Raw genomic sequence first — 57,671 nt, forward strand, 5'->3', positions numbered from 1 at the left:
CTTTCACTTCCGGGCAACCGCCCGACATGGACAGAGGATGAGGACATGGCAGACGCAACCCGCGCACGCAAGATCGCCGATCAGATCAAGGTCATCGTGGCGAGCACGATCGAACGCAGGCTCAAGGACCCGCGCCTCGGCTTCGTCACGGTCACCGACGTCCGCGTCACCGGCGACCTCCAGCACGCGACGATCTTCTACACCGTCTACGGTGACGGCTCCGACCTCGAGTCGACGGCCGCCGCCCTCGAGTCCGCGAAGGGCTTCATCCGCTCCGAGGTCGGCAAGGGGCTGACGATCCGGCTCACCCCGAGCCTCGAGTTCGTCGCCGACGCCGTCCCCGAGGAGGCCCAGCGCCTCGACAACCTGCTCGCCCGCGCCGCAGCCGACGATGCGCGCATCGCCGATCTCAAGAAGGACGCGAAGCACGCCGGCGATGCCGATCCGTACCGGAAGGCCGAGGCCGACACCGACGAAGTCTGAGACTTTCCTCGCCCTCGTCCGCAGCCCTCCGGCCTGTCGTCGCACCGCGACGGCAGGCCGCTGAACTGGGGCGGAGGTGACACGTCGCATTGTGCGAACGCGAGCTTCGCCACACTGGGCGAAAAAATCCCTCGTAACAGTTTTGTTATCTTTCCGCGATGCCCTAGACTTCTTCGGGTAACGATCTGATTACGACTCTGTTAAGGGAATTCTGCATTGGGTAAGCACTCTTCACCAAAGCCCGGCTTCGCCAAGCAACTGATCCGGGACCTCACTCCCGCGACCAAGCGCTCGAGCGGCCGTCACTCTGCTGAGGCCCCTTCGACGGCCACGTCCGTGCTCGCCACGGTCAAGCAGCGGCCCGTCGTCGCAGCGATCGCCGTGCCGGCGGCCGCCACGGCAGCCGTGGTCGGATCGACCGTCGTCATGGGCCCGCCGGAGACCGGCACCGTGACGACCGAAGCCGCGAGCACCGCGCAGCAGGAGCCCGCCTCGACCCCCTCGGCCGTGAGCCAGGACGAGATCGATGCGCAGCGCGCGGAAGCCGGCGAGAAGTACATCGAAGAGGTCAAGAAGGACCCGAAGTACAAGAACAAGACGTCGAAGACCACGCTCGAGGTCAAGACGCCGAAGCCGAAGCCCACCGCGGAGACCGAGTCGAAGGACGAGAAGCCGTCCTCCTCGCCGTCGAAGGACAGCGGTTCGGACTCGAAGAGCAGCGGCAGCACCCCGAGCGGCGTGGAGACCCCGCCGTGCAAGGTGTCGTCGTCGATCGAATCGACGCTCCTGCCCAACGCCGTCAACGGCTACCGTGCCGTGTGCGCGAAGTTCCCCGAGGTCAAGACCTACGGTGGCCGCCGCCAGGGGTCGGGCACGTCCGACCACTACACCGGCGAAGCCGTCGACATCATGATCTCCGGCCCGACCGGGGACCGGATCTCCGAATACCTCATCAAGAACGCCAAGGCGCTCAACGTCAAGTACGTCATCTTCGAACAGCGGATCTGGATGCCCGGCAGCGGCTGGAAGTCGATGGAGGACCGCGGTTCGGCGACGCAGAACCACATGGACCACGTCCACGCCTCGTTCAACTGATCCCCGCCTGAGCACGATCGACTGACACCGGTGACCGATCCTTCCCCGCAGGGCATCCTCGTCTGCGACAAACCACAGGGCCTGACCTCCCACGGGGTCGTCTCGCGGCTGCGCCGCTGGTACGGCACCCGCAAGGTCGGCCACGCCGGCACCCTCGACCCGATGGCCACCGGCGTGCTCGTCCTCGGACTCGGCCGCGGGACGAAGCTGCTCACGCACATCACGGGCGTGACGAAGACCTACCAGGCGACGATCCGCCTCGGCGCGGGCACTCCGACCGACGACGCGGACTCCGAGGTCGACGTCCTCGCCGATCCCGCGGTCCTCAGCGCCGTCAGCGACGGTGACATCGACGCCGGCGTCGGTCGGCTCCGCGGCGTCATCGACCAGGTGCCGAGTGCGGTCTCGGCGATCAAGGTCGACGGCAAGCGGTCGTACGCGCGGGTGCGCGCCGGTGAGGACGTCGTCCTCGAGCCCCGCCGGGTCGAGATCACCCTCTTCGACGTCCTCGAGATCCGCCGCGACCTCGAGGCGGGACACCTCGACCTCGACGTCGTCGTCGACTGCTCCTCGGGCACGTACATCAGGGCGCTCGCGAGGGACCTCGGCGCCGACCTCGGCGTCCACGGTCATCTCACCGCGCTGCGCCGCACCCGCGTCGGTCCCTTCGCGCTCAGCCAGGCGGTGACGATCCCCGAGGATCTCGACGCTCCTGCGCCCCCGCTCATCTCCCTCGCCGAGGCGACCGCGGGCCTGCTGCCCGCCGTCGAGGTCGGCGCGGCGCAGGCGACCGCGCTCATGCAGGGCAAGGCCCTGGCAGGGCCATGGGACGTCGCCGGCGACGAGGTCGCGGCACTCCACGACGGCGAGCTCGTCTCCGTCGCCGAGGTGCGTGCCGACGGCAGTCTCAAGTCGCGCACCGCCTTCGCCATCGACCGCGCGTGAGCCGGTTCGCAGACCATCCCGGCCTGCGATACTCTGAGTCGGTGCACGGAAGGAGCAGCGCTCGAGTGGAGATCTATCACGGCCTGGACGAGGTCCCGGACTTCGACCCCGGCACCGTCATCACCCTGGGCAACTTCGACGGCGTCCACCGTGGGCATCAGACAGTCCTCCGCGCCGTCGCCGCCGAGGCCGTCGAGCATTCGCTGACGTCGGTGGCGATGACCTTCGACCCGCACCCGCGCACGATCCACAGTCCGGACACCCCGACGCTGATGATCACGAGCCCGGAGCAGAAGTCCGCGCTCATCGCCGAGACCGGAATCGACGTCCTCTTCGTCCAGCCCTACGACCTCGAGTTCGCCGCGCAGACGCCGGAGGAGTTCGTCGCCCGGTACTTCGTCGAGGGGCTGAAGTGCCGGTGCGTCGTCGTCGGCGACGATGTCAGGTTCGGCCACGACAACTCCGGGACCATCGAGACCCTGCGCCGCCTCGGCGAGGAGATGGGGTTCACCACGGTGACGATCGATGAGGTCGGGCGCGGGGGACGGTATTCGTCGTCGCGGATCCGTGACCAGATCATCGCCGGTGATGTCGCCGAGGCGGCCGATCAGCTCGGTCGCTACCACCGGGTCGAGGGCACCGTCGTCCACGGTGACGCCCGCGGACGCGACCTCGGGTTCCCCACGGCCAACCTCTCCGCCGACGCCGCGGGACTCATTCCCGCCGACGGCGTCTACGCGGGCTGGGCGAGCTTCGAGGGGGAGGAGCATCCGTTCCCCGCCGCGATCTCGATCGGGACGAACCCGACGTTCCAGGGTGACTGCCGCCGGGTCGAGGCCTACGTGCTCGACAAGGAGTTCGGGGAGTTCGACGTCTACGACCGGCACATGACCCTTGACTTCGTCGCGCGCATCCGCGGACAGGTGACCTTCACGGGCATGGACGCGCTCATCGCGCAGATGCACGAGGACATCGCCGATGTGCGCGAGGTCCTGCACACCTGATAAGCTGAACTCTGCCGTTTTCACCGGCCGCGGTCCCAGAGGGCTGGAACTGACCTGTTCCGGCGCCGCGCAACGATACGTAAGGAGAACTCCATGGCTCTCGATACTGCCACGAAGCAAGAGATCATCAAGGAATACGGAACTCACGAGGGCGACACCGGTTCTCCCGAGGTTCAGGTTGCCCTGCTGACCCGCCGGATCACGGATCTCACCGAACACTTCAAGGATCACAAGCACGACCACCATTCGCGTCGTGGCCTGTTGCTCCTCGTCGGTCAGCGCCGCCGGATGCTCAAGTACCTCCAGCAGGTCGACATCGAGCGCTACCGCTCGCTCATCAAGCGCCTCGGCCTGCGCCGCTGATTCCAGCGCCGTTGCGTCCAGCGCCGCTGATTCGGGTCGACCCGGATCCGCGGCCGGCTCGCTGAGGCTGCTTCTTCGCTGAAGCCGTTGCTTCGCTGAGGTTGCTATTGCGCTGAGTCCGTCAGCTCGCACGAACGCCCCGCCCTTCTCGGCGGGGCGTTCGTCGTTGCCGGGGGAGTGGGCTGGCTGGGCTGGGGGTGTGGCGCCGGTGCAGTGCGGTGCGCTTCGGCGACACAGGGTGCGCTGAGCGACTGTCGGCCAAAAGTGAAATGGCGCTCGACTAGTGGCCGGGCGATTCTACTTCTGGCCGCCAGCCGGTGGTGTGTCGCGAACTTCTCGCCGGCAGATCGACTTCCGGCTGGCACAAGGACTTCTCGCGCAAGGGTGCGTCAGAGCTTCTGCGCCGGTGTTGCGACACGGGGTGCGCGGAGTGCCTGTCGGCCAAAAGTGAAATGGCGCTCGACTAGTGGCCGGGCGATTCTACTTCTGGCCGACAGTCGGTGGCGTGTCGCGAACTTCTCGCCGGCAGATCGACTTTCGGCTGGCGCAACGACTTCTCGCGGACAGGACTTCTGGGCGGCCGAACAAGTTTCGGCTGGCGCAACGACTTCTCGCGCAAGGGAGCGTCTGAGTTTCGGCGCCAGTGTTGCGACACGGGGTGCGCGGAGTGCCTGTCGGCCAAAAGTCGAATGGCGCTCGACTAGTGGTCGGGTGATTCTACTTCCGGCCGACAGTCGGTGGCGTGTCGCGAACTTCTCGCCGGCAGATCGACTTTCCGCTGGCGCAACGACTTCTCGCGCAAGGGTGCGTCAGAGCTTCTGCGCCGGTGTTTCGACACGGGGTGCGCTGAGCGACTGTCGGCCAAAAGTGAAATGGCGCTCGACTAGTGGCCGCGTGATTCTACTTCTGGCCGCCAGCCGGTGGCGTGTCGCGGACTTCTCGCCGGCAGATCGACTTTCTGCTGGCACAATGACTTTTCGCGGACAGGACTTCTCGCCGGCGCAACGACTTTCGGCTGGCACGACGACTTCTGGCCGGCACGCAGCGCACGACGGGCAGCGCTCTCGGCACCCTCGCGCGCACCCGCGAGACCCCGGCCGTGACCGGGAGTTCAGCTGTGCGCGGACCCACGGTCGGATGACGGCAACTGCGGTAGACTGACCGGCGGACACCTATGCCATGGACGTTTCGGTCCTCGGTAGTGGCCTCCGGAGGAAGGCAGATGCCCGCGCAGACGCCCTCATCCGTGGGCCCCGATCGATGACCGGCCCTGGTTCCATGGCGTCCACGACACTGTCCGCCGGCGCGGCAGGCGCACCCGCCCGTCCGTCGGCATTGAACTAGGAGACTACGTGGGTACCACCCCTGAAACCACCGTGGCCACGATCGACAACGGTCGCTTCGGCTCACACACCATCCGCTTCGAAACCGGCCGGCTGGCCAAGCAGGCCGCCGGCTCCGCCGTCGCCTACCTCGACGACGACACGATGCTGCTCTCGGCGACCACCGCCGGCAAGCACCCCCGTGAGGGCTTCGACTTCTTCCCGCTCACCGTCGACGTCGAAGAGCGCATGTACGCCGCCGGCCGCATCCCCGGCTCGTTCTTCCGCCGTGAGGGCCGCCCCTCGACCGACGCGATCCTCACCTGCCGCCTCATCGACCGTCCGCTGCGCCCGTCCTTCGTCAAGGGCCTGCGCAACGAGGTCCAGGTCGTCGTCACCGTGATGTCGATCAACCCCGACCACCTCTACGACGCCCTGGCGATCAACGCCGCGTCGATGTCGACCCAGCTCTCGGGTCTGCCGTTCTCCGGCCCCATCGGCGGCGTGCGCATCGCGCTCATCGACGGTCAGTGGGTCGCCTTCCCGAACTTCTCGCAGCTCGACGACGCCGTCTTCGACATGGTCGTCGCCGGTCGCATGGTCGGTGACGACGTCGCCATCATGATGGTCGAGGCCGAGGCCACCGAGAACTCGATCGACCTCGTGAAGACCGGCGCGACAGCCCCCACCGAGGAGGTCGTGGCCGAAGGTCTCGAAGCCGCCAAGCCCTTCATCGCCGAACTCTGCCGCGCCCAGCAGGAACTCGCCGACCAGGCCGCGAAGCCGACCGTCGAGTTCCCCGTCTTCCGCGACTACCAGGACGACGTCTTCGAGGCCGTCAAGGACCTCGCCGAGGCGAAGCAGACCGAGAACTTCCAGATCGCCGACAAGCAGGAGCGCGAAGCCGCCGGCGAAGAGCTCCTCGCAGAGCTCTTCGACAAGCTCGGCGAGCGCTTCGAGGGCCGCGAGAAGGAGATCGCCGCGGCGCTCAACGCCCTGACGAAGCAGGTCGTGCGCAAGCGCATCCTCACCGAGCAGGTCCGCATCGACGGACGCGGGCTCAAGGACATCCGTCCGCTCTCGGCCGAGGTCGGCGTCATCCCGCGCGTCCACGGCTCGGCGCTCTTCCAGCGCGGCGAGACCCAGATCCTCGGCATCACCACGCTCAACATGCTCAAGCTCGAGCAGCAGATCGACTCGCTGTCGCCGGTGACCTCGAAGCGCTACATGCACCACTACAACTTCCCGCCCTACTCGACCGGTGAGACCGGCCGGGTGGGCAGCCCGAAGCGCCGCGAGATCGGCCACGGCGCTCTGGCCGAGCGCGCCCTGGCCCCGGTCCTGCCCTCGCGCGAGGAGTTCCCGTACGCGATCCGCCAGGTCTCCGAGGCCCTCGGTTCGAACGGGTCGACCTCGATGGGCTCCGTGTGCGCCTCGACGCTGTCGATGCTCAACGCCGGTGTGCCCCTCCAGGCACCCGTGGCCGGCATCGCGATGGGCCTCGTCTCCGACGTCATCTCCACCGACCAGGGCGAGCAGACCGCATACGCGGCCCTGACCGACATCCTCGGTGCGGAAGACGCCTTCGGCGACATGGACTTCAAGGTCGCCGGCACCCGGGACTTCGTCACCGCGATCCAGCTCGACACGAAGCTCGACGGTCTGCCCTCCTCGGTGCTCACCGCCGCGCTCAAGCAGGCCCGCGAGGCCCGCATGGTCATCCTCGACGTCATGGCCGAGGCCATCGACGCCCCGGGTGAGATGGCGGCGACGGCTCCGCGGATCATCTCGGTGAACATCCCCGTCGACAAGATCGGCGAGGTCATCGGCCCCAAGGGCAAGATGATCAACCAGATCCAGGAGGACACCGGCGCGGACATCAGCATCGAGGACGACGGCACCGTGCTCATCGGCGCGACCGACGGCACCTCCGCCGAGGCGGCCCGCTCGATGATCAACGCGATCGCCAACCCGCAGGTCCCCGAGGTCGGCGAACGCTACCTCGGCACCGTGGTCAAGACGATGAGCTTCGGCGCGTTCGTCTCGCTCACCCCGGGCAAGGACGGGCTCCTCCACATCTCCGAGCTGCGCAAGCTCAACGACGGCAAGCGCGTCGAGGACGTCGAGGACGTCGTCGGCGTGGGCCAGAAGGTCCAGGTCGAGATCACGAAGATCGACGACCGCGGCAAGCTCTCGCTCGCTCCCGTCGTCGACGGCGATGACGACGCGGACGCCGAGGCGGATGAGGAGTCGGAGAACTGATCCCAGGCTCCACGCACACCGGGGAGGACAGCCGCATCGAACGGTCTGTCCTCCCCGGTGGTCTCACCGTCACCACCGAGCACATGCCGGGTCTCGCCTCCGAGACGATCGGCATCTGGGTCGCCGCCGGGTCCCGTGACGAGACCGCGGCGACCGCCGGCTCGACCCATTTCCTCGAGCACATGCTCTTCAAGGGCACCTCGACGAAGGACGCGAAGACGATCGCCGCGGCCTTCGACCGCACGGGCGGGGACTCCAACGCCATCACGGCCAAGGAGTTCACGTGCTACTACTCCCGCTGCCTCGTCACCGACCTCCCGGCGATCACCTCGCTGCTCCTCGACATGGTCTCCGACTCCACGCTCGACCCTGTGGAGTTCGAACGTGAGCGCGGGGTCATCATCGAAGAGCTCGCGATGGCCGCCGACGATCCCGGCGACGTCCTCTTCGACGACTTCGACGCCCTCGTCTTCGCCGATCACCCGCTGGCCCGTCCCGTCGGAGCGACGAAGGACCAGATCCGGGTGCTCGGCCACCACACCCTGCTCGACCACTACGCCTCGACCTACGTGCCCGGCCAGCTCATCATCGCCGCGGCCGGCGGCGCCGAGCACTCCGAGGTCGTCGGCATGGTCGAACGGGCACTGACCGAGACCGGGGCGTTCGCGACGACCGTGGCCCTGCCGGAAGAGGTCTCGACCTCACCGGGCGCAGGCGTCATCGGGCACCCGCACGCGGCCGCCTCGGCGCGCACCCTGCCCGAATTCCGCACCGGCCGCTCGCACACGACCAAGGACACCGAGCAGTTGGGGATGCTGCTCGGATGCCAGGGTCTGCCCGAGGGCCACCCGGACCGGTTCGTCTACTCGGTGCTGCTCACCCTGCTCGGCGGCGGCATGTCCTCGCGGCTGTTCCAGAGCATCCGCGAGGAGCGGGGGCTCGCCTACGCGGTCAACGCGACCGCGAGCCAGTTCACCGACATCGGGACGTTCGGGATCTACGCCGGGTGCAGCCCCGAGAACGGGCAGGCCGTCCTCGACCTGGCACTGACCGAATGGGACCGCCTCGCGCAGCTCCCGCCGAGCCGTGCCGAACTCGACGAGATCGTCTCCCAGCTCTCCGGATCGATGGTGCTCGGACTCGAATCCTCGGCGGCGCGGATGAACCGCCTGGCCCGGGCCGAGATCTTCGGCATCCCGCTCGAAGCGCCCTTCGACCTCATCGAGCGCATCCGCTCGGTCACCCCCGACCAGGTCAGCGCCATGGCCGGCGATCTCCTCGTGCGACCGAAGGCGCTCTCCCTCGTCGGCCCGGCCACCGACGTCGCACTGCGGGACTGAGGCCGGCGCATGGGTCGCAAACGCGCCGAGGTGCGCCGCGAGGAGATCCTCGCCGCGACCATCGACGAGATCGAGGCGACCGGGCTGCGCGCCCTGCGGGTCGCCGACGTCGCCCGCCGCCTCGACCTGAGCGCGAGCCTCGTCATCTACCACTTCGCGACGAAGGAGGCCCTCGTCGCCGAGGCATTCGCCTTCGCCGGTGAGAACGACCTCGACCGGGCGCGGGCGATCGCCGCCGCGGACCGTCCGGCGCAGGAGATCCTCGACGACCTCCTCGCGTGGTACCTGCCGAGCGGGTCGACGCGCAGCTGGACGATCTGGATGGACGCATGGTCCGCGGCGCTCTTCGACGAGGAGATCAGGGCCACGCTCGCCCGTCTCGACCGCGCGTGGCAGACCGTGTTCGCCGAGGTGGTCCGCTCCGGTGCGGGGACCGGGGAATTCACCGTGGCGCCCGGTGACATCGCCGAGGCGGTGACGAAGATCCTCGCCCACCTCGACGGTCTCTCGGTCCGGCTGATGACCTCCGAGACCGACTCCCGGGCGCTCATGCTCGACTGGGTCCGCGACTTCGCCGACTCCGCTCTCGGACGCGCCCGCCCCCGGCCTTGACGCGCGGCGCCCTGCGGCCGCAGACTGGTGTGAGACTCTTACTGAACCGCTATTCAGTAAGACCTCCATCCGCCCGTCCCTCGGAGGCCCCATGTTCATGGACATCACCTGGCAGGACCCGATCACCGGCACCCACGGCTTCGTCGTCATCGACACCCTCGTGCGCGGCGCCGCCTCCGGGGGCCTGCGCATGCGGCCCGGGTGCACCCTGGAGGAGGTGCGCGGACTCGCCGAGGGCATGACCCGCAAAGAGGCGATCCACCTCGTGCCCGGACGCCGGTACGTCCCGGTCGGCGGGGCAAAGGGCGGCATCGACTTCGACCCCCGCGCCGAGGGCGCCGTCGACGTCCTCGAGCGCTTCCTCGTCGCTATCAATCCGCTCATGCACGCGTACTGGGCGCTCGGTGAGGACCTCGGAGTCCGGCAGGACGACATCGACGAGATCCTCGAGCGCCGCGGCCTCGGCAGCGGACTGAGCGCGGTCGAGAAGCTCGTCGCCGACCCCGCCGCAGCCGAGCAGCGGTCGCTGACGGCGTTCTCGACGATCGTCGACGGGGTCGCCCAGGACGAACTCGTCGGCGGACTCGGGGTGGCCGCCTCGGCGCTGGCCGCCCTCGAGGCCGACGGTCGGTCACCGGCGGACACGACCGCGGTGATCCAGGGATTCGGGTCGATGGGCGGGGCGACCGCGCGCTTCCTCGCCGAGGCGGGGGTGCGGATCGTCGGCATCGCCGATGCCGACGGGTTCGTCTCCAACCCCGCGGGCCTCGACGTCGAGACGCTGCTCGCCACCCGCGATCCCTACGGCGGCGTCTCCCGGGACGCGCTGCGCCCGGAAGATCATGTCGGCGACCGCGACGACTGGCTCGCCGCCGACGCCGACCTCCTCGTGCCCGCGGCCGTGAGCTACGCGATCACCGCCGACAACAGCGACCGCGTCCGTGCCAGGCACATCGTCGAGGCCGCGAACATGCCCGTCACCGCCGAGGCAGAGGAGGCGCTGGCGGCTCGCGGCGTCACCGTCGTTCCCGACTTCCTCGCGAACTCCGCGACGAACGCCTGGTGGTGGTGGGTGTACTTCGGTGACATCGACGGCTCGTGGGAGCAGAGCCGCGCCCTCATCGTTGAGACCCTGCGGGACCTGACGACCGAGACGATCACCGCGGCGCGGGAGTCCGGCGTCACCCCACGGGTCGCCGCCCAGGCCCGGGTCGACGCGAACCTCGCCGCCCTCGCCGACCTCGACCGCCCGATGGGTCAGGCTTAGGGCGCGACGTGGACCAGTTCTTCGACCCCAGCAGCGTCGCTGTCCTCGGAGCCTCGAACAATCCGGCGAAATGGGGCTTCTGGCTCGCCGCCGGAGCCCTGACCGGGGCCGGGCGACGGCGCGTCTTCCTCATCAACTCGAACGCCACCTCGATCCAGGGCGTCCCGACGCACGCGCGCCTGTCCGATCTGCCCGAGGCCCCCGAGCTCCTCGTCATCTCGATCCCGGGTGCCGGGGTCGAACCCGTCGTCGCCGAGGCGCTCGCGGCCGGCGTGCGCGCGTTCCTCATCGTCTCCACCCGGGTGCCGCGGGCCGCCGAGCTCGCCGCGACGATCACCGCCGCCGGTGCCCGGCTCATCGGCCCCGGCTCCCTCGGCCTCGTCGACTCCGGCAACGAGCTGCTCCTCGCGTGGGGCCATTTCACGCCGGGCTCGCTCGCCGTCGTCTCCCAGAGCGGGCAGCTCGGCTCGGAGATCGCCGCCCTCTCGGCCCGCAGCGGCATCGGGATCTCCCGGTTCGCCTCGATCGGCGGGCAGTCCGATGTCCGGGCGGCGGAGATCCTCGACACCCTCGTCGACGATCCCGCCACCAGTCAGGTCGCCGTCTACCTCGAATCCTTCAGCGGGGGAGAGGCGATCGTCGCTGCCCTGCAGCGCCTGCGGGCGGCGGGCAAACCGACGATGATCCTCACCACCGGAGCCTCGACCGCCGGCAGACGGCTCGCGCGCTCCCACACCGGGGCGCTCACCTCGGCGATCGACGCCGTCGATGCGGCCTGCCGGAAGGCCGGCGCGATCCGCCTGTCCTCACCGTCGGAGATCGTCGAACTCGCCGGGTACTTCGCCTCCTCATGGCTGCCGGGCGGCCGCCGGGTCGCGATCGTCTCCGACTCGGGCGGTCAGGCAGCGATCGCCGCGGACATGGCCGAACTCCACGGCCTCACCGTCGATCCGCTCACTGTGGCGACCCGCGCCAGGGTCTCCGCCGTCATCCCCGAGGCCGGGCACATCGACAACCCCATCGACCTCGACGGGGCCGGGGAGAAGGACCTGAGCGTCTACGCCCGCGTCGTGCGCGAGCTCCTCGCCGACGACAGCGTCGACGCCGTCGTCCTCACCGGGTACTTCGGCGCCTACGGGGAGGACACACCGGAGCTGGAAGCGGCTGAACTCGCCGAGGTGGGTGTCCTCGGCGGGACCGCCGCGGAGCTGCGCAAACCCCTGCTCGTCCATTCGATGAGCGCGGATTCCCCGGCCGTGACCGACCTGTGGGCGCGGTTCGTCCCCTGCTACCGGTCGATCGACACGACGATGCGGGTGCTCTCGCTCGCCGCGTTCTACGCCGCCCACTCCGGTCGGATCGCCGAGTCACTCGAACAGTCGGCGGCACTGACCCCGTGGGGGACCGGCTACAGCGCGGCCCGGGAGACGATCGCGGCAGCCGGGGTCGCCGTGCCCGCTGGGGTGCGGGTGGGGGACTCCGATGACCTCGCCGAGGCGGTCGCGGCAGCGGGTCTGACCCCGCCGTTCGTCCTCAAGGCAGGGTGGCCCGCGCACAAGACGGAGGTCGGCGGCATCGTCCTCGGGCTGCCGGACCTGGCCGCGCTCGACGCCGCGCACACGGAGATGGTCGGCCGCCTCGGTGCCGGTGACTACATCGTCGAGGAGATGGACCGGCGTGAGCACGTCGTCGAGATCCTCGTCGGCGGGCGGCAGGACGAGAACTTCGGTCCCATCGTCCTGGTCGGGGCCGGGGGCACGGAGACGGAGCTCTACGAGGACACCCGTCTCGAACTCGCGCCGGTGTCGCGGACCGAGGCCCTCGACATGCTCGCGCGACTGAAGATCCACCGGCTCCTCCAAGGATGGCGGGGCCGGCCGGCCGCCGACGTCGAGAGCCTCGCCGACGTCGTCGTCGCCGTCTCCCGGCTCATCGCCGGGTCGAACGCGATCACGGAGATCGAGATCAACCCCGTGCGCGTCGCCGCATCCGGGGCGCTCGCCGTCGACGCCCTCGTCATCACCGACCCCGGTGAGACCGAGGAGGCCGGAGAGACCGAGGACGCGGACGCCGCAGGCGACGACGTCACAGCTCCCACCCATCCGAGCACCGACACCAGCGACCGGGGCCAGGCCATCCCCACCCATCCCCGCACCGACACACGAACGGAGACGAGCGCATGAGCGAACTCACCGGCGGCGGCCACCTCGCCGCAGCCCTGGCCGCCGAGGGCATCACCCGCGTCTTCGGGATCCCCGGCACCCACAACCTCGAGATCTTCGCGCAGCTGAGCGAGCACGGCATCGAGATCGTCTCGCCCCGCCATGAACAGGGGGCGGGCTTCATGGCCGACGGCGCCGCCCGCGTCACCGGTGACGTCCAGGTCGTCGTGACGACGACGGGACCCGCCGTGCTCAACGCGCTGACCGCGCTGCTCCAGTCGTTCACCGACTCCGTGCCGGTCCTCCTCATCAGCCCCGGCATGCCCTCGACCCATCCCGGCCGCGGCACCGGACTCCTCCACGAGGTGCGCAGCCAGGCGCTCGCGATCGAGGCGATCCTCGGCGACAGTCACCGCGTGACGACCGTGGGGGAGGTGCCGCTGGCCGTCGCGCAGGCGCTCACGCGCATCCGCTCCGGCCGGCCCCGGCCCGCGAGCATCGAGATCCCGCTCGACCTCATCGAGGCCACCGGGCCAGGCATCATCCACCCCGCCGTCACCCGGCCCCTGCCCGTGCTCGATGAGCAGGGCGTCGCCACCGCCGCCGAGGCGCTCGCCGCCTCCCAGCGTCCGCTCGTCATCGCCGGCGGCGGGTCCCACGGTGCGGGGGAGGGGATCGTCGCCCTCGCCGAGGCGCTCGGCGCCGGGATCATCCTCTCCGCGAACGCCAAGGGCGCGATCGCCGGCGACCATCCGCTCGTGCTCGGGGCGAACGGGTTCCTCCCCGAGCTGCCCGACATCCTCGCCCGCGCCGATGCCGTCGTCGCGGTCGGCACCGAACTCGCCCCGAGCGACTTCTGGCCCGTACTACTGACCCTGCCCGACACCGTCGTACGCATCGACATCGACGAGACGCAGATGCTCGGCAATGCCGCGGTCAGCCATCCCCTCATCGCCGACGCGACCGAGGCCACCGCCTCTCTCGCCGCCGCCGTGAAGCGGGTGCGGGACCACAGCGGCGCCGAGGCGGTGGCGTCGGGCGGCGCAGCGGCGCCGGGCTCGGCCGTTGAGCGGAGCGCGGGCGGCTGGCCGGCCGAGGTCGTGGAGATCGCCCGCGCCGCGGCCGCCCGCGACGGGCAGCCGTGGGCGGCGCTGTCGGAGGGGCTCACCGCGTTCACCCAGGCCGCGGAGTCCCCGGTCGTCATCGCCGCCGACCAGACGATGAGCTGCTACTACGGCGTGCAGACCGGCTGGGCGGCCCGCCTCGGCGATCGCTATCTCTATCCGGCCGGCGCGGGCACGCTCGGGTTCGCGCTGCCGGCGGCGATCGGTGCGAAGCTCGCCGACCCCGCGGCCCGCGTCATCGCGATCGAGGGCGACGGGGGAGCGATGTTCACGATCCCCGAACTCGCCGCCGCCGTCCAGGACGAGGTCAGCCTCGCGCTCATCATCGTCGACAACGGCGGATACGGGGAGATCCGCAACGAGATGGCCGACCGCGGCGACGTGCCCACCGGCGTCGCCCTGCGCGGACCGGACTTCCCGGCCCTCGCCTCGGCGCTGGGGGCCCACGGAGTCCACGTCGACGGCGCAGAGGCACTCACGGCCGCCCTCACCTCGGCGATGGAGCGGACCGGTCCCACCCTCATCCACCTGTGGGAGGACTCCCGGGCGTCCGAGGACATGCTCGGCCGCTGAGGACCCACCCGACCCGACATCCACCCTTGCCGCCGGTGAGGGACGAAGGAGAGCTATGACCTACACCCCGTGGCCGCTCAGCGACGAGCAGTCCGCCGTCATCGACCTGTGCCGGACCTTCGCCGTCGAGCAGATCCGACCGGCGGGCCGCACCGTCGACGAGGCCGACACCGAATCGCCGGTCGACCTCTTCGCCGCGGCGGCGAAGCTCGGGATCACCGATTTCATGATCCCCGAGGAGTACGGCGGGGGCGGGTTCACCGACGTGTTCACACAGTGCCTCGTCCAGGAGCAGCTGTGCTTCGGGGATCCGGGGATCGGGAACTTCGTGTGCTCGAACGGCTTCTTCGCCGACCCCGTGCTCGCGCTCGGCACCGACGCGCAGAAGGAGGCGTGGCTGCGGCCCCTGACCGGGGAGAGCCCGAAGTTCACGGCGCTCGCGACGACCGAACCCGGCTCCGGATCGGACTCCGCGTCGATCATCACCCGCGCCGATCGGACCGACGGCGGATACCTTCTCAACGGGCAGAAGGCGTGGATCTCCAACGCCGGACTCGCCGACTTCTACGTCGTCTTCGCGAAGACCGACCCTGCGCAGCGGGCCCGCGGGGTCAGCGCGTTCCTCCTTGAGAAGGACACCCCGGGCATGGAGTTCGGGGCGCCGATGAAGAAGATGGGGCAGCGGGCGATCGTGTGCCGGGAGATCTTTCTCTCCGACGCATTCGTGCCCGAGGACAACCGCCTCGGCGCGGAGGGCCAGGGGTTCTACGGGCTCATGCGCACCTTCGACATCTCCCGCGTCGTCCTCGGCGCCGCCGCCCTCGGCACTGCCCGGGCCGCCTACGAGTACGCCCGGGACTATGCGCGCGAGCGCGAGCAGTTCGGGACGAAGATCATCGACCATCAGGCGGTCGCGTTCCGGCTCGCCGACATGTCCTCGCGCATCGACGCCGCGTGGCTGCAGGTGCTCAACGCCGCCCGGATGATCGACGCCGGTGACGCGGTGCCGCGGGAGCGGGTGACCGCCGCAGCGGCGATGGCGAAGCTGGGCGCCTCGGAGACGGCGATGTTCTCGACGTGGGCGGCCGTGCAGACCCTCGGCGGCTGGGGCTACTCGCGGGAGCATCCCGTCGAGCAGTGGATGCGCGACGTCAAGCTCGAGGAGATCGAGGAGGGCACGAGCGACATCATGCGCCTGCTCATCTCGCGCAGCCTCCCGTGAGGGTTCCGCCCCGGGAGAACGGCAGTGAGACCGTCGCCGACCAGGCGCCCTGCCTGGTCGGCGAGCGGTTCGAGAAACCTCGGCGAGTCCCGGAATAGCCTGACCTAACCTTGTGTTGTTCGAGATGAGGCCCTGATATAGGGTCGAAAATGAAGCCGCCGGCCAAGGCGGGCATCAATTCTCTTCAGGAGGAATCTCATGGCTGAGCAGTACACACTTCCGGAGCTGCCCTACGACTACTCCGCTCTCGAGCCGCACATCTCGGCTCGCATCATGGAGCTGCATCACGACAAGCACCACGCGACCTACGTCAAGGGCGCGAACACCGCGGTCGAGCAGATCGCCGAAGCCCGCGAGAGCGGCAACCTCGCGAACCTGCCCAAGCTCATCCGTGACCTCTCGTTCAACCTCGGCGGTCACGTCAACCACTCGATCTTCTGGCAGAACATGTCCCCGGACGGCGGCGACAAGCCGGTCGGCGAGCTCGCGGCTGCGATCGACGACCAGTTCGGCTCCTTCGACAAGTTTCGTGAGGTCTTCACGACTGCAGCGACGACGATCCAGGGCTCCGGTTGGGCCGTTCTCGTCTACGACCAGCTCGGCGGCAACCTCTTCGTCGAACAGCTCCACGACCAGCAGTCGGACATCCAGCAGGGCGGCACCCCGATCCTCCAGCTCGACATGTGGGAGCACGCGTTCTACCTCGACTACCAGAACGTCAAGCCCGACTACGTCAAGGCCTGGTGGAACATCGTCAACTGGGAGGACGCCGGCGCTCGCTTCGACCGCGCGGTCAACCAGACCAAGGGACTGCTCCTCGGCTGAGACGCTCTCCTGAGCTGAGCGCGTGAGGCCGACGCGGGTCTCAGCGTTGACGCTCGCGCTCATCAGGCGGCCCGGACTTCATCACGGAGTCCGGGCCGCCGCTCGTTGGGCGGCTGAGCGGCTGAGAGGGGATCCGCGGGCGACCGGTAGGGTGAGCCCATGACTGCTCACCTGCGATCATGGTCGCCGTCCGACGCCGAGGCGCTCGCTGAGATCTACGCCGAGTCCGACCCCGAGCTGCAGCGCAACATCCCCGAGGAGCACACCGCGGCAGGGGCGAGCACATGGATCGAGTCGATCCTCACCGCCGAGGCCGACGGCACAGCGCGCGCCTTCGTCATCGTCGACGGCACGAGGATCCTCGGCAATGTCATGGCGACAGGGGTCGAACGACGCCACTCGACGGCGTGGATCTCCTACTGGCTGCGCCCGGAGGCGCGGGGGCAGGGCCTCGCCTCCTCCGCGCTGCGCACACTCGTCGACGTCCTCCACGACGACCTCGGCGTCTATCGCCTCGAACTCGGGTACCGCGTGAACAACCCGGCCTCCGGAGTCGTCGCCGCGGCCGCCGGGTTCCTCGTCGAGGGACGTGAACGGCAGCGCCTCGACTACGGCGGCGTCCGCTACGACACCGAGGTGGCTGCGCGGCTGAGCGGGGACCCGCGGGCGCCGGGCGGACGGCTGCCCATCGCCGGCGGCGAGTGACGGACCGCCTCGGTGCGGTGACGACCTGAACGACCGACGGCAGCGGACTCGCTAGACTGGCCTGCGGGCGAAACTGCCCGCAGATCACCGTCGGAGGAAGCGAGCGCACATGAGGGTAGCCGTCATCGGAGCACAGGGACGGATGGGAGCCCAGGCCGTCCAGGCCGTCGAGGAGGCCGAGGGCCTCGACCTCGTCGCCGCGCTCGGCAGCTCGGATCCGCTGGAGACGCTCACCGACCTCGACGTCGACGTCGCCGTCGAACTCACGGTGCCCAAGGCCACCGAGGACAACGTCCGGTTCCTCGTCGAACACGACATCGACACCGTCGTCGGCACGACCGGGTGGGATGCCGACCGGCTCGAGCGGCTCACCGCCCTCCTCGCCGACCACCCGGACACGGCCGTCCTCATCGCCCCCAATTTCTCGATCGGGGCGGTGCTCGCCATGCGCTTCGCCGAGGTGGCCGCCCCCTACTTCGACTCCGCCGAGGTCGTCGAGATCCACCATCCCCGCAAGCTCGACGCCCCCTCGGGCACCGCCGTGCACACCGCGCAGCGCATCGCCGCTGCCCGCCGCGACGCCGGCCTGCCTGCCGTTCCCGACGCCACCGAGACCGACCCCGACGGCGCCCGCGGTGCGGTCATCGACGGCATCCACGTCCACGCGATCCGCCAGCTCGGCATGACCGCCTCGGAGGAGATCCACTTCGGTGCCGCCGGCGAGGCCCTGACGATTCGGACCGATTCGTTCTCCACCTCGGCGTTCATGCCCGGCATCATCACCGCCGTCCGTGCGATCGGCGATCGGACCGGGCTCCTGCACGGCCTCGAGAGCATCCTCGACCTCTGATGTCGAAAGCGAAGATCGGGGCGATCATCGTCTCCGTCGTGCTCGCGTTCTACTTCGTCCTCATGGGACAGCGGGCGTGGATCCTCCTGCGCGAACCCGAGCTCATCCCCAAGCTCATGGGCATCGCCCTGCTCGTGCTGCCGATCGTCGGCGCGTGGGCGCTCATCATGGAGCTCCTCTTCGGTTCGCGGATGGAGCGGCTCGCGAAGATCCTCGAATCCGAGGGGGGACTGCCCGTCGACGATCTGCCGCGCACGCCCGGCGGCCGGATCGTGCGGGAGGCCGCCGACGAGGCGTTCGCCCAGTACCAGTCCGAAGCCGACGCCGCACCGGATGACTGGCGCTCGTGGTTCCGTCTCTCGTGCGCCTATGACGCGAGCGGCGACCGGCGCCGTGCCCGCGCGACGATGCGCAAGGCGATCTCGATGGAGAGAGCCGGGCAGGCGTAGGCGCTCTGCCTCCGGGCGGTTCTGCCGCCGGCTCGGGGGCGCTGCCTATCGCCGGTCCGGGGGACCCGGATGCGCCGGCGGATCGGGATGCGCCGGGGGGTCGGGGTTCGCCGGGGGACCCGGGTTCGCCGGAGGATCCGCCCGGTGCGCCGGAGGAGCCGCGGCCGCGGTGCCCGGTGCCGCCTCGGCGCCCTGACCATTGCCCGCGCGTACCGGACTCACCGCTTTGACGAGGGAGGCGATGACGCCTTCGAGCGGACCGCGCGGACTGACTAAGACCTTCCAGACGATCGCGAGGATGATGAAGGTCAGGGCGTGGATCGCGTACTCGGTCGTGATCTTCGCCGGGTCGGCCTGCTCGATCATCGGCGCCGGCTGGTAGAAGGGGTGCGTGATCTCGACGAGGACGACGTGGGCGGCGTAGACGGTCAGCGGCATCGATCCCGGAGCGCTCAGCGGGGCGAGCAGCCACGACCGCCGGCCGAGCAGGATCGCGGCGGCCTGGAGCACGGCGATCGCGGCGAGCGAGGTGCCGGCGGTGGAGATGAGATCGAACGGGGTCGCCGAATGCGGTCCCGCGATCGCCAGCCACCACCACGAATCCGGTGGTGTCACCCCGTAGCTGTTGATGAAGAGCGCGGCGTTGAGGTCGGCCCCTGAGGTGGCGGCGAGGGCTTCGAGCTCGGCGCGGCCGCCGGCGACGTCGAGGAGGAACCACGAGCCGCCGCGGCCGATGGCGAAGAGGGCGACTCCGGCGAGGAAGAGGGCGGTGAGGTGCCGGCCGATGTCGATCTTCGCGACCGCCATGCCGAGGAGGATGTAGGCCATCCACTGGAGGATCGGATAGTAGCCGGTGAAGACGAGGTCGGTGAACATCGGGCCGAGCGCCCCGAGATCGAACCACGACATCGCCGAGTACGAGGTCTCGAGACCGTACGTGCTGCGCACCCACATCGACACGAGCGGGCTGAGGGCCATCCACAGCCCCGCGAGCGTGAAGAGCGCCCACGGCCGCAGGCGCAGGAAGAGCAGCGCGATGGCGAACATGACACCGTAGTTGACGAGGATGACCGCGAGGTTCGTCGTGATCGCTCCGAGGAAGAGCCCGACGACGATGATCGACGCCGCCCGCACGAGGACCCCGGGCGCCACATCGCGGAGACGACCGGTGGCCTCAAGGGTGCCGCGGGTCGAGAGGACGAGCGAGCAGCCGGCGAGCACCGCGAAGAGCGCCGAGGCGCGACCGGAGAAGATCGCCGCCCACGTCGGGTCGCCCATCTCATCGGTGAGGGGGAAGATGTGGGTGACCATCATCGTCAGCAGCGCCAGTCCGCGGGCGGCGTCGAGACCGACGAGGCGGCCGGGCGGACTCAGTCTGCTGACGAACCGCGCCGAGGCGGTCGCCGGTTGAGTGCTCATGGAACGATTCTCACATGTGAGCCCCCTGGGCCGGGTGTGAACGGTATGTTAATGCCATGACCTTCAATCCGAATGCTGACATCAGCTCGAACCGGACGAGTCGTCGCGGACGCAACACGGCGATCGCCGGCGGCGGTGTCGGAGTCATCGGCCTCCTCGTCTTCCTCGTCGGGCCTCTCCTCGGCGTGGACCTCAGCGGGTTCATCGACGATCCCGCGCTCGAGAGCGGCGGCGGAGGGAACATCTCCAACGAAGCCGCGATGGCCCAATGCGACACCGGCGCCGATGCCAACAAGTCGACCGACTGCCGGATGGCCGGAGCCCAGGTCGTCCTCGACGACTACTGGTCGCAGCAGGTCGAGGGATACACGCCGCCGCAGATGACGATCGTCGACGGGCAGACGTCGACGCAGTGCGGCACCGCCTCGAACGCCGTCGGTCCCTTCTACTGCCCGCCCGAGCAGGGCGTCTACATCGACCCGACCTTCTTCGGCGTGATGCGGGATCGCTTCGGCGCCTCCGCCGACGAACTCGCCCAGCTCTACATCGTCGGCCACGAGTGGGGTCACCACATCCAGAACATCACCGGGACGATGGACCGGTACCCCAACAACGGCACCGGACCCGAGAGCAACGGTGTCCGCACCGAACTCCAGGCCGACTGCTATGCCGGTGCTTGGCTCGGCGACGTCACGACGCTCACCGACGACAACGGCACCCCGTACCTCGAGCCGCCGACGCAGACGCAGATCGACGACGCCCTCAACGCCGCCTTCGTCGTCGGCGACGACTACATCCAGGGGCAGTCGGGCATGGTCAACCCCGAGAGCTTCACCCACGGGACGAGCGAACAGCGCCAGCGGTGGTTCACCGACGGCTACAACAAGGGCCTCGGCAGCTGCGACGCCTTCGCCGTGCCCGGCAGCCAGCTCTGAACCAACCAGTTCTGAGGCAGCCGCGAGTGCCCCTTCCCCAGTTATCCATACCGTGATATGAATTACTGGTCGGCTTCACCTCGCGCATCGATCAAGGACGATCATGTCTCACCTCTTTCCCCATCTCTTCGAGCCCATCACCCTCGGGTCACGGACCATCCGAAACCGCATCGTCTCATCCGGCCATGACACGGTCCTCGACGACCACGGGCAGATCGGCCCCGACCTCGTCGCCTACCACGAGGCAAGGGCCCGCGGCGGCTGCGGGCTCATCGTCCTCCAGGTCTCCGGCATCCACGAGACCGCGCGGTACACCAACCACGTCCTCATGGCCACCGACGACTCCGCGATCCCCGGCTATCGTGCCGTCGCCGAGGCGGTCCACCGGCACGGCGGAACGATCTTCGCCCAGCTCTTCCACCCCGGGCGCGAAGTCATGGACGGTCAGCGCGGCATGGCCCCGCGGGCCGTCGCACCGAGCGACGCACCGCAGGAGCGCTTCAAGGTCGTGCCCGAGGCCCTGAGCACCGCGCAGGTGAGAGACATCATCGCCGGATACGCGAGCTCGGCGGCGCGCATCGCGGCCAGCGGCATCGACGGTGTCGAGATCGTCGCGAGCCACGGCTACCTGCCCATCCAGTTCTTCAACCCGCGGATCAACACCCGCACCGACGACTACGGCGGCAGCCCCGAGAATCGCCGCCGCTTCCTCACCGAGGTCGTCGCCGGCGTCCGCGCCGCCGTCGGTCCCGACATCGTCGTGGGCCTGCGCATCTCGGGGGAGGAGAAGACCGAGGACGGCCTCGTCGCCGGAGAGATCCTCGACCTCATCGGCCACCTCGACGAGCAGGGCGCCCTCGACTACTTCTCCGTCACCGCCGGCGACTCCTCGACGCTCCAGGGCGCCGTCCACATCGTGCCGTCGATGCAGATCGAACCCGGCTATGCGACGTCCCTCTCGGCGCAGGTGAAGAAGGTCACCGACCTGCCCGTCATGGTCGCCGGCCGCATCAACCAGCCCCATGAGGCCGAAGCCGCGATCGCGGAGGGCCGCACCGATATGGCGATCATGACCCGGGCGATGATCTGCGACCCCGACCTCGCCGAGAAGTCCGCCCGCGACGCCGTCGACGAGATCCGCGCATGCATCGGCTGCAACCAGGCGTGCATCGGCCACTTCCAGATGGGCGTGCCGATCTCGTGCATCCAGCACCCCGAAACCGGCCGGGAGCTCACCTTCCTGCCCCGCCCGCACGTCCGGCGGCCGCGCCGCGTCCTCGTCGTCGGCGGGGGACCGGGCGGGCTCAAGGCCGCCGCGGTCGCCGCCGAACAGGGCGATGACGTCGTCCTCTGCGAAGCCGCGCCCCACCTCGGCGGGGCGGTGCTGCTCGCCCAGACCCTGCCCTATCGTGCGGAGTTCGGCGGGGCGGCGACGAATCTGTCCGCCGAGGCGGCCCGGGCCGGAGCCGAACTGCGCACTTCGACGCCGGTGACCCAGGAGATCCTCGCCGAGGTGGCCCCCGACCATGTCATCGTCGCCACCGGGGCGGTCGAGCGGATGCCCACCCTCGAGATCGCCGATGACGCCCTCGTCATCGGGGCCCGCGAGTACCTCAGTGAGCAGCCGCGGTTGCCGGCCGGGCGCATCCTCGTCGCGGACTGGAAGGGCGACTGGATCGGGCTCGGGATCGCGCTCAGGCTCGCGGAGTCCGGGCATCCCGTCACGCTGGCCACGGCCGCGAACTTCGCCGGCGCCGCGATCCAGCAGTACACCCGCACCCTGCTCGTCTCCCAGGCGCTGCGGGTCGGGGTGGAGTTCCTGGGCGACGCCCGCCTCGTCGGCGTCGATGAGGACACCGGATACCTCCAGTCGACGCTGTGCGAGATCGTCCAAGAAGTCGACGGGGTCGCGGCGACGATCGTGTCCGCAGCTCCCCGGGCGGCGGTGCCCGACCTCGACTTCGGACCGGCGAGCGTCGAGGTCATCGGCGACGCCCGGGCGCCGCGGACGGTCGAGGAGGCCGTGTACGAGGGACTCGTCGCCGCGACGAATCTGGCGCGGACGCCGACTGCGATGGCAAGCGCTTGAGCCCGCGCCCCCAGCTCGATCCGACGGCGGTCGCCGCGAGACGGACGGCGATCCTCGAGGCGACGATCGCCGAGATCGTCCGGCGCGGACCCGACGCCGTCCGGCTCAAGGACGTCGCCGCGGCGGCCGGGGTGTCCGTCGGCACGGTCCAGTACTACTTCGCGAACCGTGATGATCTCCTTCTCGAGGCGCTGTCGTCGCACAGCCGTTCGGTCATCGACGCGATCGAGCGCCTCGCCCGCGTCGACGGCAGCGCGTGGGATCGCCTGCGGGCGACGTTCGCCGCGGTCCCGACCGTCGAGTCGTACGAGCGCCGGGCGATCGTGTGGGTCGAACTCGTTGCGGCCGCCCGCCGGAACCGGATCCTCGAGCAGTCCGTCGCCGAGGTGTTCGCCCGCTGGCGGGCGCACTTCCGTTCCCTCATCGACCTCGGCATCGCCGAGGGAAGCCTGACACCCCAGGCGGACACCAGCCTCATCGTCGACACGCTCATCGCCCAGATCGACGGTTTCGACCTCGCGATCGCCGCGGGCCGGGAGGGCCTCACCCCCGACCAGGTCAGCGCGACCCTCGAGGCGACGGCCGCCGCCCTGCTCGGGGTCGACTCGACCGCGGGGGCCCGGCGTCCCTGACCGCGGGCACCCGCGTGCTCAGAGCCTCGCGATGGTCTGGACGTCGTCGCGGAACTCGCGGACCGTCTCCTCGGACACCGTGGCCCGGGTCGCGCGGAGCGCCTCGAGGTAGTTCTCCGTCGTCAGCACGTCCGAGCGCGCGTCGATGGGCACCTGGTCCTTGCCGAGCGACGCCGCCAGCGCCTCCTGGGAGGCGCGTCTGGCCGCATACTCGATGTCGGCCGGGGTGAGCCCGGAGCTCGCATCGACGAGGGCATCGACATCGATGTCGGCGATGACATGATCGGGAATGTACCGGCTCCAGATCGCATGGCGCGCCGTCTCGTCGGGCAGACCGATCGGGATGACGTAGTCGAAGCGGCCGTGCCGGAGGAACGCGGCGTCGAGGGCGCGGACGAAGTTCGTCGCACAGATGAGCAGCCGCCCCTCCCGGTCCCGGAACTCCGCAACCTGCTTGAGCAGCTCGTTCGTCACGCCCTGCGTCGGCGACGGCGGTTCCCCGCCGCGCTTCGACGCGATCTCCTCGACCTCGTCGATGAAGACGACGGCATGCTCGAGCTCGCCGATCTGCTCGAACGAGGACCGCAGTCCCGCGGCCACGCCGCCGGGCTCCCCGGACAGCCGGGAGGGGAAGAGCTCGACGAACGGCCAGTCGAGGCGGGAGGCCACGGCCTTCGCGAACGTCGTCTTGCCGGTGCCGGGGGGACCGAAGAGCATGACCGCACGCGGCGGGACGACACCGAAGTGATCCGCGAGGTCCGGTTCGGCCAAGGGCACGACGAGGCGGTCCTCGAGCATGTCCTTCTCCTGCTGCATCCCGCTCACCGCGTCCCACAGGTGCCGGGGCAGGATCCGCCCGCCGACGCTGCGGAGCAGATCGAGCTCGCGTCGCTGCACGGGCATCTGCCGTTCGAGGTACCGCAGCTGCGAACGCACCTGGAAGCCGTTGGATTCCAGGCCGGCGAATGCCGGGGACTCCTCGGGCACGAGGATCGAGAGCTTGCCGAGACCCAGCGGCATGAAATGGCGCTCGAGAGCATCGAGGAGACCCGCCTCGGCGGCATCGGTCTGCTCCACCTCGGCGAGGACATGGAAGAAGACGATCCACCCCTGCGCATGCGCAGCCCGGCCGACCGCGGCCCCGACGATCTCCTCACCCTGGACGGCGACGACGGCATGGTCGTTCTGGCACGAGGCGATGACCTCGGGCAGGGAGTAGACGGGTGCAGACGTCGAGGACTGCGCGGACTCCCAGAGACGGACGATCCCGTCGAGGTCGTCGTCGTGGAAGTCGCGGATGCGGGTGCGGCTCATCGAACTCTCCTTCGGTGGGTGTCGCACGGGGCGTGTGCACAGCCTATGTGATCTGCATCTCAGCTCACCAGCCCGGGCCGCGGCGCACCCCGAGTCGGTGCCGCGAGGAGAGGGTGCTCAGCGGTATCCTTGTGGCATGGCGATTCTCGGGGACAGTGCGGCGGGCGCCGCAATCGATGCGTTCGGTACCGTCGGCACGGCAATGGTGACTCCGTTCAAGGACGACGGAAGCATCGACTGGGCCGGCGTGGAGAAGGTCGCCGATCACCTCGTGAGCCTCGGCAACGACATGCTCGTCGTCTCCGGCACGACGGGGGAGTCCCCGACGACGACCGACGAAGAGAAGGTCGAGCTCCTGCGCGTCGTCCGCGGCGCCGTGGGCACCCGCGCGAAGCTCGTCGCCGGCACCGGGAACAATGTCACCGCCCACACTGTTGACCTGAGCAGGCGATCGGCCGAAGCCGGGGCCGACGGCCTCCTCGTCGTCACCCCCTACTACTCGAAGCCGACGCAGGCGGCGATCGCCGCCCACATGCGGGAGGCCGCGGACTCCACCGACCTGCCCGTCATGCTCTACGACATCCCGGGTCGCTCGGGAGTCCCGATCGACACGGATACGCTCATCAGCCTCGGCGAGCATCCGAACATCCTCGCGGTCAAGGATGCCAAGGGCGACCTGTTCGCCTCCTCCCAGGTGATGGCGGCCTCGCCGCTGGCCTACTACTCGGGCGAGGACGCGCTCAACCTGCCGCTGCTCGCGATCGGCGCGGTCGGGCTCGTCTCCGTCGCCGGGCACGTGTGCACCGACCGCTTCGCTCCGATGGTCGCCGCGGTCGCCGCGAACGACCTCGACACGGCACGCCGACTCAGCACCGAGTCGGCCGGCGTCGTCGATGCCCTCATGAACCACATGCCGGGAGTCCTCTCGGCGAAGGCCGCACTGCAGGCCCAAGGAATACTTGACAACCGCGGTACCCGGATGCCGCTGCTCCCAGCAGATGAGGAGCAGACGGCGTTCGTCACCGCCCAACTGACCAGGAGTGGTTACCTCAGTGAATAATGCATTGACCCAAGAACTCGCGCTGCCGCCGAAGATGGATCCGGAAGCCGTCCGGATCGTCGCCCTCGGCGGCCTCGGCGAGGTCGGGCGCAACATGACCGTGTTCGAGTACCACGGCAAGATCCTCATCGTCGACGCCGGCGTCCTCTTCCCCGAGGAGGAGCAGCCCGGTGTCGACCTCATCCTCCCCGATTTCTCCTACCTCGACGACCGCCTCGACGACATCGTCGGCCTCGTCCTCACTCACGGCCACGAAGACCACATCGGCGCCGTGCCCTACCTCCTCAAACGCAAGCCCGACATCCCGATCCTCGGATCGAAGCTGACGATCGCCCTCATCGAGGCGAAGCTCAAGGAGCACCGCATCAAGGCGGTCACCCGCGTCGTCAAGGCCGGTGACACGGACCAGCTCGGTCCCTTCGACCTCGAGTTCGTCGCCGTCAACCATTCGATCCCCGACGCGCTCGCCGTCTTCATCCGCACCGGCGCGGGCAACATCCTCCACACCGGCGACTTCAAGATGGACCAGCTCCCGCTCGACGGTCGGATCACGGACCTCCGTGCCTTCGCCCGCCTCGGCGAGGAGGGTGTGGACCTCTTCATGACGGACTCGACGAACGCCGAGGTGCCCGGCTTCACGGCGCTCGAGAAGGACATCGGTCCCGTCCTCGAGAACCTCTTCGGCCACGCCGAGCGCCGCATCATCGTCGCGTCGTTCTCCTCCCACGTCCACCGCGTCCAGCAGGTCCTCGACGCCGCGAGCGCGCACGGTCGCAAGGTCGCCCTCGTCGGCCGGTCGATGGTGCGCAACATGAAGATCGCCGCGGACCTCGGCTACCTCCACGTGCCCCAGGGCGTCCTCATCGACATCAAGGACGTCGACGACCTGCCCGACGACCAGGTCGTTCTCATGTGCACCGGGTCCCAGGGCGAGCCGATGGCCGCGCTGTCGCGGATGGCCAACCGCAACCACCGCATCGAGGTCGGCGACGGCGACACCGTCATCCTCGCGTCCTCGCTCATCCCCGGCAACGAGAACTCCGTGTTCAAGGTCATCAACGGCCTGATGAAGCTCGGCGCGAAGGTGATCTCGAAGGCCGATGCGAAGGTCCACGTCTCCGGTCACGCGTCCGGCGGCGAGCTCCTCTACTGCTACAACATCGTCCAGCCCCGCGGAGTCATGCCCGTGCACGGCGAATGGCGGCACCTGCTCGCCAATGCCCGCCACGCCGAGGCGACCGGAGTCGACCCGGACAACATCGTCCTCGCCGACGACGGCTGGGTCGTCGACCTCAAGGACGGCCACGCCGAGGTGGTCGGGGCCGTGGACTGCAACTACGTCTTCGTCGACGGCTCCTCCGTCGGTGAGATCACCGAGGCGGACCTCAAGGACCGTCTCGTCCTCGCCGGTGAGGGCTTCGTGACGATCTTCCTCGCCGTCGACAGCCAGACGAAGACCGTCATCGCCGGCCCGGAGATCCACGCCCGCGGCGTCGCCGAGTCCGACGACGTCTTCGACTCGATCATCCCGAAGGTGACGAAGGCGATCGAAGAGGCGCTCGAGTCCGGCACGACCGACCAGTACCAGCTGCAGCAGGTCGTCCGCCGCACCGTCGGCCGCTGGGTGTCCTCGAAGCTGCGCCGCAAGCCGATGATCGTCCCGATGGTCGTCATCGTCTGAGGCTCTGTGCCCTGAGTCCACCGTGAGAGCGCGGTGAGCCGAGATCAGCGAGGTGCTCTGCACCGCGCCGGATCCGGTTCACCGCGCTCTTGGCGTGTTGAGGCGTGGGCTCACCGCGTAGTTGCCGCGCCAGTGCGTCGGTGCGCGGGGCGCTCTCGCTGTATCGCGGCGTCGGTTCGGCGGGTAGTTGTCGGTTCACCGCGTAGTTGCCGCGCCAGTGCGTCGGTGCACGGGGCGGTTTAGCACGTGGCGCCGCGCTGGGTTGGGTGCAGGCTGCTCGCGGCCGAGTTCAGGTCGTTCTGGACAGATTCCGGCGCGTTTTCTCTGTCCAGAATGTCCTGAAGTCGGTGGCCGTCCCGGCGGCACCCGGGCCGCAGGGACTTGCGGACGCAAAGTGTCGATTTCGGACTCGATCATCGACACTCTGCGTCCGGGAAACGGCGCCGCGGGGCGCTGGAGGCGTCGGTTCGGCGCGTAAGTGTCCGGTTCACCGCGTATTTGCCGTATCGGGGCGTCGCAGCACGGGGCGGACGGGCGTGCGGCGCCGCGCTGGGCGGTGCTGCCGGGCGTGCGGCGCCCTGCTGGGGCGGTTGCGGGTCGGTCGGGGGCGAGTCGAGGTCGTTCTGGACAGATCTCGGCGCGTTTTCTCTGTCCAGAACGACCTGAAGTCGGTGCTGCAGCCGGGCTACGGCCCGCCCGCCCCTCACGGCGCGCCGGCTCCTCACGCTGCGGGGACGAGGGGCTTCCCGGACGACCGGCGGGCGAGGATGACGAGCACGGCGAGACCGACGATGATCGCACAGAGCACGACCGTGCCCGCGTTCGCGCCGAGGCCGTTGATGCCGATGAATGCGAGCGCTCCGGCGGTGAGCGCATAGACGAGCATGGGGATCGAGGTGCGCCGGATGAGCTCGCCCTCGCGTCCGATGAGGCCCACCGTCGCCGAGGCGGCCACGACGTTGTGGACGGCGACCATGTTCCCGGCCGCCCCGCCCACCGCTTGCGCGGCGACGACGGTCTCGGGAGAGGCTGCGCCGATCGCGACGCCGGTGGAGAACTGGAACTGGGAGAACATGATGTTCGAGACGGTGTTCGATCCGGCGACGAACGCTCCGAGCGCCCCGATGAAGGGGGCGAGCAGCGGCCAGGCGTCGCCGACGGTGGAGGCGGCCGCCTCGGCGAGGGTGACCGGCATCGATTCCAACCCGGCGTTGTTGTAGTCCGGGCCGGAGTTGATGAACACCCGCACGAGCGGCAGGGAGCACAGGAGCGCGACGGCGGCGCCGGCGATCTGCGCGCCGGCGATCGACCACGACGACCCGATCTGCTCGCGCGTCATCCGGTGGATGAGGTAGGTCAGTCCGCACGCGAGGACGAAGATCGCTCCCGGCGACCAGAGGAGATCCATGTTCTGGCTGATCGGGGTGCCGAAGATGCCCTCGACCTTGATGACGGCCGGACCGTTGAGGAACTCCTTGACCGGCGGCACGTTGCGGGTGAAGAGGAGGAGGGCGACGACGATGAGGTAGGGCGCCCACGCCCTGGCCAAGGACATCTTCTTCGTCAGGTGCGCGGCCTCGTCGGCGGGGTCGACGGTGCCCATCCAGAACGCCGGCCATTGGCTGCGGGGCGCGAAGTCCCAGATCTTCTTCGGCATGAGGAAGCCCATCCGCGAGGTCGTCACGACGATCGCGAGACCGATGAGGCCGCCGAGGAGCGACGGGAACTCGGGACCAAGGAACATGGCGACGAGGAGGTAGGGCACGATCATCGCGAGCGCGGAGTAGATCGCGAACGGGGCGACGGCGAGCCCGTCGGCGAAGCGGCGGCGCTCACCGAAGAACCCCGTCATCAGGCAGGCGAGGAGGAGCGGGATGAGGATGCCGCAGACGGCGTGGATGAGGGCGACCTGCACAGCCGTGTGGGCGATGAAGCCGGACTGGTCGAGCCCGAGCTGGGCGGCGCGGGCGGCGACGTCGGGCGACATGCTCCCGTCCTCCTGGGCCAGGCCCGTGCCGATGCCGACGATCATCGGCGTGCCCACCGCCCCGAAGCTCACCGGCGTCGACTGGATGATGAGGCCGGCGAGGACGGCGGCGATCGCCGGGAATCCGAGGGCGAGCATGAGCGGGGCGACGACGGCGGCAGGGGTGCCGAAGCCGGCGGCGCCCTCGATGAACGAGCCGAAGAGCCACGCGACGATGATGACCTGCACGCGCCGGTCAGGCGAGATCGAGACGAAGCCCGCGCGGATCGTCTCGATCGCCCCCGACCGGGTGATCGTCGCGAGGAGGAGCAGCGCCCCGAAGACGATCCACAGCAGGCCGATGGCCACGAGGAGGCCCTGGACGACGGAGGCGGCGATCGTCACCCACTCGATCTGCCATGCGAAGTTCGCGATGAGCGCGGCGGCGACGAGGCCGATCGGCATCGCGTACTTCGCCGGCCAGCGGAAGCCGATGAGGAGGACCCCTGCGAGCAGGATCGGGGTGAGGGCAAGGAGTGCGGCTACGGCCAGGTTGTCCATCGTCGTGTCCGATCCGTGGCGGCGCTGCCACTTCGAGGAGTGGCACACGTGCCACGCGGAGGAACGGTGACGCTGTCACCTGGAGGGACGGCAACGGTGCCACCGGTGCGGCCGCGGACGACCACGGCGTTTAGGTCATTGTCCTGTGCGGGACGCAGGTGGTCAAGGAACCACGCTGGGCGGGCCGCCGGGCTCTTGAGTCCCCGCGTGAGTGTCGATAGTGTCAGAGCAGTGGCGCTTGTCGGACAGCGGCGAGCGCAGGCACGGCACCAGGCCGGGGACGAAGGAGTCGGTTGTCATGACGTACATCAGCAGAGAGTCCGCTGACCAGATCCCCGGACTGCCCGAGGTCGTCGACGCCGACACCTGGCGCAATGCCCGGGCGGAGATCCTCGACCGGGAGAAGGCCCACACCACCGAGGCGGACGCCATCGCCGCCGCCCGCCGCACGCTGCCGATGGTCGAGATCGACGGGGACGCCGAAGTCCACGGCGAGGACGGCCCGGTCGCCTTCCGCGACCTCTTCGACGGCCGTGACGAGCTCATCGTCTACAAGCACATGTGGTACGACGGGGCGCCCCACCAGGGACAGTGCGAAGGCTGCACTGCGGTGGCATGGAGTCTGCGCGACTCGGTCTACCTCAACGCCCGCGGCGTCTCGTTCGCCGTCCTCACCTCCGGCGCCTGGTCCGAGGTGCGCCCGTTCGTCCACTTCATGGGCTATGAGCAGCCGTGGTATTCCGTGCGCGGTCTCGACGAGCCGCTCGGCGGGGACATGGGCTCCCTGCTCAGCTTCGCGCGCCGAGGCGACCGGGTCTTCCTCACGTATGCGACGACCGGACGGGGTGTCGAACCGGTGACCGGGTTCCTCGGTCTGCTCGACATGACTCCGCTCGGCAGGCGCGAGGGCTGGGAGAAGGTGCCCGCGGGCTGGCCCGAGGTCCCCGACGCCGGATCGCCGGTGGGCGGCCGAGGCGCCCCGGTCGGCTGGTACTGGCGCACCGACGACACGGGTGCCGCGACGTGGGGGCCGACGAGTCGACCGGTGCCCCAGTGGACCCGCCACGGGGCGGCGCCGGTGACCTCGCTCGGACGCAACGGCCACAACCACTGACGCGCGGACGCATCGGTCCATGTGAACGGGGGAGCCGCCTCGGCGAGGTGAGTCGAGGAGCCGGGAACGGCGGTTTGACGAGATGTGTATCACAACATATTCTTTCGGTGTGTGAACAAACAATTTCACGATGTGAAAGTTTCGCCGGCCAAACCCCGCTGCCCGCGATACTCGACGCACCGGCCCCGGTGCGACAAAAAGGAGAACCACCGATGACTGCTCATATCGAGAACCTCGACATTCCCGCCGGAATGGAGATCACCGGCGAACTGCCGGACGGCGCGGAGAAGGTCCTCACCCCGGAAGCGCTCAAGCTCATCGTCGAGCTGCACCGGAAGTTCAACGGCGACCGGCTCGAGCGCCTCGAAGCTCGTCGGGTTCGCCAGCAGGAGATCGCCAATGGGGCCGATCTCGACTTCCTTCCCGAGACCAAGGAGATCCGCGAGGACGAGAGCTGGCAGGTCGCCCCGCCGGCGCCCGGGCTCGAGGACCGCCGCGTCGAGGTCACCGGTCCGACGTACAAGAAGATGACGATCAACGCGCTCAACTCGGGCGCGAAGGTGTGGCTGGCCGACCAGGAGGACGCGAACACCCCGCAGTGGGATTCGGTCATCGGCGGTCAGATCAACCTCCTCGACGCGCTCAACCGCGAGATCGACTTCACCTCGCCCGAGGGCAAGGAGTACACGCTCGCCCCCGACGAGGAGCTGCCGACGATCGTCGTGCGACCCCGCGGTTGGCACATGCCGGAGAAGCACATCCTCGTCGACGGCGAGGAGACCTCGGGTTCGCTCGTCGACTTCGCGCTCTACTTCGCCACCGCCGGTCAGAAGCAGATCGAGAAGGGCAAGGGCCCGTACTTCTACCTCGCGAAGATGGAGTCCCACCTCGAAGCGCGCCTGTGGAACCAGGTCTTCGAGTACGCCGAGGACGCCTTCGGCCTGGCCCGCGGCACGATCCGCGCGACCGTGCTCATCGAGACCTACCCCGCGGCGTTCGAGATGGAGGAGATCCTCTACGAGCTGCGCGAGCACTCGGCCGGGCTCAACGCCGGGCGCTGGGACTACATCTTCTCCGTCATCAAGAACTTCCGCTCCCGCGGTGCCGACTACCTGCTGCCCGACCGCTCGGACGTGACGATGACGGTGCCGTTCATGCGCGCCTACACCGAGCTGCTCGTGCGCACGTGCCACAAGCGCGGGGCCCACGCGATCGGCGGCATGAGCGCGTTCGTGCCGGCGAAGGACCCGGCGGCCAACGAGGCGGCGTTCGCCAAGGTCCGCGAGGACAAGTCCCGTGAGGCCGGCAACGGATTCGACGGCTCGTGGGTCGCGCACCCGGGCATGGTCGCCCTGTGCAAGGAGGTCTTCACGGAGACCCTCGGCGACAAGCCCAACCAGATCGACAACAAGCGCGAGGACGTCTCCGTCACCGCGGCCGAACTCCTCGACGTCAAGTCGACGCCGGGTGCCATCACCGAGGCGGGGCTGCGGACGAACATCAACGTCGGCATCCAGTACCTGCGGGCGTGGCTCGAAGGCAACGGCGCAGTCGCCATCCACGGGCTCATGGAGGACGCCGCGACCGCGGAGATCTCCCGCTCGCAGGTGTGGCAGTGGCTCGACGCCGGGGTCGAACTCGACACCGGTGAGACGGTGACCCGGGAGCTCGTCGAGAAGCTCGTCGCGGAGGAGGTCGCCGGCCTCCCCGGTGACCCCGCGGACTGGAAGGACGCCACCGACCTCTTCCTCTCCGTGGCCGTGGCGCCGGACTACGTCGACTTCCTCACCCTGCCCGCGTACGCGAAGATGGACTGACCCCGGGGTCGGCCGGGTCGGATCGGCGGGGTTCGCGCGGCCCGTTCGGCCGACCCTACCTGCTTCGACGCGGTGAAACGACAAATACGCCCTCAGCTGAGGGCGTATTTGTCGTTTCACCGCGTCATTGTTGTCCGACCGGTTGTGTCACTGCGTAAGTGTCGGTTCACTGCGTATGTGTTGCGCCAGGGCGTCGGCGGGTGGCGCGGCCGGGCCTGTGGCACTGTGCTGGGCTGGATTGTTGGGCGTTGCGGCCGAGTCGAGGTCGTTCTGGACAGGTTTCGGCGCGTTTTCTCTGCCCAGAACGTCCTGAAGTCGGTGCCCATCCCGGTGGCACCCGGGGTGCTGGGAGTTCCGGACGCAGAGTGTCGATTTCGGGCTCGATGATCGACACTCTGCGTCCGGAGGACAGCGCCGTGGGGCGTTCGAGGCGTCGGTTCGGCGCGCAGGTGTCGGTTCACTGCGTTGGAATAGTTCGCCGAGGCGGGGTGCCGGACGGTGGTCCCTCGCCGAGGTGGTCACCGCAACCCGTGATCTCCCCGCCGAGGTGATCCCGGCGGTCACGACGCGGGGGTGGAGTTCGCGAGTGCGTCGAGTTCGCGGGGGAGGGTGCGCATCCCGGCCAGCGGTGAGATGAGCACGGGCAGGGCGGAGAGCACGGCGAGGCCCGCGAAGATCCACAGGGTGGGAACGATGCCGATCGCGTGCGCGATGGTCCCGCCGAGGAACGCGCCGATCGGCATCGGCCCCCACACGAGGAAGCGGATCGAGGCGTTCATCCGGCCGAGCAGCGGTTTCGGGCACAGGCGCTGGCGGAAGCTCACCTGCGCGACGTTGTAGACGACGACCATCCCCGAGAGGACGAACCAGCCGAGGAGCAGGGTCGGCAGGGCCGGCAACACCGAGGCGGCCGGCACGGTGAGGCAGCAGAGACCGCCGATCACGGCCGACACGGCGATCGACCGGCCCTCGCCGACGACCTTCTGCACCCACGACGAGCTCAGTGCCCCGAGGATTCCGCCGACAGCCCCGATCGACATGACGAGCCCGAGCTGGAACTCATTGAACTCGAGTGTGCGCAGCGCGTAGAGGACGAGGAGGCCGAAGACCGCGGAGGACGCGAGGTTCGTCAGGCCCGTGCAGGCGACGATGCGACGCAGCAACGGGTGGCTGAGGACGAAGGCGAGGCCCTCGCGGATGTCGGCGATGAGCGTCGTGTCGGTGCCCGCGTCCGGCCGGTCCTCCTGGTGGCGGATCCGGCTGACGAACAGGCTCGAGAGCGCCATGCACACACTCGTCACTCCGACCGTCAGGGGTCCGCCGATGAGCCCGACGAGACCGGATGCCGCGGATGGTCCGACGACGGACGCCGTCTGCTGGCTCGCCTGGAGCTTCCCGTTGCCGTCGCTGATCTGGTCGCCGGCGACGATCTCGGGCAGGTACGACTGGTTGGCGACGTCGAAGAAGACGGTGACGACGCCGACGAGGGCGGCGATGATCCACAGCTGGCCGATCGAGAGCAGGCCGAGCGCCCACGCCAGGGGGATCGTCAGGAGGAGTCCGGCGCGCACGAGGTCGCCGGCCACGATGATGCGCTTCTTCCGCATCCGGTCGACCCAGGCACCGGCGGGCAGGCTGATGAGGAGGAACGCCGCGGATTCGAGGGCGGCGAGGACCCCCATCTCGAAGGCGTTCGCGTGGAGCAGCTGGACGGCGATGAGGGGGAGGGCGAAGAGGACGAACTGGTTGCCGAAGACGGAGACCGTGTCGCCCATCCACAGCTGCCGGAAGTCGTGGTGGCGCCACAGAGAGCGTGACGGGACTCGGCCAGGCGGCGGTGACTGCTCCTCATGCGATGCGGTCGGCAGGTGCGGCAGCGGCGGACCCGTCGGCACCGTGGGTGCACTCGGCGGAATGGGGCCGTCGGTCGAATGGTCCGGCTCGGATTCGGTGGGGTCGTGTGGAGTCATCGGCTCTTCTTCGAGTCAGGGTGATGAGCTGCGATCGGCAATCGCCGCCGGGCGCCGCGATCGGCAGTGATTGAGTTCTCTCAATCACCAGTGTGGCACCGAGGCGTTCATCCGGCAACACAGTCATTGACTTCTGCCAATCGTTGGTTAGCGTGGAGGGCATGAGTGCGGAGGCAGGAGCCGGGGACGCGGATCGACCGCCGCGTGACGCCGAGCGCGTGGCCCGAGCGATCGAGCGCCGCGACGCCACCGATGCCGAGGCGAAGGCGCTCGCCTCGAGCGTGCGCATCCGCATCCTGCGCCTGACCCTCTCCGAGTCGCTGACCAACCGGGAGATCGCCGAGGCGGTGGGGCTCAATCCCGCGACCGCGCTCCATCATGTGCGGATGCTCGTCGACACCGGGTTCCTCGAGGCTCAGGAGGTGCGTCGCGGTCGGCGCGGAGCTCGCGAGATCCCCTACCTCGCGACGGGCAAGAGCTGGTATCTCGATCTCGGTGACGAAGTGGCGAATCCGATGATCGAGGCGTTCACCGCCGAGTTCGCCGCCGCGCCCTCCGACGAACGGACGATGAGCAGGATGGCCGCGATGCTCACCGCCGAGGAGGTCGACGAGTTCCGGCAACGACTCGAGGACCTGCTCGAGGACTTCCGCTCACGGAACTCAGCCCATCGCAGCGACGGTGCTGAGGTGCGCGAGTGGGCGGTCTTCGTCGCCATGCACCCGAGCGCTCGCCCCAGCGCTCCCGGCGACCGCCTCGGCGCCTCTGACGGCGAACAGCCGCCGACGCGGTGAACCGACGAATACGCCCTCTCCTAAGGGCGTAACTGCAGTGTCACCGCGTCGGTGCCCACGGCCGATCGGAGAGCGCCGCCAAGGCGCGCCGAAACCTGCGGATTTGCCGGGATCGCGCGCCGAATCACCTTAGGATATGGACCATGGCGACCAGAACGACTTCCCCCGCTTCTGGCACCGGCAAGCGCTCTGCCTCGAAGGCGAAGGGTGGTTCCGGACAAGCGGGGACCGAAGACCCCGGGACAAACGTTGTCACCGGTGCGTGGAGGGGAGTGGCCCACATGGCCGGCAACCGTGCGCGAAAGATCCTCAGCGACGAACCGGACGAGCAGTCCCCGACGAAGAGGGACGGCACCGCGTTCTTCCTCATCGGCCTCTCGATCGTCATCGCCGCCTTCGAATGGTGGAACATCCCCGGCGCGATCAGCGACGTCGTCCGCAACGTCGTCGAGGGCACCTTCGGCCGCGTGGCCCTGGCCCTGCCCGTGATCTTCACCGGGTACGCGATCCGCCTGTTCCTCCGCGGCGACGACAACCGCGGCAACAACCGGATCCTCATCGGCATCATCCTCCTGCTGCTCTCGGCCGCGGGACTCGCCCACATCGCCGCCGGCAACCCGACGTTCGTCAACTCGCGTGAGGCGATGGCCAACGGCGGCGGGGCGCTCGGCTTCGTCGTCTCCTCACCGCTCGTCGTCGCGACGACCGTCTACGTCGCCGTGCCGCTGCTCGTCCTCCTCGGACTCTTCTCCCTCCTCGTCATCACCGCGACCCCCGTCCGGGCGATCCCGCGGCGACTGACCGCGCTCTACCAGCGCCTCACCGGCGGTGCCCGGCCCGCCCCGGAGACCGCCGCCGACGCCGAGGCCAGCGCCACCGACCTCGTCGCCGAGAACACCCACACCTCGAGCCTCAAACCCGTCATGGGCGCCAAGCGCCGCAGCCGGAAGAAGAAGACGGAGATCCCCGAGCTCGACCCGCCGGTCGACGACGACCTCGCCGACAAGGCCTACGACAAGGCCTACATCCGCGAGGAGGAGGTCTCCGACGAAGAAGCCGATACGACGGTCATCGACACCGAACCGAAGTTCAAGCCCGGGGAGCGCCGCCCGACGAAGGCCGAACGCGAGGCCTCGGCGCTGAAGAAGGCCATCGGGATGGCCGACGACGCCCCGACCGTCGCGCACCAGACCAACTCGGCTGCCGCCTCGGCGCCGGTGCCGACGACGAACACCCCGGCACCGCCTCCCACGGAGCAGCTGCCCGAACGCGTCGAACAGCTCACGCTCGCCGGGGATGTGACCTACACCCTGCCGAACTCCGACTACCTCGTTCCCGGGCCCCCGGCCAAGGAGCGCTCCGAGGCCAACGACCGCGTCGTCGAGGCCCTCCGCGACGTCCTCGAGCAGTTCAAGATCGACGCCCAGGTCACCGGCTTCTCCCGCGGCCCGACGGTGACCCGCTACGAGGTCGAACTCGGCGCGGGCACGAAGGTCGAGAAGGTCACGGCGCTGAGCAAGAACATCGCCTACGCCGTGGCCAGCGCCGACGTCCGCATCCTCTCGCCGATCCCCGGCAAGAAGGCGATCGGCATCGAGATCCCGAACTCCGACCGGGAGAACGTGGCCCTCGGCGACGTGCTGCGCTCGAAGGCCGCCCGCAAGACCGACCACCCGATGGTCATGGGCGTGGGCAAGGACGTCGAAGGCGGGTTCGTCGTCGCCGACCTCTCGAAGATGCCCCACCTCCTCGTCGCCGGTGCCACCGGCGCCGGCAAGTCGAGTTTCGTCAACTCGATGATCACCTCGATCATGATGCGCGCGACCCCCGACGAGGTCCGGATGATCCTCGTCGACCCCAAGCGCGTGGAGCTGACGATCTACGAGGGCATCCCGCACCTCATCACCCCGATCATCACGAACCCGAAGAAGGCCGCCGAGGCGCTCGAATGGGTCGTGCGCGAGATGGACGCCCGCTACGACGACCTCGCGAACTTCGGGTTCAAGCACATCAAGGAGTTCAACAAGGCCGTCCGCGAGGGCCGCGTCCAGGTGCCCGCCGGGTCCGAGCGCGTCCTCCAGCCCTACCCGTACCTCCTCGTCGTCGTCGACGAGCTCGCCGACCTCATGATGGTCGCCCCGCGCGACGTCGAGGCCTCGATCCAGCGGATCACGCAGCTCGCCCGCGCCGCCGGCATCCACCTCGTGCTCGCCACGCAGCGCCCCAGCGTCGACGTCGTCACCGGCCTCATCAAGGCCAACGTACCCTCGCGGCTGGCGTTCGCGACCTCGTCGCTGGCCGACTCCCGCGTCGTCCTCGACCAGCCGGGCGCGGAGAAGCTCATCGGCCAGGGTGACGCCCTGTTCCTCCCGATGGGCGCCGCGAAGCCGATGCGCGTTCAGGGCGCGTGGGTCAACGAGTCCGAGATCGAGAAGGTCGTCGAACACGTCAAGGGCCAGCTCACCCCGAACTACCGCGAGGACGTCGCCGTCGAGGCGCCGAAGAAGCAGATCGACGAGGAGATCGGCGACGACCTCGAACTCCTCCTCCAGGCTGCCGAGCAGGTCGTGACGACCCAGTTCGGCTCGACGTCGATGCTCCAGCGCAAGCTGCGCGTCGGCTTCGCGAAGGCCGGCCGCCTCATGGACCTCATGGAGTCCCGCGGCATCGTCGGACCCTCCGAGGGGTCGAAGGCCCGCGACGTCCTCGTCCGCCCCGAGGACCTCCCGGCCACCCTCGCCGTCATCAAGGGGGAGACCCCACCCGCCGAGGCGGGGGCCGGCAGTGCGCCATCGGCCGCCGACGACTTCGCCGAGGACTTCGACGACGAGGACGGCTACGACGATCGCGGCGACCACGGTCCGTCGCCGGCGGGAGGGTCGGCCGCCTCGGCGCGCACCGATCCCTACGCCAACGGCGTCGGACACGCCGAGGACCTCCAGGTCGGCGACATCGACCCGGAGACCGGACTCGAAGTCGTCGAGGCCTCCGGAGAGGACGCCTGGCAGCTGACGGGACGCTGACGACCGCGGAGCCGGCCACCGATCGGGGTGGCCGGCTTTGTGCTGTCCGCTGCGTTGCTTCGGCTGCACGGCCCCGGCTGCGGTCAGCGCTCACGGCAGCGATCCGCGCTCCCGGCTGCGATCCGCGCTCCCGGCAGCGGTCTCGGATAGGGTTGAGGTGTGAACGATCGCCCCGAGACCCCGCCCACTGCCGAACCGAGCGCCTGGAACCTCCCCAATGCCCTGACGGTGGTGCGGATCCTCCTCGTTCCCGTCTTCCTCGTCCTCCTCCTCAACGACGGGGGACAGGACCTCACGACGCGGTGGTGGGCGCTCGCGGTCTTCTTGCTGGCGATGGCCACGGACAAGATCGACGGCGACCTCGCCCGCAAATACAACCTCATCACGAACTTCGGCAAGATCGCCGACCCCATCGCCGACAAATCGCTCATGGCCGCGGCCCTCATCGGGCTGAGCATCGTCGGCGAGCTGCCGTGGTGGGTGCCGGTCATCATCCTCGTGCGCGAACTCGGCATCACCGTGCTGCGCTTCTTCATGATCCGCATCGCCGTCATGCCCGCCTCCAAGGGCGGAAAGCTCAAGACCGTCCTCCAGACCGTCGCGATCGGGCTGTTCCTCCTGCTCAAGCCGCTCGCGTTCATCGTCCCCGTGCCCGTGGCGATGGTCCTCATCGTCGTCGCGTGGGTCGTCATGGCCGCCGCGATCGTCGTCACGATCGTCACCGGCATCGACTACTGCATCCAGGCGGCGCGGTTGGCCCGCACCGCCCATTCCGGCGCCGAGGCGACCGACCGTCCCGCCTCCGACGGGACGTCTGCGGGAGGCTCGGTCCGGCAGCCCGGCCACGGCGATGCCGGCGGGCCCGGATCGGGACCGGACGGGGCCGAGGATTCCGAGGGCCCGCGGACCGGCGATGGCCGGTGACCTGCTCGCGGAGTCCCGGGAGATCATCGCGACCTGTGCGCAGCTGGGACTCTCGGTCGCCTCGGCGGAATCCCTGACTGCCGGCCGATTCGTCTCCACCCTCGTCGACGTCCCCGGCGCCTCCGCGGTCGTTCGCGGCGGCCTCGTTACCTATGCGACCGACCTCAAGGCGAGCCTCGCCGGCGTCGACGCCGACCGCCTCGAGGAGACGGGACCCGTCGACGAGGTCGTCGCCGCGCAGATGGCCGTCGGCGCCGCCCGCGCCTGCGTCGCCGACATCGGCGTCTCCTGCACGGGAGTCGCCGGACCGGACCCGCAGGACGGCAAGGAGGTCGGCTTCGTCTACACGGCGATCGCGTTCGGCTCCCGCGCCCACGTCGTCGAACACCGCTTCACCGGGGATCGGGAGGCGATCCGGTCCGCCACGGTCGCGGCCATGGTCGAGCGCCTCGGCGAGTTCGTCGCGAAGCTCGCATTCGGACCCGACCCGGGCACGGGAGGGGTGGGAAGCGGTGGGGCGGCTGCTGGTTCGGACTCTGCCGGTCCGGACGCCGTCGGCGCGGACACTGCCGGCACGGACACCGGCGCGGAATAACTTCCCTTGTGCGATGGTTGAGTGTTCAAGATGACATACGCACAGACATGCCACCGCGCCGGTTTCTCCGAAAGGACTGGCAATACCCCCATCTCACCCGCTCAGGTTGGCGCCCCCGCGCGACCGGGCTGTAAAGTTGAATCCACGATCGCGCGATCAAAGGGAGGGACGCACAATGTTACTGAGAGTTGAAATCGGCGATGCCCTGCGTTCCGCTCGCCGCCGTCAAGGACGGACGCTGCGCGATGTCTCCACGGGAGCCAGCGTGTCGCTCGGCTACCTCAGCGAGATCGAACGCGGACAGAAGGAAGCCTCCTCGGAACTCCTCTCCGCGATCTGCGAAGCTCTTGAGCTGCCGGTCTCGGCCCTGCTCAGCGAGGTCTCGGACCGCTTCGCCCTCGAAGAGGGTGTCGCCATCCCCGACACCATCCCGCAGGAGCTCTCGGACAAGATCCTCGGCCACCCGGGCGGTTACCCGACCCCGCGGCTGGCTGCCAAGCCGTAATGCGCCACACGCTCTACTGGACCCTCATGAACGAGGAGTTCGGGGAGGCGCGCGCCGCATCCCTCCACACCGACCTCACCCTGAGCAGCCTCGGCTCGGTGACCGCCGCCGAGGCCTTCCGCCAGGGCATCGAACCCCGTGACATCTGGATCGCCGTGTGCGATTCGATGGGCGTGCCCGAATCGCGGCGTCTCGGCAAGGAGAAGCCGCGGTCCCGGCCGTTCTGAGCCGCTGAGCTTGGCGGCGATGCTGGCTGGTGTGGCCGGCGCGCAGGGGTGCCGACAATCTTCGAACGACACGCCGCGACATTTCGAACACATGTTCTTATATCGGCTATGATGGTGAGCGAATCACGGGACCTGTGACCACGAGTGGCCGGTTGTCCACAGGGGAGATCGCTTCCCTGTCGTCATGTCAGTGCCATCTTCTAGCCTTGGTCTCACAGTTTGCGAACACTTTAGGAGAGGTCATGGCGCGTACACCCAAGAACCTGCAGATCCCCACCGGCGGCGACAAGTCCAAGGCGCTCGACGCCGCACTCGGCCAGATCGACCGCAACTACGGCAAGGGCGCGATCATGCGCCTCGGCGAGGGAGTCCGGGAACCCATCGAGTCGATCCCGACCGGCTCGGTCGCCCTCGACATCGCGCTCGGCATCGGCGGTCTCCCGCGCGGCCGCGTCGTCGAGATCTACGGACCGGAGTCCTCCGGCAAGACGACGGTCGCCCTCCACGCGGTGGCGAACGCCCAGAAGGCCGGCGGCATCGCCGCGTTCATCGACGCGGAGCACGCGCTCGACCCCGAGTACGCGAAGAAGCTCGGCGTCGACACCGATCAGCTCCTCGTCTCCCAGCCCGACACCGGTGAGCAGGCGCTCGAGATCGCCGACATGCTCATCCGCTCCGGCGCACTCGACATCATCGTCATCGACTCCGTCGCCGCCCTCGTGCCGAAGGCCGAGATCGAAGGCGAGATGGGCGACAGCCACGTCGGCCTCCAGGCCCGCCTGATGTCGCAGGCGCTGCGCAAGATCACCGGTGCCCTCGCCCAGTCGAAGACCACGGCGATCTTCATCAACCAGCTCCGTGAGAAGGTCGGCGTCTTCTTCGGCTCCCCGGAGACGACCTCGGGCGGCAAGGCACTGAAGTTCTACGCCTCCGTGCGCATCGACGTCCGTCGCATCGAGACCCTCAAGGAGGGCCAGGATGCGATCGGCAACCGGACGCGGGCGAAGATCGTCAAGAACAAGGTGGCCCCGCCGTTCAAGCAGGCCGAGTTCGACATCCTCTACGGCCACGGCATCTCCCGCGAAGGCAGCCTCATCGACATGGGCGTCGACAACGGGATCATCCGCAAGTCCGGTTCGTGGTTCACCTACGACGGCGACCAGCTGGGCCAGGGCAAGGAGAACGTCCGCAACTTCCTCCGCGACAACCCCGGCCTCGCCGAGGAGATCGAGCTGAAGATCAAGCACAAGATGGGCCTCATCAAGGTCGAGGACGAGGCCCCCGATGCCGCTGCCGCCGAGGAGACGGACGACGTCGAGATCTCGTGACCGTGTGCCGGACCGCGCGACCTGTACGCGGAGTCGGTACGACCTCATGACCTCATGACTGGGGGAGACCCATGACCGAAGAGCGCACTCCCGATGCTCGCCGTTCAGACGAGCCCGGGCCCGAACCCGCTCAGCTCAGCGCCCTGCGTGCGGCGATTTCCGACCTCGAACATCGTCACGCGCAGGGGGAGTCGGGGTTCTTCGCCGGGCTCGCCGAGGCGGGCGATGCCGCCGCGCAAGCGGGGGATGATGTCGCGCCGGCGAGAGATGATGTCGCCGAGGCGGGGGACGGACTCGCGGCGGCGGGGGAGCAGCCCGCTCGGGCCGATGTTCCTTCTCTCGCCCCCGACGTCGGGGACTCCCCGGAGTTCGCCGAGTCCTATGCGAAGGCGAAGAAGACGGCGCTCAACATGCTCGCGATGCGCGACCACTCGAGCACCGAACTGCGGGAGAAGCTCGCGAAACGCGACTTCGATGCGGCCGCGATCGACCGGCTCATCACCAAGCTCGAACGCTCGAACCTCCTGAACGACACCGAGTTCGCCCGCCGCTTCGCCAAGGCCCAGCGTGAGGGGAAGAAGCTCTCCCGGTCGGCCCTACGCCGGCAGTTGAGCCGGAAGGGCATCGACGAGGACACGATCGCCGGTGTCGTCGACGAGGTCGACGGCGGAGCCGAAGGTGAGGAGAGCCTCGCTCGCGACGTCGCCGAGAAGAAGGCGCGGTCGACCCGCGGCCTCGACCACGAGGTGCGCGAACGCCGGATCCTCGGGATGCTCGCCCGCCGCGGGTTCTCCTCGACGATCTGCCTCAAGGTCACCCGCGAGGTGCTCGCCGAGGGCTGAGTCGGCGACAGCGGAGTTACGGGCGCGGCGGTAGAATGGTGGGGCCATGACTGAACTCATCGACGCCCCGCACACCACCGACGCGCATGCGCGCAGCTACGAGGTCAAGACCTACGGCTGCCAGATGAACGTCCACGATTCCGAACGCCTCTCCGGCCTCCTCGACGACGCCGGATACGTCCGCGCCGACGCCGACGCCCAGGCCGACGTCGTCGTCTTCAACACGTGTGCGGTGCGGGAGAACGCCGACAACCGCCTCTACGGCAACCTCGGTCGACTCGCGAAGGTCAAGGAGAACCACCCCGGCCTCCAGATCGCCGTCGGCGGCTGCATGGCCCAGAAGGACCGCGACACGATCGTGAAGAAGGCCCCCTGGGTCGACGTCGTCTTCGGCACCCACAACATGGGGTCGCTGCCCGCGCTCCTCGAACGCGCCCGGCACAACGACGAAGCCCAGGTCGAGATCCTCGAAAGCCTCGACATCTTCCCCTCGACCCTGCCCAGCCGCCGCGAATCCCAGCACTCCGGGTGGGTGTCGATCTCCGTCGGCTGCAACAACACGTGCACGTTCTGCATCGTCCCCAGCCTCCGCGGCAAGGAGAAGGACCGCCGTCCCGGCGACATCCTCGCCGAGGTCGAAGCCCTTGTCGCCGACGGGGTCGTCGAAGTCACCCTGCTCGGGCAGAACGTCAACTCCTACGGCGCCGAATTCCGTGACAAGGGCGCGTTCGCCAAGCTCCTGCGCGCCGTCGGCAATGTCGAGGGCATCGAACGCGTGCGCTTCACGAGCCCGCACCCCGCGGCCTTCTCCGACGACGTCATCGACGCAATGGCCGAGACCCCGACCGTCATGCCGCAGCTCCACATGCCCCTGCAGTCGGGTTCCGACCGGATTCTCAAGGCGATGCGCCGGTCCTACCGGACGAGCCGTTTCATGCGCATCCTCGACACAGTCCGGGAGCGGATCCCGCACGCCGCGATCACCACCGACATCATCGTCGGCTTCCCCGGCGAGACCGAGGAGGACTTCGCCGGCACGATGGACATCGTCCGTCGCGCCCGATTCTCCCAGGCCTTCACCTTCCAGTACTCGATCCGTCCCGGCACGCCCGCGGCCACGATGCCCGACCAGCTGCCCAAGGAGATCGTCCAGGAGCGGTTCGAACGCCTCATCGCCCTCCAGGACGAGATCGCGTGGGAGGAGAACAAGGCGCTCATCGGCACCGAGGTCGAGGTCCTCGTCACGAGCCTGCCGAACGCCGACTCCCCGCGACTGAGCGGACGCGCCGCCGACAACCGGCTCGTCCACGTCTCGCCGCCGGCCGGCAACGAGCTGCCGCGCCCCGGAGACTTCGTCACGGCAACGGTCACCGACGCGAAGCCCTACTTCCTCCTCGCCGACTCCGGCGTCAGCGTGCGGCCGTCGCGGGCCGGAGACGCCTATGATCGCGCACAGGCCGACAGCTGCGGCACCCCGACCGCAGGAGTCACCCCCGGCGGCGCCACCGTGCTCGGAATGCCGACGATCCGCCCGCGCACCTGAGATGCGACGCCTCGCGCTCATCCCGGCCACCCCCGTGCTGCTGTCGCACATCGACCGCACCGAACCCCGACGCTCCACCGCAGCCCGCGCAGCGATCCTCGACATCCTGGCGACCGCCTCGGCGTGGGCCCTGCCGGTCGACACCCTGCCCGTCCTCCTCGGACTCGGCGGCTTCGGCATCGACCGCGGCATCGACACCCGCACCGGAGACCTCCTCGAGGCAGACGCCTGGGTCGACGCCGTAACCGCCCTGGGCGAGGACGAGCGCGACGCCTGCCGCACCGCGCATCCCGGCCTGGCCATCGCCGCACTCCACGCGCACGAGGTCGGCGTGACCATCGGAGCGGCCGGCACGAGCGAGGACGTGCTCGCGCCCATCGACCTCTCCGGTGCCGCCTCGGCGGATGCCCCACTCGCCCCCGTGCCCAGGGCGAGCGACTTCGACGCCGACGTCGCCGCCGCGATCGCACGCTGGGACACCCCGGCCCTGCGCACCGCCGTGAGCGGCGCCCGCGCCGTCCACGCCGACCTCGACCTCCTCGGCGCCGCCCTCGAGCACCACGAGGCCGGCACCCCGGGGACCCGCGAGGTGATGATCGTCCACGACTCGACCGTCCACGACGTGCGCACCCTGTGCGCCGTGGCCGAAGGCTGAGATGACCGCCCCGGCACCGATCATCTCGATCGTCGGCGCGACCGCGACGGGCAAGTCCGACCTCGCCCTCGACCTCGCCGAACGCCTCGACGGGGAGATCATCAACTCCGATTCCATGCAGTTCTACCGGGGCATGGACATCGGCACCGCGAAGCTGCCGGTGACCGAGCGCCGCGGGGTGCCCCATCACCTCATCGACATCCTCGACGTCACCGAGGAGGCCACGGTCCAGGCCTTCCAGACCGCGGCCCGGGAGGCGATCGCCGACATCCGGACGCGCGGGCGGCGCCCGATCCTCGTCGGCGGCTCGGGCCTCTACGCCCGCGCCGCGACCGACCACATGGAGTTCCCGGGCACCGACCCTGCGGTGCGCGCCCGCCTTGAGGCCGAGGTCGCCGCCGACCGGTGGGCCGCCCACCACCGACTCGCCGACCTCGATCCGGTCGCCGCAGAGAAGATCGGCACCGGAGACGCACGCCGCATCGTCCGCGCCCTCGAGGTCATCGAACTCACCGGCCGGCCCTTCAGCGCTTCCCTGCCCGACTACACGGAGATCGAACCGACGATCCACCTCGGCCTCGGCGTCGATCGGGCGACCCTGCACACACGCATCGCCACCCGCGTCGCCCGGATGTGGGAGGCCGGCTGGGTCGACGAGGTCCGCACCCTGCTCGGCCAGGGGCTCGCCCGCGGTCGCACGGCCTCCCGGGCGATCGGGTACGCGCAGATCCAGGAGCATCTCGCGGGCACGATGAGCGCGGCCGCGGCCCAGGAGTCGACGACCGTGCGCACCCGCCAGTTCGCCCGCCGTCAGGACACGTGGTTCCGCCGCGACCCGCGCATCACCTGGATCGACATGAGCGAGGCAGGGGCAGCGGCACCGGAGTCCCCGGGGTCACCGCTGAGCCGGGCACTGGAGATCGTTAGGATGGAGGCATGACCTCACCGTTCGCCGCACTCTCCGGCACCCGCTTCCACAAGGGGCATGGCACCGAGAACGACTTCGTCCTCCTCGACGACGACAACGGTGACCTCACGCTCCACCCCGAGACCGTCGCGCTGCTCGCCGACCGGCAGACCGGGCTCGGCGGCGACGGCGTCATCCGCATCGTCCGCTCCGCCGACAGCGGCATCCCCGGCGCCGCCGACCAGGCCGCCGCCGGTGCCGAATGGTTCATGGACTACTACAACCACGACGGCAGCCTCTCGGAGATGTGCGGCAACGGCGTCCGCGTCTTCGCCCACGCCCTCGTCACCACCGGGCGCGTCCCCGCTGACGCCCCGGAGATCAAGGTCGCCACCCGCGACGGCATCAAGACCGTCCGCACCACCCTCAACCCCGCCCTCGGTGAGACCGACCCCGCGACCGAGGCCTCGACCGCGCGGATCCCCGGTTCGCCCGAGGACGCGTGGTACACCGTCGACATGGGCGCGTGGTCACTCGACGACCGCGCCGAGGTGCTCGTGACGACCGACGGCATCGACGTTGCCCGTCCGGGACTGTCCGTCGAGACGGGCAATCCGCACACCGTCGTGGCACTCGCCGAGGCGGCCGAGCTCGCCGCCGCCGACCTCCGCGACTACCCCGTCCTCGACCCGGTGCCGCCGCACGGGTCGAACGTCGAGTACATCGTCATGGAACCGGCCCGCAGCGACGTCGCCGGCGGGGAGGGCGCCCTGCGGATGCGCGTGTCCGAACGCGGCGTCGGGGAGACCCGATCGTGCGGGACCGGTGCGTGCGCGGCCGCGATCGCCGCCCATCACTGGGCCGGTGCGGCCTCGCCCCTGCAGTGGCGCGTCGACGTTCCCGGCGGTCGCCTGCGCATCGGCATCACCCCTGATCAGACCGGGACGGCCGGAACCGTCACGCTGGCCGGTCCCGCGGTCCTCGTCGCAAGCGGCACCCTCGACTGAGATTCGCGGACGCTCGACGCCGGAAGGCACACCGTGTCCGCACTCGCATCAGTCCCGGTGGATCGTGAGGATCCGGAACCCTTTCGCCGAGGCGGTGCGCTCAGCGGTGAACCCCTCACCGAGCATCGTGGAGATCCAGCCGAGAAGGGAGTCGGCGCCGAGGTTCTTCGACACGACGAGGTCCGCGCGCCCACCGGGGGCAAGACGGGGCAGCCACGTCTCCAGCAGCTCATGGAGGGCCTCCTTGCCGATCCGGATGGGCGGATTCGACCGGATCGTCGAGAACTCGAGGTCCGCGGGGATCTCGTCTGCGGTGACGGGACGGATCGTCTCGAGTCCGAGGCGGGCGGCATTGCCCGCCGTCGATTCGAGTGACCGGGAGTTGACGTCGAGGGCCCAGATGCGGACGTCCACCTCGGCGTCGGCAGCCTGGAACGCGGAATGGAGCGCGATCGGACCCCACCCGGCCCCGAGATCGAGAAGATCCCCGGGGGCGGGCGCGGGAAGGTGCTTGAGGAGCACAGCGGTGCCGGGGTCGAGTCGAGTGGGGGAGAAGGTCCCGCTCATCGTCTCTACGGTCACGGTGCGACCGGCGAGGTCGAGGGTGATCTCCCGGCGCTTCGCGTCGCTCGTCGGGCTCTGCGTGAAATAGTGCTCTGCCACGGTTGCAGTCTAGTCGGCTGTGGGAGAATAGAACGACGTCGGAATGCGTTGCACAGAATGCAGACGACAACGACACACGAACAAAGGAATGAATGACGTCCACCGACAAAGAGCGTCGAGATGCCATGCTCGACCGCGTCCTCGCCAGAGGTGCTCAGGCGCTCAGCCCGCAGGGAACCCCCGCTGACGAGGACTCCCAGTTCGATCTCGCCGAGCGTGCCGCCCTGCGGCGCGTCGCCGGACTCTCCACCGAACTCGAAGATGTCACCGAGGTCGAATACCGCCAGATCCGGCTCGAGCGCGTCGTACTCGCCGGACTGTGGAACACCACACTCGACGAGGCGGAGAACTCGATCCGCGAACTCGCCGCGCTCGCCGAGACCGCAGGTTCCGAAGTTCTCGATGCGATCGTCCAGCGCCGAGAGAAGCCGGACCCGGGCACGTACCTCGGCAAGGGCAAGGCCGCCGAGCTCAAGGAGATCGTCGAAGCCGTCGGCGCCGACACCGTGATCATCGACTCCGAACTCGCCCCCAGCCAGCGGCGCGGGCTCGAGGACGTCATCAAGGTCAAGGTCGTCGACCGCGTCGCGCTCATCCTCGACATCTTCGCCCAGCACGCGAAGTCCCGCGAGGGCAAGGCCCAGGTCGAGCTCGCGCAGCTCGAATACCTCCTGCCGCGTCTGCGCGGCTGGGGTGAGTCGATGTCCCGTCAGGCCGGTGGCCGGGTCGCCGGCGGTGCCGGCATCGGTTCGCGCGGTCCCGGTGAGACGAAGATGGAGCTCGACCGCCGCCGGATCCGTACGCGGATGGCGAAGCTGCGCCGGGAGATCGCCGGCATGGCGCCGGCCAGGGACACGAAGCGGAAGAACCGCAACCGCAACCACATCCCGTCGGTGGCGATCGTCGGGTACACGAACGCGGGCAAGTCCTCCCTGCTCAACCGGCTCACCGACGCCGAGGTGATGGTCCAGAACGCCCTGTTCGCGACCCTCGACCCGACCGTCCGGCAGTCGCGGACGGCTGAGGGCATCACGTTCACGTACACCGACACCGTCGGCTTCGTGAGGAACCTGCCCCATCAGCTCGTCGAGGCGTTCCGGTCGACGCTCGAGGAGGCGGCCGACTCCGATCTGCTCCTCCACGTCGTCGACGCCTCGCACCCGGACCCGCACGGGCAGATTCACGCCGTGCGCGAGGTCCTCGGCGACGTCGAGACCGGTGACATCCCCGAACTCCTCGTCTTCAACAAGGTCGACCTCGCCGACGAGAACGTCGTCACCGCGCTGCGCGCCGAATACCCCGGAGCGCGATTCGTCTCCGCGGCGACGGGGGAGGGCATCGCCGAGCTCGTCGAGACGATCGAGGAGAAGCTGCCCTCGCCGAACATCGAGATCACCGTCCTCATCCCGTATGAGCGCGGCGACCTCGTGTCGAAGATCTATGCGCTCGGCACCGTCGAGCACGAGGAGCACGGCGCCGGCGGCACGGGCATGCAGGCGAAGGTCCCGGCCGAACTCGCCGCCGAACTCGAGGAGTTCCGCAGGCCCGACCTGGTCATCGGCGAGTGAGCACGGTCTCCGATCTGCTCCAGACCGCGGTCGGGGCGATCGGTGGGGCGCCCCGTGAGGGGCAGACCGAGATGGCCGAGGCGGTCACCTCGTCGCTCGACAAGAACATCCACCTCCTCGTCCAGGCGGGCACGGGCACCGGCAAATCGCTGGCCTACCTCGTGCCCGCCGCCGAGTACGCGAGCCGCACCGGAGGGACGGTCGTCGTCTCGACGGCGACGCTGGCACTGCAGACGCAGATCATCCACCGGGACCTGCCGCGCCTGTTCAAGGCGCTGAAGAAGACGCTCGACCCGCTGCCGAAGGCCGCGCTGCTCAAGGGGCGGCGCAACTATGTGTGCAAGCACAAACTCGAGGGCGGCTATCCCGACGAGGACGAGGGCATGCTCTTCGACCTCGGCGCCGATGCCGCCGCCGGCCGCCGACCCGCCGACCGGTCCGGCCTCGGTGAGGAGATCCAGCGGATTCGGACGTGGGAGAAGACGACGGACACCGGCGACCGGGACGATCTGCTGCCAGGTGTTAGTGACAAGGCGTGGGCGCAGGTGTCGGTCAACGCGTTCGACTGCCTGGGGTCGAACTGTCCGCTCTTCACCGAGTGCTACGCCGAACAGGCGCGGACCGCGGCCTCGGAGGCCGACATCATCGTGACGAACCACGCGCTGCTCGCGATCGACGCGTTCGGGGAGAATTCCGTCCTGCCCGAACACGACGTCATCATCATCGACGAGGCCCACGAACTCAAGGACCGCGTGACGAACGCCCTGTCCGGCCAGATCAACACGGGCATGCTGTCGGCAGCCACCTCGGCGGTGCGGAAGAACACGACGGTCGAGGACGGGGTCGTCGCGATGCTCGACACCGCCTCGGCTGCCTTCGAACGCGCCACCGCCGGTGTCCAGGAGGGGCTCATGCTCTCCGTCGCCGAGCCGTTGGCACTCGCCCTCACGCAGATCCGCGACTCCGCCCGGCAGATCATCAACGACATCGGCGGACGCGGGGAGGAGGCCGATGCGGGCCGGCAGATGGCCAAGGCCCGGTGCCAGGAGATCTTCGAACTCGCCGAGCGCTTCTGCGACCCCGGCAAGAACGACGTCGTGTGGCTGAGCCGCAGCACCTTCCGCGAACGCGAGACGACGAACCTCGTCGTCGCTCCGCTGAGCGTGGCCGGGACGATGCGCAACGGGATCTTCGAGGACTCCACCGTCGTCGCGACCTCGGCGACGCTCGCCCTCGGTGGGAACTTCGACGCCGTGGCCGCCTCGCTCGGGCTCTTCGGACCGGATGCGCCGAGGTGGGACGGCCTCGACGTCGGCTCACCCTTCGACTACGGCCGGCAGGGCATCATCTACGTCGCCTCTCACCTGCCCAAACCCGGTCGCAGCGGGCTGAGCGAGGAGGCGCTGGCCGAACTCGAAGCGCTCGTCACCGCGTCCCGTGGCGGGGCGCTCGGACTCTTCTCCTCGAAAGCGGCAGCGAATGCCGCCGCCGAGCATCTGCGAGCCAAGGTCGATGTTCCGATCCTCCTCCAGGGCGAGGACGGTCTGCCGTCGCTCGTCTCCCGGTTCGCCGCCGACGATGAGGCATGTCTGTTCGGGACGATGTCACTGTGGCAGGGCGTCGACGTGCCCGGGAGGACGAACCGGCTCGTCATCATCGACCGGATCCCCTTCCCGCGTCCGGACGATCCGCTCATGCAGGCGCGGGCCCGCGACGCCGACAAGCGCGGTGTCAACGGGTTCATGGCGGTGAGCGCGACGCATGCCGCTCTGCGCCTGGCCCAGGGCGCCGGACGCCTCATCCGCTCGACAGCTGACAAGGGTGTCGTCGCGGTGCTCGACTCGCGGCTGCGCTCGGCCCGGTACGCCGGCTACCTCGTCAACTCGATGCCGCAGATGTGGCCGACGACCGACGCGCAGCTCGTTCGCACCGCCCTCGGCCGGCTCGCCGACGCGAAGGACGACGACGCAGCCAAGGGATGAGGTCCGCGGGGCCGGGTGGTACAGTTCGCGCCATGGCGCGCAAACGGAAGAAGAAGCCCCAGCGGAAACATTGGCTGGCGAGTCTCCTCACGGGTCTCGCCCTTTTCGCCGCCGGGGGCATCGGGCTGCTCATGGGCGCCACTTATCTCAACGTCTGGCCAGTTGTGGCCTTCGTTCTCGGCGGTGCTGCCATGGTGCTCACCCTGGTCTTTCTGCTCGGAATGGGCGACTCGACGCAGGGCTATCCGACTGCCGACTCCCTGACCGATGTGCAGAACGGTCTGTGAACGATCCCAGTCTCTGATTCGGCTGCGCCGCAGATCCGTCGCGCGGTTTCGCACGCACAACCCTCAGTGGCAGTCACCCCGCGCAGCTTCGCACCCCCTACGTGGAGCCGCTGATCCACCGCGTGCACGGGTTGTCGGTGCGGCTGCGTGTGCGGGATTCGAAATCTGAGCCCGCCGAGGCGGTCGAAAGGCACCCGGAGCGCGACGACCACCGCGGAGCCGCTGATGCACCGTCCAGATTCGTAGGCCCTACGCGGAGCCGCTGACGCACCGCGTGCACGGGTTGTCTGTGCGGCTGCGTGTGCGGGATTCGAAATCTGAGCCCGCCGAGGCGGTCGAAGGGCACCCGGAGCGCGACGACCACCGCGGCGCCGCAGATCCGTCGCGGAGCTTCGCACGCACAACCCGGAGTGGCACACACACCGCGCAGCTTCGCACCCCCTACGCGGAGCCGCTGATCCACCGCGTGCACGGGTTGTCTGTGCGGCTGCGTGTGCGGGGTTCGAAATCTGAACCCGCCGAGGCGGTCGTGCCCTGCCGCCGAGGCGGTCGTCCGCGCCCAGGGACCCTGCGGAACGCACGAGTGCCCCCGACCGTGACCGGTCGGGGGCAATCGTCGCCGGGCGCAGGCAGTGCTCGAGCAACCGAACTCTGCAGATAGCGCCCGCGATATGCGCAGTCGCTCCGCGCAGGCCGTGCCCGGTAACAGCTCTCAGAGGCGGCGAATGACGGCGACGACGAGACCCATGATCTGCGCATACGTGCCGTCGATGGGGTCGTAGTCCTTGTTCTGCGGGAGCAGCCACTGGCGCCCGGCCTTGCGCTTGAGCGTCTTCACCGTCGCCTCGCCGTCGAGGAGGGCGGCGACGATCTGCCCGTTGTCAGCGGTGTGCTGCTTGCGCACGACCACCCAGTCATCGTGGCAGATGGCCGCCTCGATCATCGAATCGCCGACGACCTTGAGGAGGAACATCTCGCCGGAGCCGACGACCTGCGTCGGCAGGGAGAAGACGTCGTCGACCTCCTGCTCGGCGAGGATCGGACCACCGGCGGCGATGCGGCCGACGACCGGAACCTGGACGGTGTTGTTGGCAAGCTCTTCGTACTTCGCGCGCTCCGCCTCCTCCTCTTCGAAGGGATTGACGACCTCGATCGCCCGGGGGCGCTTGGGGTCGCGACGGACATAGCCGAGCCGCTCGAGCTGCGAGAGCTGATGCGCCACGCTCGAGAGCGATGCGAGCCCCGCGGCCTCGCCGATCTCGCGCATGCTCGGCGGGTAGCCGTTGGTGACGACGGCGCGTTCGATCGTCTCGAGGACGAGCCGCTGCCGGGGGGAGAGCCGGAAGTCGCCGGCTCCGGTCGGCCCGTCGGGGATCTCGACCTCGTCCTCTTCGCTGCGCGCAGCCGCGATCTCGCTGGCCACATCCTCGTTGCGCGGCCTGCCTCTGCCTCGTTTGTTCTGCACCATTGCCTCTTCCCCTTCGTTCTAATCCCACCGGTCGAAGCGCTTCGAGAGATCTCGTGTCAGTGCCGCCTGGGATGGTTGTTCGAGATCGATCAACAACGCTGGTTCTCGCTCATTGTCTCATAAATGTTCGAGATGGACTGGACATTTGTTCGATTGGCATGTTGAATAGAACAGACGTTCTACCCATTGCGGGTGGAATCGTACGAAGAAAGAGGTAAAGCGATGTCTGAGAAGAATCACGAAATGCGTCTGACCGTCCGCGGCCGCCGCGCCGTGCGCCTGCTCCGCACCGCCCTGTGCGCTCTCGCCATCATCGGCGGAACGCTCTTCATCTCCACCCAGACGTTCACCGCCGAGGCGGTCGCTGAGGGAGAGGTCGTCGGAGTCGCCGCTGACGCCGTCGTCGTCGGCGAGGGCGAGTCGCTGTGGACCGTGGCCTCGAACCTCGGCCTCGACCGCGACACCCGTGAGGTCGTCGCCGACATCGTCGAGCTCAACCACCTCGACAGCCCCGTCGTCCACCCCGGGCAGAGTCTCGACGTTCCCCAGCGCTAAAATCGGTGTGTGGGAAACATCGACTCTCTGCCGGTCCGCTCCGACCTCGTCGGTCAGCAGCCCTACGGCGCTCCGCACCTCAACGTTCCGGTGCAGCTCAACGTCAACGAGAACGCCTATCCGATCCCCGAGGTCGTCACCGAGGCGATGCGCCGGGCCGTCGACGGCCACCTCGCCGGACTCAACCGCTACCCCGACAGGGAATTCACGGCGCTGCGTGAGCACCTCGTCACCTACCTCGACGGCGTCAACGAACGGGCGGTTGGCTCGGTCGACCTCGTCCCGGAGATGATCTGGGCGGCCAACGGCTCGAACGAGGTCCTCTCCCACATCGTCCAGGCCTTCGGCGGACCCGGACGCACCGCTCTCGGCTTCACCCCGAGCTACTCGATGCACCCGCTCATCACGACCGGCACCGGCGCGACCTGGGTGGCGGCCTCCCGTGACGAGGAGTTCGAACTCGACGCCGCATCCGTCGCCGCCGAGGTGGCCCGCGTCGATCCCGACATCGTCTTCCTCTGCACCCCGAACAATCCGACCGGCACCTCGATCGGCCTCGACGTCATCGCCGCCGCATACGAGAACTGCCGTGGAATCGTCATCGTCGACGAGGCGTACGCCGAGTTCTCCCGACCCGCCCTGCCCTCGGCGATGACCCTGCTCGAGGGGCGACCGCGCCTCGTCGTCTCCCGGACGATGAGCAAGGCCTTCGCCTGCGCGGGACTGCGGCTCGGCTACGCGATCGCGGCCCCCGAAGTCATCGACGCGCTCCGCCTCGTCCGGCTGCCCTACCACCTCTCCGACATCACCCAGGTCCTCGCGTGCACGGCGCTCGATCACGCCGATCTGCTGCTCGGCAACGTCGACCGGCTCATCGACTCGCGCACGGCCATCGCTGAGCGCCTCGCCACCCTCGGATTCACCGTCTACCCGAGCGATTCGAACTTCGTCCTCTTCGGCAACATCGCCTCACCGGCCGACCTGTGGCAGCAGCTCCTCGACCGCGGAATCCTCATCCGCGACATCGGCATTCCCCACCACGCCCGGGTCAACGCCGGCACCGAAGCGGAGACGAACGCGTTCCTCGCCGCCCTCGACGACATCGTCGCGACCGCACCGGACACGCTGCTCAGCCATCGCTGACGCCCATCGGAGACCGCCACCACCGCCTCGGCGACGAGACCGCCGATGCTCTGTGGCGAGACCGCTGTGCACGATGCGGACGGGGACTGAGACAATGGACAGCGGCGCACCCATGCGCCGCGTGATGACCAGAGCGAAGAAAGGCTCACTATGAGGAAGGCCCAACGCGACCGATCGACATCCGAGTCGACCGTGTCCGTCGCCCTCGATCTCGACGGCACCGGCAGAGCAGACATCTCGACGACGGTGCCGTTCTTCGACCATATGCTCACCGCACTGGCGAAGCACTCGCTCATCGACATGGACATCAGCGCCTCCGGCGACACCGACATCGACGTCCACCACACCGTCGAGGACACCGCGATCGTCATCGGGCAGACCATCGCCGAAGCACTCGGCGACAAGGCCGGCATCCGCCGCTACGGTGCCGCCTTCGTCCCGCTCGACGAATCGCTGGCCCGCTGCGTCATCGACATCTCCGGCCGCCCCTACTTCGTCCACCAGGGCGAACCCGACGGGCAGCAGTACCACCTCATCGGCGGGCACTTCACGGGCTCGATGACCTCCCACGCCCTCGAGTCGATCGCGTTCCACGCCGGACTCACCGTCCACCTCGACCTGCTGCGCGGTCGCGACCCGCACCACATCGTCGAAGCCCAGTTCAAGGCTTTCGCCCGCGCCCTGCGCGAAGCCGTCGAACCCGACGGCCGCACCACCGCTGTCCCGAGCACCAAGGGAGTCCTGTGAGCACCACCGTCGTCGTCACCCCGTTCGGCGTCCCCGACCAGCTCGCCGCCGCGTGCGTGCTCTCGAACATCTCCGGCACCATCGTGCCCATCGGCGACTTCACCGGTATCGTGCTCTCCGACACCGGTGTCGAAGCCGGCAACGAGGCGGCCGCTGCGATCTCGAAGCTCGCCGGCAAACACGAGGTCCTCCTCCTCGTCCGCAGCGACGAGCAGATCGACGCCGGCCACTTCCGGCACGGGGCACGCGAATCCGATGTCCCGGCCGGACTCGCACTGCGCAACCTCCCCGACGTCACCGAGCAGATCCTCCTCGAAACCGTCACGCCTGAGGAGGTCGAGGGCAATATCCCGACCTCGTCGATGTCGAAGCTCCAGGCGAGCGCGGCGACGATGACGCCGGGACGGGCCGCGCTCGCACGCACCGCGCTCATGTGGATCGTCGTCGCCGTCCTCGCCGGTCTCGTCCTCGCCTTCGGCGTCACCGTCGGCCTCGGCGGCAACGCTGTCGCCTGGATCGTCGCCGTAGTCGGGGCGATCGTCCTCGGGTTCTCGCTGTGGCGGATCTCCCGCGTCCTCTCAGGAGGGCAGCGCTGATGACGACGATCGCCGTGCTCGACTACGGCGCCGGCAACGTCCGCTCCGCCGTGCGCGCCGCCGAGGCCGCCGGTGCCGACGTCACCCTCACCGCCGACCACGCGGTCATCGACGCCGCCGACGGCCTGCTCGTGCCCGGAGTCGGCGCGTACTCCGCCGTGATGCGCGGGCTCGAATCCGTCGGCGCCGTCGATCTCATCCGCGACCGGCACGCCGCCGGTCGTCCCCTGCTCGGCATCTGCGTCGGCCTCCAGGTCTTCTTCTCCCGCGGACGCGAGCACGGGGAGGAGACCGAAGGCATCGGCCTGTGGCCCGGTGAGGTCACCGCGCTCGACGCGCCGGTCGTGCCCCACATGGGGTGGACGGGCGTGACAGCGCCCCCCGGTTCGCAGATGTTCGCCGGCATCGAGGACGAGAAGTTCTACTTCGTCCACTCCTACGCCGCCACTGAGCACCCGCCCGGGACGCTCGTGACGACCGCGACCCACGGCGGGGACTTCGTCGCCGCCGTCGAGGACGGGACGACGTGGGCCGCCCAGTTCCATCCGGAGAAGTCCGCGACCGCAGGTGCCGGACTCCTGCGCAACTGGATCGCGACGTTCTCCGCAACGCCCAGCGATCCCGAGTCGCCCGACAATCCAGGGTCGCCCGACAGCCCCGGTTCGCCAGGAGCATCCGCGCCGAACGACTGACCCGCACGCCCCGGGACCGGCCCGGTCCCGGAATCACTGACTCAGCGTCGCATCCACCACCGCACCACCGACTGCGACCCAGGAAAGGCCACCATGACTGACAAGCTCGTTCTCCTCCCCGCCGTCGACGTCGCTGACGGCAAAGCCGTCCGCCTCGTCCAGGGCGAAGCGGGCACGGAAACCGACTACGGCTCACCGATCGACGCCGCCCACGACTTCGAGGAGCGCGGCGCCGAATGGATCCACCTCGTCGACCTCGACGCGGCGTTCGGTCGGGGATCGAACTCCGATCTCCTCAACCAGGTCGTCAAGGCCGTGGGCATCAAGGTCGAACTCTCCGGCGGCATCCGCGACACCGAAAGCCTCGAGAGGGCGCTTGACACCGGGGCCGAACGCGTCAACATCGGCACCGCGGCGCTCGAGAACCCCGAGTGGACGGCCGAGATGATCTCCCGCTTC

The 57,671-nt window shown here is 69.1% G+C and carries 50 protein-coding genes (1 of these 50 running past the window's edge); 44 read left to right on the forward strand and 6 right to left on the reverse strand.

The window, feature by feature from the left end; all coding sequences use genetic code 11:
* The first annotated feature begins 45 nt into the window (after positions 1–45).
* The 16 genes from rbfA to ABD154_RS17100 all read left to right on the forward strand — a co-directional run bounded on the left by rbfA (position 46) and on the right by ABD154_RS17100 (position 18,603).
* Positions 46–483, forward strand: coding sequence for a 30S ribosome-binding factor RbfA (rbfA, locus tag ABD154_RS17025; RefSeq protein ID WP_198499128.1), 438 nt, complete (start codon positions 46–48; stop codon positions 481–483).
* Positions 484–819: 336 nt separating this feature from the next.
* Entirely contained in the window at positions 820–1,578 is a 759-nt protein-coding gene (locus ABD154_RS17030) for a VldE C-terminal domain-containing protein (protein ID WP_249121047.1), read from the forward strand.
* Positions 1,579–1,608: 30 nt separating this feature from the next.
* Positions 1,609–2,523, forward strand: coding sequence for a tRNA pseudouridine(55) synthase TruB (gene truB / locus ABD154_RS17035; RefSeq protein ID WP_344251718.1), 915 nt, complete (start codon positions 1,609–1,611; stop codon positions 2,521–2,523).
* A gap of 65 nt (positions 2,524–2,588) precedes the next feature.
* Positions 2,589–3,527: a bifunctional riboflavin kinase/FAD synthetase gene (locus ABD154_RS17040; protein WP_211979033.1), complete on the forward strand. Its 939-nt coding sequence runs from the start codon at positions 2,589–2,591 to the stop codon at positions 3,525–3,527.
* A gap of 93 nt (positions 3,528–3,620) precedes the next feature.
* Complete coding sequence (rpsO, locus tag ABD154_RS17045; RefSeq protein ID WP_137826052.1) at positions 3,621–3,890, forward strand: 30S ribosomal protein S15; 270 nt, start codon at positions 3,621–3,623, stop codon at positions 3,888–3,890.
* Positions 3,891–5,242: 1,352 nt separating this feature from the next.
* A complete protein-coding gene (locus ABD154_RS17050; RefSeq protein ID WP_344251719.1) occupies positions 5,243–7,474 on the forward strand; it encodes a polyribonucleotide nucleotidyltransferase in 2,232 nt (743 codons plus the stop codon).
* A 35-nt stretch (positions 7,475–7,509) separates the two neighbouring features.
* Positions 7,510–8,814, forward strand: coding sequence for a M16 family metallopeptidase (locus ABD154_RS17055; protein ID WP_344251797.1), 1,305 nt, complete (start codon positions 7,510–7,512; stop codon positions 8,812–8,814).
* Positions 8,815–8,823: 9 nt separating this feature from the next.
* On the forward strand, positions 8,824–9,426 hold the full coding sequence (locus tag ABD154_RS17060; RefSeq protein WP_344251720.1) for a TetR/AcrR family transcriptional regulator: 603 nt from the start codon (positions 8,824–8,826) through the stop codon (positions 9,424–9,426).
* A gap of 91 nt (positions 9,427–9,517) precedes the next feature.
* Entirely contained in the window at positions 9,518–10,693 is a 1,176-nt protein-coding gene (locus tag ABD154_RS17065; protein ID WP_344251721.1) for a Glu/Leu/Phe/Val dehydrogenase dimerization domain-containing protein, read from the forward strand.
* 8 nt (positions 10,694–10,701) lie between these two features.
* Positions 10,702–12,876, forward strand: coding sequence for an acetate--CoA ligase family protein (locus tag ABD154_RS17070; protein ID WP_344251722.1), 2,175 nt, complete (start codon positions 10,702–10,704; stop codon positions 12,874–12,876).
* A complete protein-coding gene (locus tag ABD154_RS17075) occupies positions 12,873–14,552 on the forward strand; it encodes a thiamine pyrophosphate-binding protein (protein WP_344251723.1) in 1,680 nt (559 codons plus the stop codon). Before ABD154_RS17070 ends, ABD154_RS17075 begins: the two co-directional genes overlap by 4 nt.
* Positions 14,553–14,607: 55 nt before the next feature.
* The gene (locus ABD154_RS17080; RefSeq protein WP_344251724.1) at positions 14,608–15,774 is read left to right on the forward strand and encodes an acyl-CoA dehydrogenase family protein; all 1,167 of its coding nucleotides are present in this window, start codon (positions 14,608–14,610) and stop codon (positions 15,772–15,774) included.
* Positions 15,775–15,972: 198 nt separating this feature from the next.
* Positions 15,973–16,599: a superoxide dismutase gene (locus ABD154_RS17085; protein ID WP_009378466.1), complete on the forward strand. Its 627-nt coding sequence runs from the start codon at positions 15,973–15,975 to the stop codon at positions 16,597–16,599.
* 159 nt (positions 16,600–16,758) lie between these two features.
* On the forward strand, positions 16,759–17,304 hold the full coding sequence (locus ABD154_RS17090; RefSeq protein ID WP_344251725.1) for a GNAT family N-acetyltransferase: 546 nt from the start codon (positions 16,759–16,761) through the stop codon (positions 17,302–17,304).
* Between the two features lie 109 nt (positions 17,305–17,413).
* A complete protein-coding gene (dapB, locus tag ABD154_RS17095) occupies positions 17,414–18,154 on the forward strand; it encodes a 4-hydroxy-tetrahydrodipicolinate reductase (protein WP_344251726.1) in 741 nt (246 codons plus the stop codon).
* Positions 18,154–18,603, forward strand: coding sequence for a tetratricopeptide repeat protein (locus tag ABD154_RS17100; RefSeq protein ID WP_137826337.1), 450 nt, complete (start codon positions 18,154–18,156; stop codon positions 18,601–18,603). Before dapB ends, ABD154_RS17100 begins: the two co-directional genes overlap by 1 nt.
* 45 nt (positions 18,604–18,648) lie before the next feature.
* Here ABD154_RS17100 and ABD154_RS17105 read toward each other — a convergent pair whose 3' ends face one another.
* A complete protein-coding gene (locus ABD154_RS17105; RefSeq protein WP_344251727.1) occupies positions 18,649–20,022 on the reverse strand; it encodes a heparan-alpha-glucosaminide N-acetyltransferase domain-containing protein in 1,374 nt (457 codons plus the stop codon).
* A gap of 56 nt (positions 20,023–20,078) precedes the next feature.
* On the opposite strand from ABD154_RS17105, the gene ypfJ reads away from it, so the two are divergent.
* The 3 genes from ypfJ (at position 20,079) to ABD154_RS17120 (ending at position 23,678) form a co-directional block, all read left to right on the forward strand.
* Positions 20,079–20,957: a KPN_02809 family neutral zinc metallopeptidase gene (gene ypfJ, locus ABD154_RS17110; RefSeq protein WP_211979043.1), complete on the forward strand. Its 879-nt coding sequence runs from the start codon at positions 20,079–20,081 to the stop codon at positions 20,955–20,957.
* Positions 20,958–21,060: 103 nt separating this feature from the next.
* Positions 21,061–23,046, forward strand: a complete 1,986-nt coding sequence (locus ABD154_RS17115; RefSeq protein WP_344251728.1) for an oxidoreductase — start codon at positions 21,061–21,063, stop codon at positions 23,044–23,046.
* Positions 23,043–23,678, forward strand: coding sequence for a TetR/AcrR family transcriptional regulator (locus ABD154_RS17120; RefSeq protein ID WP_344251729.1), 636 nt, complete (start codon positions 23,043–23,045; stop codon positions 23,676–23,678). Before ABD154_RS17115 ends, ABD154_RS17120 begins: the two co-directional genes overlap by 4 nt.
* A gap of 18 nt (positions 23,679–23,696) precedes the next feature.
* Here the strand turns inward: ABD154_RS17120 and ABD154_RS17125 are convergent, their stop codons facing one another.
* Positions 23,697–24,992 (reverse strand): ATP-binding protein, encoded by a 1,296-nt coding sequence (locus tag ABD154_RS17125; protein WP_198499110.1) that lies wholly within the window; start codon positions 24,990–24,992, stop codon positions 23,697–23,699.
* Positions 24,993–25,128: 136 nt separating this feature from the next.
* Between ABD154_RS17125 and dapA the strand changes: the two genes are divergently transcribed.
* Both dapA and ABD154_RS17135 read left to right on the forward strand, forming a co-directional pair.
* Complete coding sequence (gene dapA, locus ABD154_RS17130; RefSeq protein ID WP_344251730.1) at positions 25,129–26,052, forward strand: 4-hydroxy-tetrahydrodipicolinate synthase; 924 nt, start codon at positions 25,129–25,131, stop codon at positions 26,050–26,052.
* Between the two features lie 34 nt (positions 26,053–26,086).
* Positions 26,087–27,733, forward strand: coding sequence for a ribonuclease J (locus ABD154_RS17135; protein ID WP_137826361.1), 1,647 nt, complete (start codon positions 26,087–26,089; stop codon positions 27,731–27,733).
* A 721-nt stretch (positions 27,734–28,454) separates the two neighbouring features.
* On the opposite strand, the gene ABD154_RS17140 is transcribed toward ABD154_RS17135, so the two are convergent.
* A complete protein-coding gene (locus tag ABD154_RS17140) occupies positions 28,455–30,260 on the reverse strand; it encodes an L-lactate permease (RefSeq protein ID WP_344251731.1) in 1,806 nt (601 codons plus the stop codon).
* Positions 30,261–30,558: 298 nt separating this feature from the next.
* On the opposite strand from ABD154_RS17140, the gene ABD154_RS17145 reads away from it, so the two are divergent.
* Both ABD154_RS17145 and aceB read left to right on the forward strand, forming a co-directional pair.
* Positions 30,559–31,374, forward strand: a complete 816-nt coding sequence (locus ABD154_RS17145) for a DUF899 family protein (protein WP_344251732.1) — start codon at positions 30,559–30,561, stop codon at positions 31,372–31,374.
* Between the two features lie 212 nt (positions 31,375–31,586).
* Positions 31,587–33,191, forward strand: a complete 1,605-nt coding sequence (gene aceB / locus ABD154_RS17150; protein ID WP_198499105.1) for a malate synthase A — start codon at positions 31,587–31,589, stop codon at positions 33,189–33,191.
* A gap of 560 nt (positions 33,192–33,751) precedes the next feature.
* Here the strand turns inward: aceB and ABD154_RS17155 are convergent.
* Positions 33,752–35,161, reverse strand: coding sequence for an MFS transporter (locus ABD154_RS17155; RefSeq protein ID WP_344251733.1), 1,410 nt, complete (start codon positions 35,159–35,161; stop codon positions 33,752–33,754).
* 161 nt (positions 35,162–35,322) lie between these two features.
* Here ABD154_RS17155 and ABD154_RS17160 point away from each other — a divergent pair, with 161 nt between their 5' ends.
* From ABD154_RS17160 to dapF, 12 genes are all read left to right on the forward strand, one after another.
* The gene (locus ABD154_RS17160) at positions 35,323–35,955 is read left to right on the forward strand and encodes an ArsR/SmtB family transcription factor (protein WP_344251734.1); all 633 of its coding nucleotides are present in this window, start codon (positions 35,323–35,325) and stop codon (positions 35,953–35,955) included.
* A 281-nt stretch (positions 35,956–36,236) separates the two neighbouring features.
* Positions 36,237–38,978 (forward strand): DNA translocase FtsK, encoded by a 2,742-nt coding sequence (locus ABD154_RS17165; RefSeq protein WP_344251735.1) that lies wholly within the window; start codon positions 36,237–36,239, stop codon positions 38,976–38,978.
* A gap of 159 nt (positions 38,979–39,137) precedes the next feature.
* Positions 39,138–39,902: a CDP-diacylglycerol--glycerol-3-phosphate 3-phosphatidyltransferase gene (gene pgsA, locus ABD154_RS17170; RefSeq protein ID WP_344251736.1), complete on the forward strand. Its 765-nt coding sequence runs from the start codon at positions 39,138–39,140 to the stop codon at positions 39,900–39,902.
* Positions 39,892–40,497, forward strand: coding sequence for a CinA family protein (locus tag ABD154_RS17175; RefSeq protein WP_344251737.1), 606 nt, complete (start codon positions 39,892–39,894; stop codon positions 40,495–40,497). Before pgsA ends, ABD154_RS17175 begins: the two co-directional genes overlap by 11 nt.
* Before the next feature lie 136 nt (positions 40,498–40,633).
* Complete coding sequence (locus tag ABD154_RS17180; protein ID WP_376870422.1) at positions 40,634–41,002, forward strand: helix-turn-helix domain-containing protein; 369 nt, start codon at positions 40,634–40,636, stop codon at positions 41,000–41,002.
* Positions 41,002–41,229, forward strand: a complete 228-nt coding sequence (locus ABD154_RS17185; RefSeq protein ID WP_137826353.1) for a DUF3046 domain-containing protein — start codon at positions 41,002–41,004, stop codon at positions 41,227–41,229. Before ABD154_RS17180 ends, ABD154_RS17185 begins: the two co-directional genes overlap by 1 nt.
* Positions 41,230–41,471: 242 nt before the next feature.
* Positions 41,472–42,557 carry a recombinase RecA gene (recA, locus tag ABD154_RS17190; protein ID WP_344251738.1) on the forward strand — a complete coding sequence of 362 codons (1,086 nt, stop codon included), beginning with the start codon at positions 41,472–41,474 and terminating at the stop codon, positions 42,555–42,557.
* A gap of 71 nt (positions 42,558–42,628) precedes the next feature.
* Positions 42,629–43,399 carry a regulatory protein RecX gene (locus ABD154_RS17195; protein WP_344251739.1) on the forward strand — a complete coding sequence of 257 codons (771 nt, stop codon included), beginning with the start codon at positions 42,629–42,631 and terminating at the stop codon, positions 43,397–43,399.
* 46 nt (positions 43,400–43,445) lie between these two features.
* Positions 43,446–44,942 (forward strand): tRNA (N6-isopentenyl adenosine(37)-C2)-methylthiotransferase MiaB, encoded by a 1,497-nt coding sequence (gene miaB / locus ABD154_RS17200; protein ID WP_344251740.1) that lies wholly within the window; start codon positions 43,446–43,448, stop codon positions 44,940–44,942.
* A gap of 1 nt (position 44,943) precedes the next feature.
* Complete coding sequence (locus ABD154_RS17205; RefSeq protein ID WP_344251741.1) at positions 44,944–45,597, forward strand: hypothetical protein; 654 nt, start codon at positions 44,944–44,946, stop codon at positions 45,595–45,597.
* Between the two features lies 1 nt (position 45,598).
* On the forward strand, positions 45,599–46,537 hold the full coding sequence (miaA, locus tag ABD154_RS17210) for a tRNA (adenosine(37)-N6)-dimethylallyltransferase MiaA (protein WP_344251742.1): 939 nt from the start codon (positions 45,599–45,601) through the stop codon (positions 46,535–46,537).
* Complete coding sequence (gene dapF, locus ABD154_RS17215) at positions 46,534–47,511, forward strand: diaminopimelate epimerase (RefSeq protein WP_344251743.1); 978 nt, start codon at positions 46,534–46,536, stop codon at positions 47,509–47,511. Before miaA ends, dapF begins: the two co-directional genes overlap by 4 nt.
* A gap of 48 nt (positions 47,512–47,559) precedes the next feature.
* Here dapF and ABD154_RS17220 read toward each other — a convergent pair whose 3' ends face one another.
* Complete coding sequence (locus ABD154_RS17220; protein WP_344251745.1) at positions 47,560–48,174, reverse strand: class I SAM-dependent methyltransferase; 615 nt, start codon at positions 48,172–48,174, stop codon at positions 47,560–47,562.
* Between the two features lie 92 nt (positions 48,175–48,266).
* Between ABD154_RS17220 and hflX the strand changes: the two genes are divergently transcribed.
* Genes hflX through ABD154_RS17235 form a run of 3 tightly spaced genes read left to right on the forward strand, consistent with a single transcriptional unit; the run spans position 48,267 to position 52,011 of the window.
* A complete protein-coding gene (hflX, locus tag ABD154_RS17225; protein WP_137825264.1) occupies positions 48,267–49,742 on the forward strand; it encodes a GTPase HflX in 1,476 nt (491 codons plus the stop codon).
* The gene (locus ABD154_RS17230) at positions 49,739–51,724 is read left to right on the forward strand and encodes an ATP-dependent DNA helicase (RefSeq protein WP_344251746.1); all 1,986 of its coding nucleotides are present in this window, start codon (positions 49,739–49,741) and stop codon (positions 51,722–51,724) included. Before hflX ends, ABD154_RS17230 begins: the two co-directional genes overlap by 4 nt.
* Positions 51,725–51,756: 32 nt before the next feature.
* Positions 51,757–52,011 (forward strand): hypothetical protein, encoded by a 255-nt coding sequence (locus ABD154_RS17235; protein ID WP_211979063.1) that lies wholly within the window; start codon positions 51,757–51,759, stop codon positions 52,009–52,011.
* A gap of 712 nt (positions 52,012–52,723) precedes the next feature.
* Here the strand turns inward: ABD154_RS17235 and lexA are convergent.
* Positions 52,724–53,479: a transcriptional repressor LexA gene (lexA, locus tag ABD154_RS17240; RefSeq protein WP_211979064.1), complete on the reverse strand. Its 756-nt coding sequence runs from the start codon at positions 53,477–53,479 to the stop codon at positions 52,724–52,726.
* A 243-nt stretch (positions 53,480–53,722) separates the two neighbouring features.
* On the opposite strand from lexA, the gene ABD154_RS17245 reads away from it, so the two are divergent.
* From ABD154_RS17245 to priA, 6 genes are all read left to right on the forward strand, one after another.
* Positions 53,723–54,034 carry a LysM peptidoglycan-binding domain-containing protein gene (locus ABD154_RS17245; protein ID WP_249121048.1) on the forward strand — a complete coding sequence of 104 codons (312 nt, stop codon included), beginning with the start codon at positions 53,723–53,725 and terminating at the stop codon, positions 54,032–54,034.
* A 9-nt stretch (positions 54,035–54,043) separates the two neighbouring features.
* Complete coding sequence (locus ABD154_RS17250; protein ID WP_344251747.1) at positions 54,044–55,177, forward strand: histidinol-phosphate transaminase; 1,134 nt, start codon at positions 54,044–54,046, stop codon at positions 55,175–55,177.
* A 150-nt stretch (positions 55,178–55,327) separates the two neighbouring features.
* Positions 55,328–55,924, forward strand: coding sequence for an imidazoleglycerol-phosphate dehydratase HisB (hisB, locus tag ABD154_RS17255; RefSeq protein ID WP_344251748.1), 597 nt, complete (start codon positions 55,328–55,330; stop codon positions 55,922–55,924).
* A complete protein-coding gene (locus ABD154_RS17260; RefSeq protein WP_344251749.1) occupies positions 55,921–56,520 on the forward strand; it encodes a hypothetical protein in 600 nt (199 codons plus the stop codon). The genes hisB and ABD154_RS17260 overlap by 4 nt, the downstream gene beginning before the upstream one ends.
* Positions 56,520–57,212: an imidazole glycerol phosphate synthase subunit HisH gene (hisH, locus tag ABD154_RS17265; protein ID WP_344251750.1), complete on the forward strand. Its 693-nt coding sequence runs from the start codon at positions 56,520–56,522 to the stop codon at positions 57,210–57,212. Before ABD154_RS17260 ends, hisH begins: the two co-directional genes overlap by 1 nt.
* A 93-nt stretch (positions 57,213–57,305) precedes the next feature.
* A protein-coding gene (gene priA, locus ABD154_RS17270) for a bifunctional 1-(5-phosphoribosyl)-5-((5-phosphoribosylamino)methylideneamino)imidazole-4-carboxamide isomerase/phosphoribosylanthranilate isomerase PriA (protein ID WP_211979070.1) crosses the window boundary here: on the forward strand, positions 57,306–57,671 show its 5' portion. 363 nt of this gene lie beyond the right edge of the window; only the first 366 of its 729 coding nucleotides appear in the window; its start codon is at positions 57,306–57,308; its stop codon lies off the right edge, out of view.

This window comes from Brevibacterium sanguinis (assembly GCF_039528855.1).
In the GTDB taxonomy this organism is placed as follows: Bacteria; Actinomycetota; Actinomycetes; order Actinomycetales; family Brevibacteriaceae; genus Brevibacterium; species Brevibacterium sanguinis.

Bases quoted from the DNA above. Each gene is read 5' to 3' on its own strand.
- ABD154_RS17195 (WP_344251739.1), top strand. From the start codon at position 42,629: ATGACCGAAGAGCGCACTCCCGATGCTCGCCGTTCAGACGAGCCCGGG.
- ABD154_RS17080 (WP_344251724.1), top strand. From the start codon at position 14,608: ATGACCTACACCCCGTGGCCGCTCAGCGACGAGCAGTCCGCCGTCATC.
- dapB (WP_344251726.1), top strand. From the start codon at position 17,414: ATGAGGGTAGCCGTCATCGGAGCACAGGGACGGATGGGAGCCCAGGCC.
- ABD154_RS17235 (WP_211979063.1), top strand. From the start codon at position 51,757: ATGGCGCGCAAACGGAAGAAGAAGCCCCAGCGGAAACATTGGCTGGCG.
- ABD154_RS17165 (WP_344251735.1), top strand. From the start codon at position 36,237: ATGGCCGGCAACCGTGCGCGAAAGATCCTCAGCGACGAACCGGACGAG.
- ABD154_RS17145 (WP_344251732.1), top strand. From the start codon at position 30,559: ATGACGTACATCAGCAGAGAGTCCGCTGACCAGATCCCCGGACTGCCC.
- ABD154_RS17085 (WP_009378466.1), top strand. From the start codon at position 15,973: ATGGCTGAGCAGTACACACTTCCGGAGCTGCCCTACGACTACTCCGCT.
- ABD154_RS17115 (WP_344251728.1), top strand. From the start codon at position 21,061: ATGTCTCACCTCTTTCCCCATCTCTTCGAGCCCATCACCCTCGGGTCA.
- lexA (WP_211979064.1), bottom strand. From the start codon at position 53,479: ATGGTGCAGAACAAACGAGGCAGAGGCAGGCCGCGCAACGAGGATGTG.
- ABD154_RS17065 (WP_344251721.1), top strand. From the start codon at position 9,518: ATGTTCATGGACATCACCTGGCAGGACCCGATCACCGGCACCCACGGC.
- recA (WP_344251738.1), top strand. From the start codon at position 41,472: ATGGCGCGTACACCCAAGAACCTGCAGATCCCCACCGGCGGCGACAAG.
- ABD154_RS17100 (WP_137826337.1), top strand. From the start codon at position 18,154: ATGTCGAAAGCGAAGATCGGGGCGATCATCGTCTCCGTCGTGCTCGCG.
- ABD154_RS17075 (WP_344251723.1), top strand. From the start codon at position 12,873: ATGAGCGAACTCACCGGCGGCGGCCACCTCGCCGCAGCCCTGGCCGCC.
- ABD154_RS17205 (WP_344251741.1), top strand. From the start codon at position 44,944: ATGCGACGCCTCGCGCTCATCCCGGCCACCCCCGTGCTGCTGTCGCAC.
- rbfA (WP_198499128.1), top strand. From the start codon at position 46: ATGGCAGACGCAACCCGCGCACGCAAGATCGCCGATCAGATCAAGGTC.
- ABD154_RS17060 (WP_344251720.1), top strand. From the start codon at position 8,824: ATGGGTCGCAAACGCGCCGAGGTGCGCCGCGAGGAGATCCTCGCCGCG.
- ABD154_RS17125 (WP_198499110.1), bottom strand. From the start codon at position 24,992: ATGAGCCGCACCCGCATCCGCGACTTCCACGACGACGACCTCGACGGG.
- hflX (WP_137825264.1), top strand. From the start codon at position 48,267: ATGACGTCCACCGACAAAGAGCGTCGAGATGCCATGCTCGACCGCGTC.
- miaB (WP_344251740.1), top strand. From the start codon at position 43,446: ATGACTGAACTCATCGACGCCCCGCACACCACCGACGCGCATGCGCGC.
- ypfJ (WP_211979043.1), top strand. From the start codon at position 20,079: ATGACCTTCAATCCGAATGCTGACATCAGCTCGAACCGGACGAGTCGT.
- miaA (WP_344251742.1), top strand. From the start codon at position 45,599: ATGACCGCCCCGGCACCGATCATCTCGATCGTCGGCGCGACCGCGACG.
- dapA (WP_344251730.1), top strand. From the start codon at position 25,129: ATGGCGATTCTCGGGGACAGTGCGGCGGGCGCCGCAATCGATGCGTTC.
- rpsO (WP_137826052.1), top strand. From the start codon at position 3,621: ATGGCTCTCGATACTGCCACGAAGCAAGAGATCATCAAGGAATACGGA.
- aceB (WP_198499105.1), top strand. From the start codon at position 31,587: ATGACTGCTCATATCGAGAACCTCGACATTCCCGCCGGAATGGAGATC.
- ABD154_RS17175 (WP_344251737.1), top strand. From the start codon at position 39,892: ATGGCCGGTGACCTGCTCGCGGAGTCCCGGGAGATCATCGCGACCTGT.
- hisH (WP_344251750.1), top strand. From the start codon at position 56,520: ATGACGACGATCGCCGTGCTCGACTACGGCGCCGGCAACGTCCGCTCC.
- ABD154_RS17135 (WP_137826361.1), top strand. From the start codon at position 26,087: ATGGATCCGGAAGCCGTCCGGATCGTCGCCCTCGGCGGCCTCGGCGAG.
- ABD154_RS17245 (WP_249121048.1), top strand. From the start codon at position 53,723: ATGCGTCTGACCGTCCGCGGCCGCCGCGCCGTGCGCCTGCTCCGCACC.
- ABD154_RS17155 (WP_344251733.1), bottom strand. From the start codon at position 35,161: ATGACTCCACACGACCCCACCGAATCCGAGCCGGACCATTCGACCGAC.
- ABD154_RS17185 (WP_137826353.1), top strand. From the start codon at position 41,002: ATGCGCCACACGCTCTACTGGACCCTCATGAACGAGGAGTTCGGGGAG.
- ABD154_RS17105 (WP_344251727.1), bottom strand. From the start codon at position 20,022: ATGAGCACTCAACCGGCGACCGCCTCGGCGCGGTTCGTCAGCAGACTG.
- dapF (WP_344251743.1), top strand. From the start codon at position 46,534: ATGACCTCACCGTTCGCCGCACTCTCCGGCACCCGCTTCCACAAGGGG.
- ABD154_RS17160 (WP_344251734.1), top strand. From the start codon at position 35,323: ATGAGTGCGGAGGCAGGAGCCGGGGACGCGGATCGACCGCCGCGTGAC.
- hisB (WP_344251748.1), top strand. From the start codon at position 55,328: ATGAGGAAGGCCCAACGCGACCGATCGACATCCGAGTCGACCGTGTCC.
- ABD154_RS17140 (WP_344251731.1), bottom strand. From the start codon at position 30,260: ATGGACAACCTGGCCGTAGCCGCACTCCTTGCCCTCACCCCGATCCTG.
- ABD154_RS17090 (WP_344251725.1), top strand. From the start codon at position 16,759: ATGACTGCTCACCTGCGATCATGGTCGCCGTCCGACGCCGAGGCGCTC.